Source organism: Brevibacterium sp. LAARM3_SD1, from assembly GCF_057364765.1.
Genome location: NZ_JBNFOL010000006.1, coordinates 57116 through 114786 on the forward strand (window position 1 = coordinate 57116; position 57671 = coordinate 114786).

47 protein-coding genes, 2 tRNA genes and 3 pseudogenes (2 of these 52 running past the window's edge) are annotated in these 57671 nt (G+C 65.3%); 32 read left to right on the forward strand and 20 right to left on the reverse strand.

Annotated elements, in window-relative coordinates:
- Both AC2W7L_RS05065 and AC2W7L_RS05070 read right to left on the reverse strand, forming a co-directional pair.
- On the reverse strand, positions 1-1102 hold the 5' portion of the coding sequence (locus AC2W7L_RS05065) for an FAD/NAD(P)-binding protein (RefSeq protein ID WP_486003533.1). 1196 nt of this gene lie to the left of the window's left edge; only the first 1102 of its 2298 coding nucleotides appear in the window; the start codon lies at positions 1100-1102; the stop codon falls past the left edge of the window.
- Entirely contained in the window at positions 1099-3672 is a 2574-nt protein-coding gene (locus AC2W7L_RS05070) for an LCP family glycopolymer transferase (protein ID WP_486003534.1), read from the reverse strand. Before AC2W7L_RS05070 ends, AC2W7L_RS05065 begins: the two co-directional genes overlap by 4 nt.
- Positions 3673-4047: 375 nt before the next feature.
- Between AC2W7L_RS05070 and AC2W7L_RS05075 the strand changes: the two genes are divergently transcribed.
- From AC2W7L_RS05075 to AC2W7L_RS05100, 6 genes and pseudogenes are all read left to right on the forward strand, one after another.
- A tRNA-Ser gene (locus tag AC2W7L_RS05075) sits at positions 4048-4136 on the forward strand.
- A gap of 209 nt (positions 4137-4345) precedes the next feature.
- Positions 4346-4963 (forward strand): hypothetical protein, encoded by a 618-nt coding sequence (locus AC2W7L_RS05080; protein WP_486003535.1) that lies wholly within the window; start codon positions 4346-4348, stop codon positions 4961-4963.
- Positions 4960-5562, forward strand: coding sequence for an OmpA family protein (locus AC2W7L_RS05085; protein ID WP_486003536.1), 603 nt, complete (start codon positions 4960-4962; stop codon positions 5560-5562). The genes AC2W7L_RS05080 and AC2W7L_RS05085 overlap by 4 nt, the downstream gene beginning before the upstream one ends.
- A gap of 166 nt (positions 5563-5728) precedes the next feature.
- On the forward strand, positions 5729-6976 hold the full coding sequence (locus tag AC2W7L_RS05090) for an FAD-dependent oxidoreductase (protein ID WP_486003537.1): 1248 nt from the start codon (positions 5729-5731) through the stop codon (positions 6974-6976).
- A 113-nt stretch (positions 6977-7089) separates the two neighbouring features.
- Entirely contained in the window at positions 7090-8181 is a 1092-nt protein-coding gene (locus AC2W7L_RS05095) for a proline racemase family protein (protein WP_486003538.1), read from the forward strand.
- A 274-nt stretch (positions 8182-8455) separates the two neighbouring features.
- Positions 8456-9310: pseudogene (locus AC2W7L_RS05100) on the forward strand (Ldh family oxidoreductase); the annotation flags it as partial.
- A gap of 34 nt (positions 9311-9344) precedes the next feature.
- On the opposite strand, the gene AC2W7L_RS05105 reads toward AC2W7L_RS05100, so the two are convergent.
- Both AC2W7L_RS05105 and AC2W7L_RS05110 read right to left on the reverse strand, forming a co-directional pair.
- Positions 9345-10532 (reverse strand): helix-turn-helix domain-containing protein, encoded by a 1188-nt coding sequence (locus tag AC2W7L_RS05105; RefSeq protein ID WP_486003539.1) that lies wholly within the window; start codon positions 10530-10532, stop codon positions 9345-9347.
- Between the two features lie 89 nt (positions 10533-10621).
- Entirely contained in the window at positions 10622-11107 is a 486-nt protein-coding gene (locus AC2W7L_RS05110; RefSeq protein ID WP_486003540.1) for a PucR family transcriptional regulator ligand-binding domain-containing protein, read from the reverse strand.
- Positions 11108-11220: 113 nt separating this feature from the next.
- Between AC2W7L_RS05110 and AC2W7L_RS05115 the strand changes: the two genes are divergently transcribed.
- From AC2W7L_RS05115 to AC2W7L_RS05135, 5 genes are all read left to right on the forward strand, one after another.
- Positions 11221-12705, forward strand: a complete 1485-nt coding sequence (locus AC2W7L_RS05115; RefSeq protein ID WP_486003541.1) for a CoA-acylating methylmalonate-semialdehyde dehydrogenase — start codon at positions 11221-11223, stop codon at positions 12703-12705.
- A 73-nt stretch (positions 12706-12778) separates the two neighbouring features.
- A complete protein-coding gene (locus AC2W7L_RS05120; protein WP_486003542.1) occupies positions 12779-14194 on the forward strand; it encodes an aminotransferase class III-fold pyridoxal phosphate-dependent enzyme in 1416 nt (471 codons plus the stop codon).
- 320 nt (positions 14195-14514) lie between these two features.
- Complete coding sequence (locus AC2W7L_RS05125) at positions 14515-15876, forward strand: anion permease (protein ID WP_486003543.1); 1362 nt, start codon at positions 14515-14517, stop codon at positions 15874-15876.
- Entirely contained in the window at positions 15873-16106 is a 234-nt protein-coding gene (locus AC2W7L_RS05130) for a hypothetical protein (RefSeq protein WP_486003544.1), read from the forward strand. Before AC2W7L_RS05125 ends, AC2W7L_RS05130 begins: the two co-directional genes overlap by 4 nt.
- A gap of 212 nt (positions 16107-16318) precedes the next feature.
- On the forward strand, positions 16319-16981 hold the full coding sequence (locus AC2W7L_RS05135) for a hypothetical protein (protein WP_486003545.1): 663 nt from the start codon (positions 16319-16321) through the stop codon (positions 16979-16981).
- A gap of 139 nt (positions 16982-17120) precedes the next feature.
- On the opposite strand, the pseudogene AC2W7L_RS05140 reads toward AC2W7L_RS05135, so the two are convergent.
- Positions 17121-18951 (reverse strand): annotated as a pseudogene (locus tag AC2W7L_RS05140) (phosphoenolpyruvate carboxykinase (GTP)).
- Positions 18952-19325: 374 nt separating this feature from the next.
- Here AC2W7L_RS05140 and AC2W7L_RS05145 point away from each other — a divergent pair.
- Both AC2W7L_RS05145 and AC2W7L_RS05150 read left to right on the forward strand, forming a co-directional pair.
- Positions 19326-19398 (forward strand) — tRNA-Arg (locus AC2W7L_RS05145).
- Positions 19399-19595: 197 nt separating this feature from the next.
- Positions 19596-20309, forward strand: a complete 714-nt coding sequence (locus tag AC2W7L_RS05150) for a hypothetical protein (protein WP_486003546.1) — start codon at positions 19596-19598, stop codon at positions 20307-20309.
- An 84-nt stretch (positions 20310-20393) separates the two neighbouring features.
- Here AC2W7L_RS05150 and AC2W7L_RS05155 read toward each other — a convergent pair whose 3' ends face one another.
- From AC2W7L_RS05155 to AC2W7L_RS05220, 14 genes and pseudogenes are all read right to left on the reverse strand, one after another.
- The gene (locus tag AC2W7L_RS05155) at positions 20394-20768 is read right to left on the reverse strand and encodes a universal stress protein (protein ID WP_486003547.1); all 375 of its coding nucleotides are present in this window, start codon (positions 20766-20768) and stop codon (positions 20394-20396) included.
- A 68-nt stretch (positions 20769-20836) separates the two neighbouring features.
- On the reverse strand, positions 20837-22252 hold the full coding sequence (locus AC2W7L_RS05160) for a sugar porter family MFS transporter (protein WP_486003548.1): 1416 nt from the start codon (positions 22250-22252) through the stop codon (positions 20837-20839).
- A gap of 146 nt (positions 22253-22398) precedes the next feature.
- On the reverse strand, positions 22399-23283 hold the full coding sequence (locus AC2W7L_RS05165; protein ID WP_486003549.1) for a sugar phosphate isomerase/epimerase family protein: 885 nt from the start codon (positions 23281-23283) through the stop codon (positions 22399-22401).
- 35 nt (positions 23284-23318) lie between these two features.
- Positions 23319-24347, reverse strand: a complete 1029-nt coding sequence (locus AC2W7L_RS05170) for a Gfo/Idh/MocA family protein (protein WP_486003550.1) — start codon at positions 24345-24347, stop codon at positions 23319-23321.
- A gap of 72 nt (positions 24348-24419) precedes the next feature.
- Positions 24420-25334 carry a sugar phosphate isomerase/epimerase family protein gene (locus tag AC2W7L_RS05175; RefSeq protein ID WP_486003551.1) on the reverse strand — a complete coding sequence of 305 codons (915 nt, stop codon included), beginning with the start codon at positions 25332-25334 and terminating at the stop codon, positions 24420-24422.
- A gap of 94 nt (positions 25335-25428) precedes the next feature.
- A pseudogene (gene iolD / locus AC2W7L_RS05180) lies at positions 25429-27329 on the reverse strand (3D-(3,5/4)-trihydroxycyclohexane-1,2-dione acylhydrolase (decyclizing)).
- A 1-nt stretch (position 27330) separates the two neighbouring features.
- Positions 27331-28317 (reverse strand): 5-deoxy-glucuronate isomerase, encoded by a 987-nt coding sequence (iolB, locus tag AC2W7L_RS05185; RefSeq protein ID WP_486003552.1) that lies wholly within the window; start codon positions 28315-28317, stop codon positions 27331-27333.
- A 3-nt stretch (positions 28318-28320) separates the two neighbouring features.
- On the reverse strand, positions 28321-29214 hold the full coding sequence (locus AC2W7L_RS05190) for a class I fructose-bisphosphate aldolase (protein WP_486003637.1): 894 nt from the start codon (positions 29212-29214) through the stop codon (positions 28321-28323).
- Positions 29215-29297: 83 nt separating this feature from the next.
- The gene (gene iolC / locus AC2W7L_RS05195) at positions 29298-30314 is read right to left on the reverse strand and encodes a 5-dehydro-2-deoxygluconokinase (protein ID WP_486003553.1); all 1017 of its coding nucleotides are present in this window, start codon (positions 30312-30314) and stop codon (positions 29298-29300) included.
- 238 nt (positions 30315-30552) lie between these two features.
- On the reverse strand, positions 30553-31320 hold the full coding sequence (locus AC2W7L_RS05200) for a GntR family transcriptional regulator (protein WP_486003554.1): 768 nt from the start codon (positions 31318-31320) through the stop codon (positions 30553-30555).
- Between the two features lie 180 nt (positions 31321-31500).
- The gene (locus AC2W7L_RS05205) at positions 31501-32490 is read right to left on the reverse strand and encodes a sugar phosphate isomerase/epimerase family protein (protein ID WP_486003555.1); all 990 of its coding nucleotides are present in this window, start codon (positions 32488-32490) and stop codon (positions 31501-31503) included.
- A complete protein-coding gene (locus AC2W7L_RS05210) occupies positions 32487-33671 on the reverse strand; it encodes a Gfo/Idh/MocA family protein (RefSeq protein ID WP_486003556.1) in 1185 nt (394 codons plus the stop codon). Before AC2W7L_RS05210 ends, AC2W7L_RS05205 begins: the two co-directional genes overlap by 4 nt.
- A gap of 195 nt (positions 33672-33866) precedes the next feature.
- Positions 33867-34589: a DNA alkylation repair protein gene (locus AC2W7L_RS05215; RefSeq protein ID WP_486003557.1), complete on the reverse strand. Its 723-nt coding sequence runs from the start codon at positions 34587-34589 to the stop codon at positions 33867-33869.
- Positions 34586-35653 (reverse strand): LacI family DNA-binding transcriptional regulator, encoded by a 1068-nt coding sequence (locus AC2W7L_RS05220; RefSeq protein WP_486003558.1) that lies wholly within the window; start codon positions 35651-35653, stop codon positions 34586-34588. The genes AC2W7L_RS05215 and AC2W7L_RS05220 overlap by 4 nt, the downstream gene beginning before the upstream one ends.
- A 233-nt stretch (positions 35654-35886) precedes the next feature.
- On the opposite strand from AC2W7L_RS05220, the gene AC2W7L_RS05225 reads away from it, so the two are divergent.
- The 10 genes from AC2W7L_RS05225 to AC2W7L_RS05270 all read left to right on the forward strand — a co-directional run bounded on the left by AC2W7L_RS05225 (position 35887) and on the right by AC2W7L_RS05270 (position 47859).
- On the forward strand, positions 35887-37335 hold the full coding sequence (locus AC2W7L_RS05225; RefSeq protein WP_486003559.1) for an aldehyde dehydrogenase family protein: 1449 nt from the start codon (positions 35887-35889) through the stop codon (positions 37333-37335).
- A 117-nt stretch (positions 37336-37452) separates the two neighbouring features.
- Positions 37453-39387 carry a 3D-(3,5/4)-trihydroxycyclohexane-1,2-dione acylhydrolase (decyclizing) gene (gene iolD, locus AC2W7L_RS05230; protein ID WP_486003560.1) on the forward strand — a complete coding sequence of 645 codons (1935 nt, stop codon included), beginning with the start codon at positions 37453-37455 and terminating at the stop codon, positions 39385-39387.
- A complete protein-coding gene (locus AC2W7L_RS05235; RefSeq protein WP_486003561.1) occupies positions 39375-40205 on the forward strand; it encodes an HpcH/HpaI aldolase family protein in 831 nt (276 codons plus the stop codon). Before iolD (AC2W7L_RS05230) ends, AC2W7L_RS05235 begins: the two co-directional genes overlap by 13 nt.
- A gap of 12 nt (positions 40206-40217) precedes the next feature.
- Positions 40218-41468, forward strand: coding sequence for a Gfo/Idh/MocA family protein (locus tag AC2W7L_RS05240; protein WP_486003562.1), 1251 nt, complete (start codon positions 40218-40220; stop codon positions 41466-41468).
- Positions 41461-42432 carry an NAD(P)-dependent oxidoreductase gene (locus AC2W7L_RS05245; RefSeq protein ID WP_486003563.1) on the forward strand — a complete coding sequence of 324 codons (972 nt, stop codon included), beginning with the start codon at positions 41461-41463 and terminating at the stop codon, positions 42430-42432. The genes AC2W7L_RS05240 and AC2W7L_RS05245 overlap by 8 nt, the downstream gene beginning before the upstream one ends.
- Positions 42429-43313 carry a sugar phosphate isomerase/epimerase family protein gene (locus AC2W7L_RS05250; protein ID WP_486003564.1) on the forward strand — a complete coding sequence of 295 codons (885 nt, stop codon included), beginning with the start codon at positions 42429-42431 and terminating at the stop codon, positions 43311-43313. The genes AC2W7L_RS05245 and AC2W7L_RS05250 overlap by 4 nt, the downstream gene beginning before the upstream one ends.
- Positions 43310-44386: a Gfo/Idh/MocA family protein gene (locus AC2W7L_RS05255; RefSeq protein ID WP_486003565.1), complete on the forward strand. Its 1077-nt coding sequence runs from the start codon at positions 43310-43312 to the stop codon at positions 44384-44386. The genes AC2W7L_RS05250 and AC2W7L_RS05255 overlap by 4 nt, the downstream gene beginning before the upstream one ends.
- Before the next feature lie 70 nt (positions 44387-44456).
- Positions 44457-45629: a Gfo/Idh/MocA family oxidoreductase gene (locus AC2W7L_RS05260; RefSeq protein ID WP_486003566.1), complete on the forward strand. Its 1173-nt coding sequence runs from the start codon at positions 44457-44459 to the stop codon at positions 45627-45629.
- On the forward strand, positions 45590-47011 hold the full coding sequence (locus tag AC2W7L_RS05265) for a sugar porter family MFS transporter (protein ID WP_486003567.1): 1422 nt from the start codon (positions 45590-45592) through the stop codon (positions 47009-47011). Before AC2W7L_RS05260 ends, AC2W7L_RS05265 begins: the two co-directional genes overlap by 40 nt.
- Positions 47008-47859, forward strand: a complete 852-nt coding sequence (locus tag AC2W7L_RS05270) for a sugar phosphate isomerase/epimerase family protein (RefSeq protein WP_486003568.1) — start codon at positions 47008-47010, stop codon at positions 47857-47859. The genes AC2W7L_RS05265 and AC2W7L_RS05270 overlap by 4 nt, the downstream gene beginning before the upstream one ends.
- Before the next feature lie 216 nt (positions 47860-48075).
- Here the strand turns inward: AC2W7L_RS05270 and argG are convergent, their stop codons facing one another.
- Positions 48076-49497, reverse strand: a complete 1422-nt coding sequence (gene argG / locus AC2W7L_RS05275; RefSeq protein WP_486003569.1) for an argininosuccinate synthase — start codon at positions 49495-49497, stop codon at positions 48076-48078.
- Positions 49498-49632: 135 nt separating this feature from the next.
- Between argG and AC2W7L_RS05280 the strand changes: the two genes are divergently transcribed.
- The 9 genes from AC2W7L_RS05280 to AC2W7L_RS05320 form a co-directional block, all read left to right on the forward strand.
- Positions 49633-49935, forward strand: a complete 303-nt coding sequence (locus AC2W7L_RS05280) for a GNAT family N-acetyltransferase (RefSeq protein WP_486003570.1) — start codon at positions 49633-49635, stop codon at positions 49933-49935.
- 3 nt (positions 49936-49938) lie between these two features.
- Positions 49939-50226: a hypothetical protein gene (locus AC2W7L_RS05285; RefSeq protein ID WP_486003571.1), complete on the forward strand. Its 288-nt coding sequence runs from the start codon at positions 49939-49941 to the stop codon at positions 50224-50226.
- Positions 50227-50339: 113 nt separating this feature from the next.
- Entirely contained in the window at positions 50340-51446 is a 1107-nt protein-coding gene (locus AC2W7L_RS05290) for a CPBP family intramembrane glutamic endopeptidase (RefSeq protein ID WP_486003572.1), read from the forward strand.
- A gap of 70 nt (positions 51447-51516) precedes the next feature.
- Positions 51517-52005 carry a DoxX family protein gene (locus tag AC2W7L_RS05295; RefSeq protein WP_486003573.1) on the forward strand — a complete coding sequence of 163 codons (489 nt, stop codon included), beginning with the start codon at positions 51517-51519 and terminating at the stop codon, positions 52003-52005.
- 3 nt (positions 52006-52008) lie between these two features.
- A complete protein-coding gene (locus AC2W7L_RS05300) occupies positions 52009-52695 on the forward strand; it encodes a GrpB family protein (RefSeq protein WP_486003574.1) in 687 nt (228 codons plus the stop codon).
- Positions 52696-52745: 50 nt separating this feature from the next.
- The gene (locus tag AC2W7L_RS05305) at positions 52746-53312 is read left to right on the forward strand and encodes an isochorismatase family protein (RefSeq protein ID WP_486003575.1); all 567 of its coding nucleotides are present in this window, start codon (positions 52746-52748) and stop codon (positions 53310-53312) included.
- Positions 53313-53474: 162 nt separating this feature from the next.
- Positions 53475-55718 carry an MMPL family transporter gene (locus AC2W7L_RS05310; RefSeq protein ID WP_486003576.1) on the forward strand — a complete coding sequence of 748 codons (2244 nt, stop codon included), beginning with the start codon at positions 53475-53477 and terminating at the stop codon, positions 55716-55718.
- Positions 55719-55844: 126 nt separating this feature from the next.
- A complete protein-coding gene (locus AC2W7L_RS05315) occupies positions 55845-57218 on the forward strand; it encodes a sensor histidine kinase (protein ID WP_486003577.1) in 1374 nt (457 codons plus the stop codon).
- On the forward strand, positions 57215-57671 hold the 5' portion of the coding sequence (locus tag AC2W7L_RS05320) for a response regulator (RefSeq protein WP_486003578.1). The gene runs 164 nt beyond the window's last position; 457 of the gene's 621 nt are visible here — the first part of the coding sequence; its start codon is at positions 57215-57217; the stop codon falls past the right edge of the window. The genes AC2W7L_RS05315 and AC2W7L_RS05320 overlap by 4 nt, the downstream gene beginning before the upstream one ends.

Consider the following 57671-nt stretch of genomic DNA (forward strand, 5'->3'; position numbering starts at 1 on the left):
AGAGCGTGTGATAGTACGCCAGGCGCAGGTCGGCGAGGATGAGCGGCCACAGCTGATCATTGAACCGGGCACCGGCCTTGCGCTCCCCGTCGAGGTTCTCGAGGCCCGCGAGGAGCGCGATGTTGTCCTTCGTGAAGTACCGCAGGGGCCAGTCCCGCCGAGGATGTTCATGACAGATCGGTTTGCTGCGGTACGGGATTCCGCGTCGTGACCCCAGTGCCAGCCGCGGTTCGTCACCGCTGGGCACATACCGCAGCAGTCCGCCGGGCTGCGCCTCATAGCGACCGCCGCGCTCATGAGTGAACAGGGTCTGCAGGTCGAAGTAGTTGAGCCCCATTCCACGGACGATGACCCGCTCACCGGGGGCCACCTCGGCGACGGGGGTTTCTGCGGGCAGACCCTGCGGCAGGTAGAGCCCGCCGCACAGCTCGGCGAACGCGGCCAGGCGGGCGCGCTCCTCGGGCTGGGCGCTGGGAATGTGACCGACGGCGAGCACGACGGCGCTGGCGACGATCGTCGTGCCGTTCTGGCAGCGCACGAGCTGCTCGGGGACAGTGGCTCGTGAACTCTCTGCCACCGATCGGGGGAGGTCCATCGCGGGCAGGTCGATGACGGATTCGGCCTTCGTCGGGTGTTCGACGATCTCGATGAAGTCCGGTGCGCCTTCGCGGATGCGCTGGTAGGCGTCGCGGAGGTAGCGGCCGTAGAGGCTGCGGCTGGGGAAGGTCGAGTGCAGCGGTTCGGTGCCGCCGTTCGCAAGGTACCACTCGGCCATGGACGGTCCGGTTGGTGCTTCGTCGGGGCCGAGGAAGCTGCAGCTGGAGTCGGGGAAGACGGTCTGCTCGGCGATGGTGGTGTTCATCAGCAGAGACTCGGGTTGGTCGGTGCGCCACACGATTCCCGCGCCGGGCGGGTACGGGTCGATGAGGTGGATGGTCAGCGCAGTCTCGGTGGTGGCGTCAGCCGCGCTGCGGGACGCGCCGACGGCGCCGGCGAAGCGCTTCGCCGCCAGCGCCACGAGCCTCTCCAGAACGGTGAGACCCCGCGGTCCGACACCGATGATCGCGACCGCGGGGACAGGAGTCTGTGGAGCCTGGCTCACCCCTGCTCGCCGGTTCCGCCGTCGGGTCCGGGGTAGCCGGGGAAGTCGTCACCGGGCTTGAACCCCTTCGGGTAGCACTTGCCTTCGGCGTTGGGCTCACCCGGCGTTGTCGCTTCGGTGGCGTCCGCCTCGGCGCCGGCTTCATCGGTGGATCCGTCCGCGGAATCGGCCGGTTCCTCGGTGGCGGCGTCTTCTGTGCTGTCCTCGGTCGGCTCCGCGCTGTCCTCGGATTCCTGGGACTTGCTGCCGTCGTTCGTCGGCTTCGGGGTCTCCTCGCCGTCGGATGCGCCCTTGACCTCGCCGAGGATCCACTTGTGGAGGACGTCGAAGTCGGGGTCGTAGGTCGGGGTGACGTCATTGTTGATCTGGACTGTGGTGACGTCGCCCTTCTGCATCATCATGGCGAGTTCGATGAAGGCCGGGATCTCGTTCTGCGGGATCGACGTGGCGATGTTCCGTGTCGCGGAGTTCGCGAGCTTCGGATAGGCCGTGGCGATCTCCTGCGGGTCGATCTGTTCGAGAGTGGTCTTGAGCATCCGCTGCTGACGGCACATGCGGTCGTAGTTGTCGCTGCCTTCACGGGAGCGGACGTACCAGAGTGCGTCCTTGCCCTTGAGCGTCTGCGGGCCCGGATCGACCCAGCCGTAGACCTCGTTCTTCACACCCGACATCGATTTTCCGCCGCCCATCGGGATCGGGCGTTCGACGTCGATCTTGACCCCGCCTATGGCGTCCACGACGTCTTCGAATCCGGCCATGTCGACCGAGGCCCAATAGTCGAGTTTGAGGCCCAAGGAGCCTTCGACGGCCTGCATCGTCGTCCACATTCCAGGTTCGAGACCGTGCGCATTGCCGATCTGATCCGGGTTCTGTTCGCCCCACTGCCACACGGCGTTGATGAGGTCCTGCGAAGGGTCGCCGGAGGGGCGGAATCCGTCGGGCCAGGCCTTTTCGAGTTCGCTGCCTTCGGGGAAGACCGGGAACGCGAGATTGCGGGGCACGGAGATGAGCGCGGCGTTGCCGGTCTTCGTGTCGATGGAGGCCACGAGCATCGTGTCCGGGCGGGTGCCTTCACGGTCGTCGCCGTTGTCGCGGCCCATGAGGAAGACGTTGATATAGGGCTTGTCGGCCCAGAGATCCTCGGCGCTGTGGGCCTTGCCGGTGCTGTCGCCGAAGAGGCTGGCCACCGTGTCGGACTGCACGCGGGCGAAGACCGATCCGACGCCCAGCGGGATGCCGATGATGAGCGCCAGCGAGACGACGAGGACGCCAGCCATCTTGTTCTGCCAGGGCCGGTATCGGTGCCCGCGGCGCAGCCCGAGGTGGGACACGACCATCACGAGGATCCAGATCACGGCCACGAGCACGGCGGCGATGGCGAGGAAGTTCAGCAGAGACGGGCTGGCGACGATCGTGGCAACCGCGCGCACCGGTCCCTTGACCAGCAGGTAGATGAGCCCGACGAGCAGAATGAGGACGAAGAGACCGAACACGATGAGTCCGGCGGGCCGGAAGCGTGTGCGCAGCAGTCCGACTCCGGGCAGAAGGGTGCTCAGCGAAGTCCAGCCGACGAGGCTGGGGAACGACTCGCCGAGGCGGGAGGAATGACGGCGGGACCGTCCCGGTTCGTGACCGGTCGACTTCTCGTCGTCGGCAGAGTCAGACTTGCGAGATGCTCTCGCGGCAGACGACTTGCCGACGACCGCCGCGCTTCCTGCGCCGACAGCTGCTGCGGCCGCGGCGCCTCGTGCTGCCCGTGCGCCGGAGGTCTTCTTCCGGCCCCGGCCGCGGGATTCGGCCGAGTGCCGTTCGCGGGCATCGCGGCGGGTAGTCGGAGCGGAATCTCCGTCGACGTCGTCGTCCGCATGGTTGGAGTCACGATGGTCGGGGTCGTGGCGGTCGGAGATGCGGGAATCCCTCGCCGAGGCGGCCGATTCGTCCCGTGCGAAGGTGCGCGGAGCATCGTGGGCAGGACCGCGCCGTGAGCCGGCGCCCGGATCATCCTGTGTGTTCGAGCTTGCTGCCGCTGTGTTCGAGCTTGCTGCCGCGGCGACTCCGGCCGCAGAGGCTCCGCTGGCGGCCGCAGCGCGCAGCATCCGGGCTTCGCGGCGAGTGCGCGGAGCTACCGGGCGTGGCGGCGGGGCGTGCGGAGACCTGGCCGACGATCCGTCTCCGCGGGGGCTGTCGCCGAGTCGGTTATCCGACGGATCGGCGGATGTGCGAGAGCGCGTGCGGAACGAGTAGTCGGATCGTGGATCAGAGGACCGCTCGGAGTTCTGGCTCGAGTTCTGGTCGGAGTTCGTGCGGGACCGGCGAGGGTTCACCGCCGAGGTCGGCAGCTGCTGCGAGTCTCGACGCTGGGAGCCGAAGCCTTGAGGCTGCGAGGGCCGTGAGTTCTGCTGCGGCGAATTCGACTGCGGTGAGTTCGACTGCGGTGTCGAGTCGCTTTCACTGGCGACGGTGTCGCCGCGGAACCGGGGGCGAGCGGAGGCCCGGAGCCGACGACCTGTTGTCTGGGAATCGGGGTCGCTCCCATGCGGTCCGCGCTTGTCAGGGGGAAACTCCGGCAAGTTGTCTACTCCTCAAAAACTGTCTACTCGTGCAGTACGGCCCGCTCGCCGTTCTCATTTCCGGCGCAGGGCACACCGCGGCAATCGGTTCTCCGACCGGTGTTCCTGCGAAGATCTGAGACCAGACCGCAAAGCACATCATGCCGATTTTACGCCTGGACATTGATGAATGCTGGAATTCCGGTGTGGGGGAGCGGTACAAAGGGGACGTTCGGCCCGGATTCGCGCCCATCACAGGTCGACTAGACTATGACGAAGCCCACTCTGAGCAGCTGCGCTTTGCCCTTGATGGCTCCTTTCCCTTAGGCTGTATCCCGTAGTGCTGGAGGGTCTGTCACCGCGCATTTCGCCGGAGTGGATCGAAGCATTGCAGATGGAGTCGTGGCTGAGCGGCCGAAAGCGTCACCCTGCTAAGGTGAAGTCCTCCAATAGGGGGACCGTGGGTTCAAATCCCACCGGCTCCGCGTTAGGCAGAACCCCTGCGATCTGATCGAGATCGCAGGGGTTTTCGCATTCCCGCACAGATGGTGCCTGAGAGTCCTGTTCGTCTCGAATTACGTTTGATGTAGTGAAAGTTCACTTGTCCGGGTTACTGTGGTCCGCGTCCGACCACCACCGGAGCTCACCAGCAGAGATGCTGCTCCGGCGACTTCTGAGGAGAGCTCCCATCGCCATGCCCCTGATCCGCAGGACAGCTTTGTCCGCTGCCGCCGCTTCTCTTGCCCTGACCTTGGCCGCTTGCTCGTCCGGGGACGACGCGGAGCACCCCAACCCTGACGATGCTCAGTCTCAAGGGGCTTCGCAGGAGACCGATGAGGCCGCAGGTTCGAAGGGCGAATCCGGATCCGCCGAGGCGGCCGGCCTCGACCCGAATGATCTTCCCGATCCCGTCGCCTCCCAAGAGATTCCCGCTGTTGTCGAGGGTGATGACGAAGCCACGATGACCGTCGATCTGTTCCCGCTGAAGCGACAGGGAGAGACGGTGGTGGCGCAGTTCGCGTTCACCGTGAACTCGGAGAAGACCGACGAGGACGACGACGGCAGCGATCTCTACAACTACCTGGGCGGGAGCTGGACCCCGTTCCTCGTCGACTCCCAGAACCTGCGCAAGCACAAGGTTCTCGAGTACACCGTCGATCGCGCACAGACTGCCTACCAGGGGACGAAGTTCAAGCCCGGTCAGACTCATTACGCCTTCGCCGTCTTCGCGGCTCCGCCGCCAGACGTCAAAGAGGTCGAGGTCTCCGTCGTCGACGGAATGAACCTGGCTACCGGAGTGAAGATTTCGTGAAACCTGCAGTTGCCGGTTCCGCAGCGGTGATGCTTGCCGCCGGCCTTGTCATTGCGAGCCCACCGGTATCTGCATTCGCAGACTCCGTGACGTCGCAGGATGTCGCGAATCGAGATACCCCGACTCCGGACGACTTCACCGACCCCGATCAAACTCGGATCGACGAGAGCATCGCCGAACTCGATCCGGGGATCCATGACCTGGACAAAGGCATCGAAGACGTCGAAACGACCAAGGCCAACGGTGGCGACACCGTGGTCACCCTCGACACCGATATCCTCTTCGACTTCGACTCGTCCGAACTGAGTGACTCAGCGAAGAAGAAGATCACTGACCTCGTCAAGGATCTGCCGACCGATTCCGAGATCACCGTCGGAGGGCATACGGATTCCAAGGGCGAGGACGACTACAACAAGAAGCTCTCCGAAGACCGCGCGAAGGCCGTCGCCGAGGTGCTCACCGCAGAGAATTCGGACCTCGACGTGAAAGCAAAGGGCTTCGGCGAGTCCGAGCCCGTCGAGTCGAATGAGAAGAACGGCGAGGATGACCCCGAGGGTCGAGCGAAGAACCGTCGCGTCGAAATCCGCTACGAAGACTGAGCCTGATCTTGGGCTGTTCGGGAAGAGCGGCTGAGACCATTGACGAACCTGACAGCACTGCATAGCGTCTCTTTCAATAGATGGTCATACATAAGGCAACTTCGGTGACGTCGGCCCTGATCCGGCGGCGAAGCAGCCGGTTCGGGGACCAACGGAGGGCAACCGATTGAAGACAGTCATCATCGGAGGCGGCGTGGTCGGGCTGACCAGCGCCTACGAATTGGCGCTGAGCGGACACGACGTCACAGTCATCGAGGCTGCCCGTTGCGGGGCGGGCGCATCCCACGGAAATGCCGCAAAGATCGCCATCGCCGAGAGCACGCCGGTGCCTGCCCCGGGTGTGCTGCTTCAGGGCATACGCTGGATGCTCAAACCCGACAGCCCATTATCGATCAAGCCGTCCCTTGCCCCCGGCTATCTCAATTTCCTGTTGCGGATGGCCAGGCACTGCAACACACGTGACTTCGAAGCCGGACTCGACCTCCACCTGCGCCTCGGCGAGGATGCGAACGATCTCTTCGATGAGTACCAGGCTCAAGGCATCGACTTCGAGATGCACGACCGCGGTGTGCTGCTGGCTTTCGAGACTCGGGAACGCTTCGACGAGCACTGTGCGAGCCTGCCCGCTTTCGAGGCCGCAGGCCACTGGCCGCGGCGACTGCATGATGACGAAGTCCGCGAAGCCGAACCGGCTCTCAGCGATCGCATCCGCCACGGTCTGTCCTTCTCCGCTGACCGACAGATCGAACCCGATTCTCTGACAGCGGGCCTCCTCGCGAAACTTTCCGATCTCGGTGTAGTGGTACGCGAAGACACTCGTGTCGGACGCTTTATCCGCTCCGGCGACGCTGTGACCGCAGTTGTCACCGTAGATGCCGAGGTCATCAAGGCCGATGCTCTTGTCATCTCCGCCGGTGTCCCGTCCGGCGTGTTGGCCGGGCAACTCGGGCAGAAGATCCCCATCTACTCGGGCAAGGGCTACAGCATCGACTACTCACCCGCTCCGATCCGACTGCGCACATCTCTGACCCTCGAAGATGTTCGCGTCGCCGTCACTCCGCTGAACGGCATGCTCAGGCTCGCGGGCACGATGGAGTTCGGCAGCACGGACGACGACGTCAACGAAGTCCGCGTCGGTGCGATCCGCCGCGCGGCTCAGGAAGCATTCCGTGATTGGGGCGACGGTCAGGGAGAACTGGCTCCATGGGCTGGGTCGCGCCCCATGACTCCTGACGGCCTTCCCGTCATCGGGCGCCTTGACTCCGTGAAGAACGCCTACATCAACTCCGGACATTCGATGCTCGGTCTGACATTGGCACCGGGATCTGCTCGGCTGCTATCCGGACTCATGACTGGTGGAAGCTCGACGCTGCCCGGTGAGCAGCTCGCTCGTGTGTCCCCGAATCGTTTCTGAACGATTTACGTCAACGCCGCACGGACCCGAACGGACGAGGATGGGCTCATGACCACACAGCAAGTCGCCGGCAGCGAAGTCGTGGGCTGAGACCCGAGCAGAGGCGAGGGAACGTGAAGAACAGACAGCTCATCCAGGCCGTCGATGTTCACGCGGCCGGCGAACCCGGCCGCGTGCTCATCGGCTCGGGACTGCGGGTCAAAGGTGCCACGATGGCCGAGAAGCTCCGATACTGCGAAGAGCACCTCGACGACTTCCGGAACCTCATCCTCCACGAACCCCGCGGCTATCCCGGCCTGTGCTCGCCGATCGTCGTGCCTGCGACGGATCCGAGCTGCGATTTCGGAATGATCGTGATGGAGCAGGGCGGGTTCAAGCCGATGTCTGGGTCGAACCTCATCTGCACCGTCACGGCGCTGATCGAGACCGGGTCCGTCGATGTCAGCGAACCGGTCACCGAGCTGCGGGTCGACACCGCCGCCGGTATCGTCACGGTCCGCGCCGAGGTGGAGGCCGGCCGAGCGCAATCGGTGACCTTCGACAACGTTCCGGCTTTCGTCCATGGACTCGACCTTCCTCTCGACGTGCCCGGATACGGGACGATCCCCGTCGACATCGTCTTCGGCGGTCAGTTCTACGTGCAGACCACGGCGGACAACCTCGGCGTGGATCTGGATCCGGGCAACGCCAAGGAGATCATCCGGGCGGCCAGCGTGATGCGGCAGGCGGCGAACGAGACCTTCGCAGTGAGGCATCCCCTCGTCTCCGAAATCGATTCGATCGGTCTTCCGATGATCCACGGGCCGGCGCGAACCGCGGGCACCGATGGACGCAATGCGGTCGTCCTGCCCAACAGCATCGTCGACCTCGACGATCCGAGCACGTGGACCGGGACTCTCGACCGCTCTCCCTGCGGCACCGGGACGAGTGGTCGAGTGGCGGCCAAGCACGCTCGCGGCGAACTGCCCGTCGGCCAGCGGTTCGTCCACGAATCGATGATGGGGACGACCTTCACCGCCGTGGTGAAGGAAGAGACCGAGATCTGCGGACTGCCGGCCGTGATCCCCTCGATCACCGGGCGCGGATGGATCACCGGATTCCAGCACCTCGTCCTCGAGCCCGACGATCCGTTCCCGATCGGCTTCACCGTCGGTGACATCTGGAGCGGCGGCACGAGCGCTGCGGAACCGGCAGATGAGAACTGAGAACCCGCAGACGAGAACCGAGGAACGGACAAGGATCCGCAGGGCCGGTGACCGATCGAACGATAGTCTGCTGGGTAAGGGCAGTGGTCGACGCCGACACGATCGACCGCACATGAGGAGCACACAATGACGAATGAACCCGACCGAATCTCTTTCGATGACCTTGTCTCGCCATCGAAGCGAAGCTCGTGGCCGCCGGCGCTTCGCCTTCGGTGGCCGAAGTGCTGGCGACCAATTGCGCCACCTGTGAGCGCGACGCACTCTCAGCCACGGTGTCTTCCGGGCGGCCGGATACCTCGATTCATTGACTCGAGGCTGGGCAGATGGGGCAGCAGAAGCGAGCATCGACGTCGTCGGCCCCTCCTATATCCGCATCGACGGTCACAACGGTTTCGCCCAACCCGCACTCGCCGAGGCGCACCCGGCGATCGATCAAGTGCTGGACGACACCGGTGTCGCCGTCATCGCCCTGCGCAGCACCCATCACTTCAGTGCCCTGTGGCCCGACCTCGAAGCATTTGCTCGCGATGGTCGTGTGGCGATGGGAATGATCGCCAGCGGCAAGCTCGCCGTCGTCCCCGAGGGGGCGACGCGCCCCGTCTTCAGTACGAATCCGTTCGGCTTCGCCACACCTGTGGCTGACGCGGATCCCATTGTCTTCGACTTCTCCACGTCATCGATGTCCCACGGTGACCTGCAGCTGCTGCGGGCCGAAGGTCGGGAGGTTCCGGTCGGGACCGGAGTCGACTCGACCGGCGCGGACACCACGGATCCGAACGCCATCCTCGACGGCGGGGGTATCCGTCCCATCGGCGGGCACAAAGGTGCGCTGCTGTCATTCATGATCGAAACGCTGGCGGCGGGGCTGACCGGCGGAGCCTTCACCTACGAGATCGATGCAGAGGCCCCCGAGGGCGCCCACACCTTCCGCACCGGCCAGCTTTTCATCGTCATCGACCCCGAACGCGGCGGCAACGACGCCTACCTGGGCCGAGTTCGCGCATTCGTCGATATGCTGCGCGATGCAGGGATGGACCGACAGCCCGGTGATCGTCGCTACGCCAACCGCGCCGAGGCGGCCGAACGGGGAATCCCCATCACCGACACGATCCGTTCCCTCTTCGACTGACTCACAGGTCGACTGGCCGAAGCCAGCCCAGTCCTCAGCCGGACATCCTCCACCACAGCAGCGCGATGTGCAGCGCCGTGCGTGACTCCGCATCGTCAAGCGAGACGCCGAGGCGGTCCTGCAGACGCGTGATCCGTGCGTAGAGCGCGGGCCGGGACAGGTGCCCGGCCCGCGCCATCGCCGACTTGTTCCCGCCGTGGGAGAGGTAGAGCTCGAGGAAATCGAGCAGTTCCTCGTCCGCGGAATCCCTGGGCGAACGCAGATCTCCATCCCGGCGACCGCCACCACCGCTCGTTTCGCCGAGCAGCGGCCCGAGCTCTCCCTCGGCGAAGGCGCGGAGCCGCGAGTCCTCGGCCAGCAGAGACAGCAGCCCGCGAATGCGCACGTCCGAGGAGCGGTAGAACGAACGCTCACGCACGTCGAGTGTCGACGCGACCTCGGCGACATGAGACGCCGATTCGAGACCGGCGACAGCGCGAAGCAGGGAGGTGCTGCTCCGGCCGACCCCGACCACCCAGCTCGCTGAGAGTCCCTCGAGCTCGGCGAGAAGGCGGGTGAGACGGACATCGGCCTCCTCGGTGCGGCGCGGGCTCGCCTGCACGCTCCCCGCCGCATCGGATTCGGCGCTCGCCGATGAGGTCCGACGGTGCTGCGGGCGTCGGCTCTTCTCCCGACCGGGTGCCAAGACGAAGCCGAAGGCACCCGACTGCAGGCTCGTCATGAGCAGGCACAGATTCAAACGTGAGGCCGCAGCGGCGATCTCCTGCGTCAGTCCTCGCTCCTGCAGCTGAACTCGAGTCGGATCGGTGTCGGACTCCCGGTCAATGCGGACGACGACCGGAGTGAGTTCGACCCCGTCGGCGGGAGTGAAACCCAGAGAACGAGAGCGCTCCAGCGCCGACCGTTCGTCGAGACCTTCTGAATCCGTGATCTCGCGGATCAGCCCGCTTTGGGCCTGCAGCAGCAGATCCTGTTCATCGCGATCGGCCATTCGAGTCAGCGTCAGGGCCTCACCGGCACGTTCGATGACCTGATCGAGATCGGCGACGGACTCGGCGGCCCCGGGCACGACGAGCCGTCCCCATCTCCGGGAACGCAGGCCGACCGGGGTCTGCCGCCACTGTGCAGGGTCGTACTCGCCCTGTGCCGTACCCGCACCGGTGACGAGGTCGATCCACTTCTGCGCCAGAGTCTGCGAACCACGGCCGGCATGTGCGAGCACCCGATGAGACACATCCTCAAGGACCACCGCCGTGCCCAACAGCTCGGCGGTGCGGTCGACGATCGTCTGCGCCCCGGCTCGATCGAGGCTCAGCTGCGTGTAGGTCTCATGGATCTCCCTGGCGTGCTCGAGCGCGAGATCTGCTGCGCGAGCAGGCTGCGATGGGCGAGTTCGGTGATCCTGACGAACTTGACCCGGCGGGGGAGGACGATGACGGGCAGATCCCTCGCCGAGGCGGCCGCGGCCACGACCTCGCGAGCCGCCTCATCGTGGGTCGAGTCCTCATCGACGAGCTCGATGATCGTCCCGGCCGCACCCGCGCGCTCGAGCTGGTCGAGGAACTCCGTCATCGCCGCAGGGGAATGGCGGAATGCCGTGGCGGTAGTCAGCACGAGCTCCCCGCCTTCGAGGAAGCGCTCGACGTGCTCGGAGTCGGCGATGTGGACCCAGCGGATCGACCGGTCGAGGCTCGCCTCTCCGGCAAGCACCACAGGCCTCGCGGCCCTGATCTCCTCGAACTCGAGCAGAGCGGCAATGCTCAGCGATGCTCCGGCCGACTCCCGCACAGTGTCCATTGACACAGTGTAAAGCCGGAGCGGATTATTCTGACATTCTGACACTTCCCGGATCGGTGCCGCGGACAGAAGATGGACACGACCGACACTTCGACGACGCAGAAGGACTCTTCATGGCACCGCTTTCCCACTGGATCAATGGACAGGCCGTCACCGCGGACACCGACACCCGCCTCGGCGATATCACGAACCCGGCCACCGGAGCCGTCAGCGGCCAGGTGGCCCTGGAGTCGAAGGCCACCGTGGAATCGGCGATCGCCGCAGCCTCCGCAGCATTCCCCGCCTGGCGCGACACCTCTCTGTCCCGGCGGACGTCCATTCTCTTCTCCTTCCGCGAGCTGCTCAACGCCCGCAAGCAGGAGCTCGCCGAGATCATCACCGCCGAACACGGCAAGGTCCTCTCGGACGCCCTCGGCGAAGTCGCCCGCGGCCAGGAAGTCGTCGAATTCGCTTGCGGCATCGCCGGCCACCTCAAGGGCGGCCATACGGCGAACGCCTCGACGAAGCTCGATGTCCACTCACTGCGCCAGCCGCTCGGCGTCGCCGCGATCATCTCACCCTTCAACTTCCCGGCCATGGTTCCGATGTGGTTCTTCCCCGTGGCCATCGCCTCAGGAAACACCGTCGTGCTCAAGCCCTCGGAGAAGGACCCATCGGCCGCGAACTGGCTCGCCGGGCTGTGGAAGGAAGCCGGTCTGCCCGACGGCGTGTTCAACGTCGTCCACGGTGACAAGGAAGCCGTCGACACGATCCTCGACAGCCCCGACGTCGCCTCGGTGTCCTTCGTCGGGTCGACCCCGATCGCGAAGTACGTCTATGAGAACGGCACCGCCGCCGGCAAGCGCGTCCAGGCGCTCGGCGGAGCGAAGAACCATATGCTCGTCCTGCCCGACGCGGACCTCGACCTCGCCGCCGACGCCGCCGTCAACGCCGGTTACGGTGCCGCAGGTGAACGCTGCATGGCGATCTCCGTCGTCGTCGCCGTCGACTCCATCGCCGACGAGCTCGTGGCGAAGATCGCCGAGCGCACCACCACCCTGCGCGTGGGTGACGGGGCCACCGAGCCCGATATGGGACCGCTCGTCACCGCCGCCCATCGCGACAAGGTCGCAGGCTACATCGATGCCGGCGCCGAGGCGGGGGCGACAGTCGTTCTCGACGGTCGAGAGAACACCCCGACCGACGGGTTCTTCCTCAACCCGACGCTGTTCGACGACGTGACCACCGACATGTCGATCTACACCGACGAGATCTTCGGACCAGTGCTCTGCGTCGTCCGCGTTCCCGGCTATGACGAGGGACTCGACCTCATCAACGCCAACCCGTACGGCAACGGCACCGCGATCTTCACCAACGACGGAGGAGCGGCCCGCCGGTACGAGAACGAAGTCGAGGTCGGCATGGTCGGCATCAACGTCCCGATCCCCGTGCCCGTGGGCTACTACTCCTTCGGCGGGTGGAAGAACTCGCTGTTCGGCGACACCCACGCCTACGGCGACGAAGGAGTCCACTTCTTCACCCGCGGCAAGGTCGTGACCTCACGCTGGCTCGATCCCAGCCACGGCGGACTCAACCTCGGATTCCCGACCAACGACTGACCAGACCACCACGGACGTCCGCCCCGACCAGGGGGCGGGCGTTACGACGAACCACCTCGGCGAAGGAGCAGCCATGACCACCACCGCGGATTCCCCGCTCACCGAATCGTCCCTCGGCGCTGACCGTACGGGTGCCGATCGGATCGGCCCCGACCTTATCGAGGCCGGGCGCCGTGCCCACGAACTCGATCGCGCGCACGTCTTCCACTCCTGGCAGGCGCAGGGGCCGTTCGACCCGATGACGATCGTCGACGCCGCCGGACCCTACGTCTGGGACGGTGAGGGCCGAAAGCTGCTCGACATGTCATCGCAGCTGGTCAACACGAATATCGGCCACCAGCACCCTGCCGTCGTTGCCGCCATCCAAGAGCAGGCCGGCAAGCTGTGCACGATCGCGCCGCAGCACGTCAACGATGCCCGCTCCGAGGCGGCACGACTTATCGCCGAACGCACCCCGGGCGACCTCGACCACGTGTTCTTCACGAACGGGGGAGCCGACGCGAATGAGCACGCGATCCGGATGGCCCGGCTGCACACCGGCCGGACGAAGGTGCTGTCGGCCTATCGCAGCTACCACGGCGGCACGCAGCTGGCCGTCAATGTCACCGGCGACCCACGCAGATTCGCCAATGACTACTCCGCCGAGGGCATCGTCCACTTCATGCCCGCCTACCCGTATCGGTCGTACTTCAACTCGACGTCCGAGGCCGAGGAGACGCAGCGGGCACTGGCCCACCTCGAGGACATGATCACCCTCGAAGGGCCCGGAAACATCGCGGCGCTCTTCCTCGAAACCGTGCCGGGCACCGCGGGGATCTACGCCCCGCCGGCCGGCTACCTCGCCGGCGTGCGCGAGCTGACGGCGAAGTACGGGATCGTCTTCATCGCCGACGAGGTGATGGCCGGATTCGGTCGCACCGGTCGCTGGTTCGCCCTCGACCACTGGGACGTCACCCCGGACCTCATCACCTTCGCCAAAGGCGTGAACTCCGGATACGTCCCGCTCGGCGGGGTCGCCATCTCCGAGGCGATCTTCGAGACCTTCCGCGACCGGGCCTACCCGGGCGGACTGACCTACTCGGGACACCCGCTCGCCTGCGCGGCAGCGGTCGCGACGATCACCGCGATGGAGGACGAGAGGATGATCGCCAATGCGGACCGCCTCGGCGAGGACATCATCGGTCCGGCCCTGCGGGAGATCGCTGAGCGTCACCCCTCGGTCGGAGATGTGCGCGGACTGGGCTGCTTCTGGGCGGTCGAGCTCGTGAAGGATCGGACGACGAAGGAGCCGCTGGCGGCCTACGGCGGCAGCTCACCGGAGATGAACGAGGTCATCGCCGCGCTCAAGGCCGAAGGCGTGCTGCCGTTCGCGAACTTCAACCGCATCCACGTCGTGCCGCCGCTCAACACCCCGGATGAGGACGTCAAGTTCGGGCTCGCGGCGCTGGACCGGGCACTCGAGGTCGCGGATCGGTACGTCGCGGAGTAGATTCGTCAGGCGTGACCGAGGCGTCGCCTCGGCGATGTGCTGCCGCGGATTCCGCGGATGATCGCGGGACATGGGGCGCCGCCTCGGCGAGGGACCGCTGTATTTGGGCCCCGTTCGGAAAGTGAGAGGAATTGCACTCTCATCCGGACGGAGCCCGTTTGCGCACATCAAAAGTGAACAAAAGGTGAATGAGGTGGAGTAGGGTCGAACTGCGGGTGAAGAGCAGTTGAATCTGTGGGTAGACTTCTGCGGGATAGTGATGGCTGGCCGTCAGCTGCATCATCCACGGTCCGAATAGTGTCTACACCCAAGGTCGATTAGTGGAAATCATCTTCGTCGTCGTGCTCGTCATCGCACTGGCGCTGTTCTTCGACTTCACCAACGGCTTTCACGATACGGCCAATGCCATGGCCACCCCGATCGCGACCGGAGCCATCAAACCGAAGACCGCGGTCACGCTCGCTGCGATCCTCAACCTCGTCGGCGCCTTCCTCTCCACCGAGGTGGCCAAGACCATCTCGGGCGGCATCATCAAAGAAGGCGGCGGGGGAGTCCAGATCAGCCCCTCGTTCATCCTCGCCGGCCTCATCGGCGCCATCATCTGGAACATGGCGACGTGGCGCTTCGGCCTTCCGTCGTCGTCGTCCCACGCACTCTTCGGCGGCCTCATCGGTGCGGCCATCGTCGGTGCCGGGTTCAGCTCCGTCGACTACGGAGTGTTCCTGTCCAAGGTCGTCATCCCGGCCCTGGCGGCTCCGCTCATCGCTGGCTTCAGCGCCTATCTGTGCACCCGCATCGCCTACGCGATCACCCGGCGCAACGAAGAGGGCAAGACCGCTCGTCGTGCGCCGTTCAAGTACGGACAGATCTTCTCGTCCTCGCTGGTCGCGCTCGCCCACGGTACGAACGACGCGCAGAAGACGATGGGCGTCATCACCCTCGTCCTCGTCTCCGCGAACCTGCAGGAGCACGGCACCGGCCCGCACCTCTGGGTGATCACCGCATGTGCTCTGGCCATCGCGCTGGGCACCTACGTCGGCGGTTGGCGCATCATTGACACCCTCGGCACGAAGCTGACGACGGTCAAGCCCGCACAGGGCCTGTCGGCTGAGACCTCGACTGCGGCGGCCATCCTCGCCTCCTCACACCTCGGCTTCGCTCTGTCGACGACTCAGGTCGCCTCCGGTTCCGTGCTCGGATCGGGGCTCGGCCGCAAGGGCGCCGACGTCCAGTGGTCGACGGCCGGACGGATCGCCTCCGGTTGGCTGCTGACGATTCCAGCCGCCGCGATCGTCGGCGGTGTCGCCGCCGGTATCGCTCACCTGGGAACGGTCGGCGTCGTCGTCGACACGATCGTCGCCGTCATCGTGGTGCTGTGGATCTACCTCAGCTCCCGCCGGGTCGAGGAGACGGACATCTCGAACTTCGACACCGTCGGCGAAGCCGTCAACATCCGCGGCCGCAAGCGCAAGCTGCGCAAGGACCGCAACCGCAAACGCGCTCAGGAGAAGCGGGAGGCCCGGTACGAGGCCTGGGCAGAGAAGCAGGCGGCCAAAGAGAAGCGCCGGGCTCATCGTCACGCCAAGAAGAACGGGGCCGTGCCTGCCGATGCGGGGAGTGCCTCGAACACCGGAGCCGATGCGGGCCGTTCAGATGCGAGCGATAGGGGAGACGCGAAATGATCGAGTGGAGTTCGTTTGCCATCGTTGCGGCCGCCACATGGATCTCGGCCATCATCGTCATCACTCTGTTCTCCGTCGGTGTGAGGATGCGCGCCGCGCACCTCGACCGCATCGACGAGGGCCGCAGCAGCTCGGCGCTGCCGGTCGGCTACTGGACGGTCTTCGGAATCTGCGGAGCAGTCGTGCTGCTCGGCGTCTACCTCATCGTTCCGGCGCTCCACGGCGCCTGACCGCACCTAGCCCGGTGAGCATCCCTCACCGTTTGCGTCATAACGCACCGCTGGAATGCCATCGGTCACCTCTAGCCGCAACTCCTACAGCTGCACCGAGGCGTTTTGACGCTGCGACGGTGTTCTGCGACGACAGCGGGGGTGTGCGACGCGCGTGAGGGCCGCGTGGCGCGCTTGCTGGGCGGCATGCGGTTTCGTCCTAAACTCGTCCTGTGAGAACTCCGCCGCGCACCCCTCGATATTACGCCGATCTGCAGAAGGAGATCGCCAAAGCCGATCGTCGGCGCATCGACCAATGGCATGCAGCGATGCGGCGCGATGGACGTGTCGTTCTGCGGACGAACCTTGTTAAGACATTTGCCCTCGCTCTCGGCAGTTGGCTGTTCGTCGGAGCCCTCTTCCTTACATTCACCGTCACTCCGGGCTCGACCTGGAACCCAACGTCCTCTGGATTCGGCGGGTGGCCGGTCTTCTTCCTTTTAGTGGTCTTCGCCATTGGTTTGGTCCTCTTCGGCTTCGGAGCGGTGTTGTGGACTTTCGTCTTTCCCTTTGTGCGACCACAGTTGGTCGTCTCGCGGTGGGGGGTGGAGTCCTCACGGTGGAAACCGGGCGGACGCATCAGGCAGTTCGCAACGCCGTGGTCAGGCGTCGTCGACGTCGGAGGCGAGTTCCACTGGAGGAAGTATCCGCTTCCGGATGCACTGTTCGTGACGATCTCTGCCCGCGGGGCGACCGTTCATCAGAATGCGCTGATCAGCAACGTCAGGAAGCCGGAAATGGTCACCTACCGCGTATTAAGGGAGCTCAAAGCGCGGCCGCGAGATGTGTTGGTATTTCTCCGTGAGGTGCACGTGGCACAGACGCCGCATTACTGAAGCGACCCGCCAACCTCCACAGAATACGACAATCCCCCAACCGCCTCGTTGGCGGTTGGGGGATTGTCGATGAGCGGACGACTCAGGCCGTCGGCAACTCAGTCGAACTGCTCAATCAAGCGAGACTCAGCCGAACTACTCAGGCGAGGCCGAGGCGCTCGCGAAGGTTCTCGACCTCGGCGCGGAGTTCGGCCGGAACCGAATCGCCGAGCTCGCGTACCATTCCTCGATGAGGCCGAGTTCGGTCTCCCACTCTTCGGGCTTGATGGCGAGAGCCTTGCGCAGCTGCTCGTCGGTGAAGTCGAGCCCCTCGGTGTCCAGGCCGCCTTCGACCGGGGTGAGGCCGAGCGGGGATTCCTGAGCATCGGCGGTGCCGGTGACGCGCTCGAAGACCCACTTGAGAACGCGGGAGTTCTCGGAGAATCCGGGCCACAGGAAGGAGTTGTCGTCGTCGCGGCGGAACCAGTTGACGTAGAAGATCTTCGGCAGCTGGGCACCCTCGGTGTTGCCGATGTCGATCCAGTGCTGCAGGTAGTCACCGACGTTGTAGCCGATGAACGGGCGCATCGCCATGGGATCGCGGCGGACGACGCCGACGGCACCGGTGGCAGCAGCGGTGGTCTCCGAGGAGAGCACCGAGCCCATGAACACGCCGTGGGTCCAGTCCTTGGTCTCGGTGACCAGAGGCATCGTGGTCTTGCGGCGACCGCCGAAGAGGATGGCCGAGATCGGCACACCGTTCGGGTTGGTCCACTCGGGAGCCAGGGTCGGCACGTTCGCGATCGGGGTGCAGAAACGCGAGTTCGGGTGAGCGGCGGGGGTGTCGGACTCGGGAGTCCAGGCGTTGCCCCTCCAGTCGGTGAGGTGAGCAGGCGCCTCGTCGGTCTTGCCTTCCCACCACACGTCACCGTCGTCGGTCAGAGCGACGTTGGTGAAGATGTTGCCGCCGGCCTCGATGGCGCGCATCGCGGTCGGGTTCGTCGTGTAACCGGTGCCCGGGGCGACGCCGAAGAGACCGAACTCGGGGTTGACGGCGTAGAGCTGGCCGTCCTCGCCGAAGCGCATCCACGCGATGTCATCACCGAGGGTCTCGGCCTTCCAACCGGGGATGGTGGGTTCGATCATGGCGAGGTTGGTCTTGCCGCAGGCAGAGGGGAACGCGCGGCGACGTACTTGACGACGCCTTCCGGGCTCGTCAGCTTGAGGATGAGCATGTGCTCGGCCAGCCAGCCTTCGTCGCGGGCGATCGCCGAGGCGATGCGCAGCGCGTAGCACTTCTTGCCCAGCAGCGCGTTGCCGCCGTAGCCGGAACCGTACGACCAGATGGCGCGTTCTTCGGGGAAGTGGGTGATGTACTTGGTGGTGTTGCAGGGCCAGGCGACGTCTTCCTGTCCCTCTTCCAGCGGGGCGCCGACCGAGTGGACGCACTCGACGAACTTCGCGTCCTGTGCGTCGATCGCATCGAGAGCGTACTTGCCCGAGCGAGCCATGACGAGCATGGAGAGCACGACGTAGGCCGAATCGGTGACCTCGATGCCGAACATCGGCTGGTCCGCCTCGGCGTGGCCCATGACGAAGGGGATGACGTACATGGTGCGTCCGCGCATCGCGCCCTCGAACAGCGGGTTGAGGGTTTCCTTCATCTCCGCGGGAGCCACCCAGTTGTTGAGCGGACCGGCATCCTTCTCGTCCTCGGAGCAGATGTAGGTCCGGCCCTCGACACGGGCGACGTCCTCGGGGTCGGAGGCCGCGTAGTAGGAGTCCTTGGTGCCGTTGACACGCTGGATGGTGCCGGCCTCGACGAGCTTCTCAGCGATCTCGTTCTTCTGTGCTTCGGAACCATCGATCCAGACGATGTCGTCCGGGGTGGTCAGGGCGGCGATCCGGCTGACGAACGAGAGCACCGACTTGTTTTCGGTCGGTGCGTTCTTCAGCTGGTCAGCGACGACATCATGGTCGAGGACAGTCATGAGTGGTCTCCTGGTCAATCGAGAATGGGGTTAGGTGTCCGGCGGCTGGCGTCCGTCGAGCGGTTGGTACACATCCACCGTAGGATGGGGGCGGAAGCGAAAAACGCGCGTTTCGGTCACTCGAAGATGTGCATTGGATCACAGCCGGGCACTGTTTGACGTGAATGAAACAAACGTATGACGTGTTGTTTCATTACATTGACTGATTGTTTCTCCGATGATTGTCGGCTGAAATCTGCGATTTCATCCCCTTTCGCCGAGGCGGTTCTGACCGTGAGTGCGAATGTGGCGAAGCGCACGTGGATGCGATTTGAGCTTCGGTGAAACGGGTGTGTATAGTTGTTCGAGTTGCAGGGCGTGAGTCCGAGCGACATGCGCCACTAGCTCAACGGATAGAGCATCTGACTACGGATCAGAAGGTTGGGGGTTCGAATCCCTCGTGGCGCACCGAAGGAAAGTCCCTCACCAGGCAGGATCGCCGGTGAGGGACTTTTTCGTATGCCTGGAGTCGGCCGATCTGGGGTTGATGAGGGTTATAGGCCAAAAAGTGTGTACAGGATGGCTCGCCTGCCCAGCAGAGAGCAGGGCAGGGTCGGGTTGAACATGACTATTGATCCGAAAGTTGGGTTCTGTTGAGTTCTGCGATGAGAAAGGCCCGTCGTCACCGTGAGGAGCTCGGCGAGGTCATCGAGGTCTTCGCCGACCGCCCGGGGCCGAAGACCGTGACGGCATTCGTCCTCGGCTGGGTGCTCTTCACCGGTCTGACGTTCATCAACCCGGGGGAGACGCTCGTCCTCGCGATTGCTCCGGGCATCATCTTCGCAGTGATGTTCGCTGTGATTCTTCTCTATCTCTCGGGTGAGCGGCTCATCGTCTGTGAACGCGGGTTCCTCGTCGGCTCCGTTGCTCCGGGCATTCGTCCCTACGTCATCCCCTTTCAGGAGATCACCCCCGGCAGCATTGCCGGGGTCACCGGGGCGAACAGGTATCTCAAAGAGGTCGGACTGCAGGGGCAGATAGCGCAGTCGACTCTGCGGGCATCGTGGTGGACGAAGAACGGTGTCCACTTCGTTGCCTGTTCGGCCGAGGACGCCCGGCGCGGGCGCAGGCGATTCACGCTGGCGCTCGACCCGCTCCCGCGGTCGATCGACGCTCGGTGGATCTGGTTTGCGGGAACGGGGAAGGAGCCTCCGCAGCACGCGCTCGAGGCCATCGCTCGAACCGCCTCTGCGACGGGGCACACACAGCTGGCGCAGGCGGCACTTGACCGCGGAGTCGTCGAACTGACGGGCAACCCCGAGGATGCTGCCAGCCAGCTGCCCGGCCACCCGCCCGTCCGTCGAGGCGGGGTCAGGTAGCCGGACAGCCTGCGGCGACGATGGGCGGCTGCGATTCGGCGGAAACGGAGGCAGCCGCCGGGCGAAACGAAGGCCGGAGTGACCTCAGTCTTTGACGGCGAGGACCGGGACAGGGGAATCGAGGAGCAGCCTCTGACTCACCGAGCCGATGAGCATCTTGCCGACCCGGGACCGGCGACGCATCCCGATGACGAGGCGGTCGACATCCGAGCGCTCCTCGAGTTCGTCGAGGACCGCCTCGGCGGGATCGCGATCGCCGCGTCCCTTGCGGGCGACGACGGAGTAGCTGATTCCGCTCTCGTCGAGCGCGGAGGTGTCGAACGACGCGGCGATGCCGAGGGGCACGATGACGAGATCGGTGTCGAAGAGCTTGGCTTCGGCGATGGCAGCGGTGACCGCAGCTGCACCTTCCGCGCGGTCAGTGACGGCGACGAGGATCGACATGATGGGCTCCTTCACGGGAGAAGTTGAACGATGACGCTGATACGGACGGTGAGTGTGGTGCGGGAGGGAACGGACTCGTCACGTCACTCACCGTACTTCGTGCGGAACTCAGCTTCGAGGTCCTCGAGGGTCTTGTTCCGGGTCTCGGGGACGAAGAAGTAGATGAACAGCAGCGCCAGCACGCCGAGCCCGGCGAAGAGGAAGAACGTGTTCGCAATGCCGAGGCCGCTGACCACGCTCGGGAAGAACTGAGCGACTGCGGCATTGGCCAGCCAGAGGGCGAAGACGCAGATGCCCATCGCGAACGAGCGGATCTTCAGCGGGAAGATCTCGGCGAGCATGAGCCACACGAGCGGTCCGAGCGTTCCCTGCATCGAGAAGACGAAGAGGACTACGAACACGAGGATCGCGTAGGCCTTGAAGGTGCCCTCGGGCAGGAACACTGCGGAGAGGCCGATGAGCAGGTGGAACGAGCTGGTGAGGACGAATCCGCCGAGCAGCATGAAGCGCCGTGGCAGACGGTTGATGAGCATGATGCCGACGGTGACGCCGAGGACGGAGAAGAGTCCGTTGAAGGTGTTCGCGACGATCGCGGCATCAGCGGAGAAGCCGGCATCGGTGAGCAGCTGAGTGCCGTAGTACATCACCGAGTTGATTCCGGTCAGCTGTTGGGCGACTCCGAGGCCGACGCCGATGAGGACGAGCCGAAGGACCCATTTCGACGCCAGATCGGAGACACCGCCGGTTTTGGCGACTTCTTCCTGCTCGGCCAGCAGCTCGACCTCTCTCATCTCGGCTTCCGCGCGTTCGTCGGAGCGGACCTGCTTGAGGACTTCGAGCGCCTGGCCGTCGCGGTTCTTCGAGATCAGCCAGCGGGGGCTCTCGGGCAGGAAGATCATGCCCACGAGCAGCGCGATCGCCGGCAGCACCGCAACGGCGAGCATATATCGCCACACGCCGTCGTGCTCGCCCCAGACGTTGAAGATGATCGCATTGATGACGAATGCCGCGAACTGGCCGACGACGATCATCACCTCATTGCGGGTGACGAGCGAGCCGCGCTTCTCGAACGGGGCGAGTTCGGCGAGATAGACCGGCACCGTCGTCGAAGCCGCACCGACGGCGAGTCCGAGGAACAATCGGGCCCCGGCCAGGAACTGCCAGTTCGGCGCCAGGGAGCACGCCAGAGTGCCGACGATGAAGAAGCAGGCGAGCAGGATGATGTTCGAGCGTCGTCCGAAGGCGTCGGAGAGCCGCCCGCCGACGACTGCGCCGAAGGCGGCACCGATGGTGAGGAAGCTGACGACGAGGCCCTCCGTCCGCGGGGTCAGCCCGAAGTCGTGCGTCAGCGGTTCGAGGGCGCCGTTGACGACTCCGGTGTCGTAGCCGAACAGCAGGCCGCCGAATGTGGCGACGACGGCGATGATGCCCAGACGTGAGGTGTGTGGACCCTTGGTGTCGGGCGGAAGATCCACCAGCGATTTCACTTGACCGCTCATGGCTTTCACTCTCCTTTGAATGATTCTCAATCGGTGCGACGCTGCCGCTGAAATGCGGCGCGACGGGGCAGCCGAACCACCTGGCGGCGGTGCGGTTGAGGATGGCTATTCAGTAGTGGTGCAGGTGGTGCGCTCAGGCTGGGTTCTCAGCCGCTCCGACCTCCCTGTTCGCTGATGAGTTCGTCGATCCGCTTCTTCTGGAAGCGGCTGACGGCCTCGTTGTTCTCGTTCTCGGCGAAGACGTTGGACACGATGAGGCTGTCCTCACGGTCGAGGAATCCCGTCCGCGCCACAGTGGCGAATAGCGCGTCGAAGTCGACGTCGCCGTCTCCTGCCTTGAGATGCTGGTGAACCCTCGCCGAGGTGGTCGGCGGGTTCGCGATGTACCGCAGCCCGTGTGAGGCCCGGTGATCGTAGGCATCGGAGATGTAGACCGCGCGGAGGCGCTCGCCGAGTTCGTCGGCGAGGGTCTCGAGGCAGTCACCGTAGTGGAAGGTGTGCGGGGCGACGTAGACGAAGCCGATGGAGTCGGAGTCGAGTCCGCGCAGGACCCGCCATGCCTCGTGGCCGTCTTCGACGAAGTCGTCGGGATGTGGGTCGAAGTTCAGCCGCAGCCCTTCCTTTTCGATGATCGGCAGCAGTTCGTCCATCGACCGGTAGAACGATTCCTCCGAGTCTTCGAATGCTTCCGGGCGGCCGCTGAACTCGGTGTTGATGGTGTCCACACCGAGGTCGACGGCGATCTCGATGATGCGGCGGAAGTTCTTCACCGCTGCCACGCGTTTGGCTTCGTCGGGCCAGGAGATCCGCTGCACCGGCAGCAGGGCGGGCACTGTGATGCCTGCAGCGTCGACGGCTCGGGCGAATCGGCGGATGAGGTCGCGGTCCATCTTCGGGTAGCGGAAGTGGGTGGCGAAATCCGGGTGCGGTGTCAGCTGCAGGTGTTCGAACCCGAGCTCCGCCGTGGCGGCGGGGAAGTCGAGCAGTCGGTGCGTGTGATGCAGCGGGGTGGGATCGTAGGCGATCTTCATCGGTGCTCCAGGTGATCCAGTGGGCGGGTTGTCGGTCAGAGGTAGAAAGCGGGAGTCTCGGGGATGTCGAGCGTGCGGGGCTTGCCGTCGAGCAGTGAGGCGACACCTTCCTGGCAGGCCACGGCCACCCTGTAGCCGTCCCAGGCCGAAGGCCCGGCGATGGTACCCTGCTTGGCGGCGTCGACCCAGGACTGCACCTGGTTGTCGTAGGCCGCGGCGAAGCGGGTGGTGAAGTCGGCGTGCTCGGCCAGGCCGGAGCGACCTTGGTGCCACAGCTGCAGGCCATGGGCCTCACCGATCCTGGCGATTCCGGAGTCGAAGACCGCCTCGGTGGTCACCTGATAGCCGAACTGGATGCTCACGTTCATCTCGAGGTCGACGAGCACTCCGTTCTCGAGCTCCATGAGCACGAGGATCGGCTCCTTGAGACGTTCGGGCGTGAGTCGGTTGCGGCGGGCGTGCTTGACCTCGAGCGAGACGATGGGGGAGCCGGCCAGCCAGGGCACGACATCGAACTCATGGACGACCGAGTCGTTGATGAGCATCTCCTGCACGTAACTCTCCGGTACCGACGGATTGCGGTGGGCGCAGCGGAGCATGAGGAGTTCGCCGGCGTCTTCGGTTTCGACGAGGTCGCGCAGCTGCCGGTACTCGGGGTCGAAGCGGCGCATGAAGCCGACCTGGATGAGGTGACGGCCTGTGGCCTGTTCGGCCTCGAGGATCCGCCACGACGATTCCGGATCCGGCGTCAGGGGCTTCTCACAGAGGATCGGCAGCCCGGCCTCGAGGCTGGGCAGGAGGACCTGCTCGTGGAGGAAGCCGGGGGTGGCGATGAGGATGCCGTCGACGGCACCTGCCTTAAGAGCATCTTCAATCCGCGTGTAGCCGACCGCGCCGGGAGCGTTCTCGAGAGCCGCGGCGAGCCGGGCCTCATCGGGGTCGACGATCGCTGACACGCGGGCGCCGCTGATCGTCGAGGTGATGCGCTTGACGTGGTCGGCGCCCATCATCCCGGCGCCGACGACGCCGACCCTGAATTCCTGCGGCTGATCCGTAGCGGTCATTCTCACTCCTGTGTGTCTGTGGTGGTGCGTCTGTGTGTTGAGGTGCTTCGGGCGCTGTTCGTCGAGGGCCGCTCAGCGGTCGACGACGGCGGCCTTCGTCGAACCGAGGATGGTCTCCAGGGTGCGCTGGGCGATCGGGAAGGGGGCGTCGACGCTGCAGCCGAACATGTCCTGTTCGACGATGGCGAAGATGTTCTCATCGAGGGCGGCGACGGCGTCGATGATCGGGTCGAGCGGCGGAATGCCCTGATCGGGTTCGACCATGATCCCGTCGGCCACTGCGTCTCCGAAGGGAGTGTCGGATTTGAGTACGTCGAAGATCTTCACGGGGTCGACCTGCTTGAGGTGGAGGTAGCCGATACGGGACGGGTGGTCCTGGATGAGACCCAGGTTGTCGCCTCCGTAGTAGGAGAAGTGGCCGGTGTCGAGGCAGAGGTTCGTGAAGCGTTCATCGGTGAGTTCGAGGAAGCGTTCGACCTCGGAATGCGTGCCGACGTGGGAGTCTGCATGGGAGTGGAACTGCTGGTGGAGGCCGAACTCCTCCAGCAGTGCCTTGCCGAGGGCGTCGTGACCGGCGGCCATGCGGGTCCACTGCTCGTCGTCGAGGGTGCGCGACTCCAGGGCCTGCCCGGTCGTGTCCGAGCGCCACAGGTCGGGGATGACGACGATGTGCTCGCCTCCGAGATCGGCGGTCAGCGCCGCGACGGCCTCGGCCTGCTTCCAGGCTCGGTCGAACTGGTCATCGGTTTTGTGGAATCCCGTGAACACGGTCCCGCCGGAGAGTTTGAGGCCGCGGCTGCCGAGTTCCTCGCGCAGCTGGTTCGGGTCGGTGGGCAGGTAGCCGTAGGGGCCGAGTTCGATCCAGGTGTAGCCGGCTTCGACCACCTCGTCGAGGAAGCGCTGCCAGGGAACCTGGCCGGGGTGGTCGGGCAGCCAGACTCCCCAGGAGTCGGGGGCGGTGCCGATGCGAAGTGACGGCGTTGTCATGGGTGATTCCTTGGTGTCGATGGTTTTGTTCTGAATCGAGGGAGGGGCCGCGTCTCGAATCGGGTTGGGTAATGTGCAGGTGATCTGAACGCGGTCAGAGCAGTGGTCGCTGTGTGCTGCGCTCCTCCTCATAGGCGGCGCGGGCGTCCTGGGTCTCGGGCATCGTCGATGCGGCGGCGACGGGCACATCCCACCAGCCCTCGCCGTCGGGGGCGTAGACCAAAGGGTCGGAGTTGATGTGGATGAGCGTCGAGGTCTCGGCGGCACGGGCCGCTTTGACCGCCTCGGCGAGGTGGGTGCTCGCGGACGGTCCGGGGTCGATCTCGACGACATCGATGCCGTAGGAGCGGGCGTTCGCGGCGAGGTCGACGGGCAGGATCTCGTCGGTGCGGAACTCGGGAGATTCGCCGTCGTACTTCCGGTACCAGGTGCCGAATCGCGGTGCGCCGACCGTCTCGGACAGGTGCCCGATTGAGGCATAGCCGTGGTTCTGGACGAGGACGACGACGAGCTTGAGTCCTTCGGCGACAGCGGTGACGAGCTCAGTGTGGAGCATAAGGTAGGAGCCGTCTCCAACCATGACGACGACGTCCCGGTCATCGCCAGCGGCGTCGATGGCCCGCCGCACGCCCAGGCCGCCGGCGATCTCGTAGCCCATACACGAGAACGCGTATTCGACGTGATAGCCGAGCGCGTCGCGGGTCCGCCAGAGTTTCTGCAGGTCACCGGGCAGCGAGCCCGCGGCCTGGACGACGACGTCGCGTGCGCCCGTGGCGCGGTTGACGGCCCCGATGATCTCGGGTTGGCCCGGCAGCTCCGCGTCGGTGAGAGCAGTCGAGGCGTCGACCTCAGCGACCCAGCCGGCCTTCTCGGTTTCGACCTTGCGGCTGTGCGTAGTGCTGACCCGGAATCCGCCGAGACGCTCGCCCAGACCCAGCAGACCGGATCGGGCATCGGCGACGATCGGGTAGCGGCTGCCGTGCTTGTACGCGTCGAAGCTCGCGACGTTGAGGTTGACGAAGCTCGCCTCGGGATGAGCGAAGGCCGTGCGACTCGACGTCGTGAAATCGCTGTAGCGGGTGCCCACGCCGATGATCACGTCCGCCGAGGCGGCGATGCGGTTGCCGCGGCCGATCCTGTGGCGCCGACCCCACCGAGGTTGAGCGGATGATCGTGATCGAGGACTCCGCCACCGGCCTGGGTGGTGGCCACGGGAATGCCGGTCGCCTCGGCGAAGGTCTTGAGCTCGTCCTCGGCATCGGAGTAGAGGACTCCGCCGCCGGCGATGATGAGGGGTTCCTGCGAGTTTCGGATCGCCTCGACGGCTCGGTCGAGCGGCCCGGGCTCGGGCAGCGGGCGACGGATGTGCCAGTCGCGTTCGGTGAGGAACTCCTCCGGGACATCGATGGTCTCGGCCTGGACATCCTCGGGCAGGGCGATGGTCACGGCACCCGTCTCGGCGGGGTCGGTGAGCACCCGCATCGCAGCCAGGGCGATGGAGAAGAGCTGTTCGGGACGGTCGATTCGGTCGAAGAACCGGGAGAGCGGTCGGAATGCTTCCGTGACCTGCAGCGACGTATCGTGCGGGTGCTCGAGCTGCTGGAGGACGGGATCGGCGACGCGGGTGGCGAAAGTGTCCGAGGGAAGGAGGAGGACGGGCATGCGGTTGGCCGTGGCCAGGGCCGCACCGGTGAGCATGTTCGCGGCACCGGGCCCCACCGAGGCGGCCGCGGCGAAGGTGGACCGCCGGCGATTCATCCGGGCGAAGCCGACGGCCTGGTGGACCATGGCCTGTTCGTTGCGGCCCTGGTGGTAGGGCATGGCGGCGGGGTCCTCGTGCCCGAGCTGGCGCAGGGCCTGACCGATGCCTGCGACGTTGCCGTGTCCGAAGATGCCGAATGTGCCGGCGATGCTCCGCTGCCGGATGTCGCCGTCGACGGTGTATTGGCGGGACAGGAACGTGATGAGCGCCTGGGCGACCGTCATCGTGGTCATGTCACTTCTCCTTCGAAGTCTCGGATGCGGTATAGGGCAGGCGGGAGTCGAACTCGAGGTTCTCCCATTCCTCGCGCACCCACCCGTGGACGGGATCATCGCTGATCAGCCACACGCGTTCCTCGTCGGGCCCGGCCATGACGTTGAGGTAGTAGTTGTCGTAGCCCGGCGCGGCGGCCAGGGGGCCGTGGTAGCCGAAGGGGACGAGGGCGATGTCGCCGGTGCGCACCGTCGCCGAGGTGGTGATCTCTCCTGCGGCCGACGAATACGTCGAGAACAGGGAGAACGGATCGGCCGCCTTGGGGGCCTGGGATCCGCGGGAGACCGCGGTCTCGAAGTAGTAGATCTCCTCGAGGCGGGACTCGGAGCCGGGAATCGCCTCGTCGTGCTTGTGCGGGGGATAGGACGACCAGTTGCCGCCGGGGGTGATGACCTCGCAGGCGATGATCTTCACGCAGTCGAGCCCTGCCGGAGTCGCGAAGTTGTGGACCTGACGACTCGAGATCCCCGAACCGCGCAGTTCGACGGGAACATCGGCGGCGGGCAGGAACTGGACGGGGCGGGATTCGGTGGTGGGCGCCTCGGCGATGGCGATCCGCCCGGACGGGGAGCTCAGGGTGGCGCTCGTCCCGGTGGGCAGGTAGAGGCAGTCGGCGGGGCCGTGGAAGACCGAGGTCCGGCCGGCCAGGTTCTGTGTTCCGGTGCTGCCGTCGGGCAGGGTGAAGGCGACGGTGAAGGATTCGCCGGCAAGCGGGACGAAGACCCGTTCGACCGGTGCGCCCGGCAGCTCGATGCTCGTGGGTCGGGTGTCACTCACCGAGGCGGTCGTGGCCGTGGATGGGCCCGTTGACTGGGTGAGGGCCGAGGCATCGCCCAAGTTCACGGACCGGAATCCGGTGTGGGTCCAGCCGTCGATCCGGGCGTCGACGACGGAGTCGAATCCTTCGCGTGCGAGGCTTCCTGCGGGGTGGAACCATTCGTTGACCATGACTCAGATCCTCTCCTTTCCGTGGACGAGTCCGGCGGCGCGGTCGACGGCCGAGACGACGTCGCCGTCGGCGGGGTAGATGATGGAGCGGCCGATGACGAGTCCGCGCACACCGGGCAGCGCGAGTGCTGACTCCCAGCTGCGGAACGTCGCTTCGGGATCGTCCGAGCGCTCGCCGCCGAGGAGGAGCGTGGGCAGCGTGGTCGCGGCCATGACCCGTTCCATGTCGTCGACGACTGGGATCTTCAGCCACGTGTGGGTCGAGGTCGCGCCGAGTCCCTGGGCGATGCCGATGGAGTTGATGACCGCCTCGGGGGTCAGCCGGTTGCGCACCTTGCCGTTGACCCACTCGTTCATGAAGGGTTCGAGCATGACGGGGATCTTCGCCTCGGCGCAGGCATCGACGGCGCGGGCGTTCGCCTCGAGCGCCGAGGGGGTCGTCGGGTCGTCGAGATTGATCCGCAGCAGCGTCTTGGCCAGGTCGATGCCGTCGCGGGCCATCTGCTCCACGGAGTGGCCGGTGAATCGGTCGTCGATCTCGAAGGATGACCCGGCCAGGCCGCCGCGGTTCATCGAGCCGACGGCGAGTTTGCCTTCGAGGTGGCCGAGGAAGGCGAGATCGTCGAGGATCTCCGCAGTGGCGAGCACCCCATCGACGCCGGGGCGGGACAGGGCCGTGGCCAGGCGCGTGACGAGGTCGGCGCGGTCGGCCATTGCCAGGGCATCGTCGCCGACCTTCATCGCGCCGCGGGCCGGGTGGTCGGCGGCGACGATGAACAGGCGGGAATCATCCCCGGCGATCGAGCGGCGGGAGCGGGACTGCCAGGCGCGGGTGATGGCACCGGGGTCGGTGAAGCGGGCCTGACGGAGATCGGCGAAGGCCTCGGGGGCGATGATCGGCGACGTTGGGGTCGGGTTCGCCGAGGTGGTGGGCTCGGCCTGCGTCGTCGCGGCGTCTGGCTGCGTGGTGGCGTCGGTGCTCACTGGCGGACTCCGTTCGTGTCGGCCGCGACAGCGGGGGAGACGGGGGCGTGACCGATGACGGAGGTGATCTCCTCGGTGGTCGGCATCGCGGTCGAGCATTCCCGGCGAGTGGCGACGATGGCGCCGGCGACGTTCGCGAACTTGAGGAGGTACTCGAGGTCCCAGCCGGCGAGCAGTCCGCGGCACAGGGCTCCGCCGAATCCGTCTCCGGCGCCGAGGCCGTTGACGACGTCGACCGGATAGGGCGGGACCTCGACCCGTTCGTCTGCGGTCTTCGCGAGCACGCCCTTCGGCCCCTGCTTGACGATCGCGAGTTCGACTCCGCGGTCGAGCAGGGCATCGGCGGCACGTTCGGGTTCGGTCTCACCGACGGCGATCTCGCATTCCTCCTTATTGCCCACGGCCACTGTGACGTGTTCGAGGGCACGGGCCACCTCGGTGTGGGCGATCTCCGGGGATTCCCAGAACATCGGGCGGTAGTCGAGGTCGAGGACGGTGTGCTCGGCACGTCCGCGCGCGGCGAAGGCAGCGTGATGGGTGCTGCGGCTGGGTTCGACGCTCAGCCCGGTGACTGTGGCCCAGAAGATCTTCGCCGAGGCGATCTGCTCGGGGTCGAGGTCAGCCTCGGTGAGGTCGAGGTCCGGGGCCTTCGGGTCGCGGTAAAAGTAGAGCGGGAAATCATCGGGCGGGAAGACCTCGCAGAAGGTCACGGGGGTGTTGAAGTTCGGGTTCGTGGCCACCCAGCGGTTGTCGACGCCGAGGCGGGCGACCTCATTGTGCAGGTACCGGCCGAACGGATCGTCGCCGGTGGCGGTGATGACGGCCGAGTCGACCCCGTGCTTGGCGGCGGCGACCGCGACATTCGTGGCCGAACCGCCGAGGTACTTGCCGAAGCTCTCGACCTCTTCGAGACCGACGGCGTCCTGGAGCGGGTAGATGTCGACGCCGATGCGTCCGATGGTGATGAGGTCGAACGGTTCGGTGCGAGGAGCCGGTCCCGGCGAGGAGGTCATTGTGAGCCATCCTTCTCTACGGCGGCGATGCCGTGACGATTATTTGTTAGGACAAAGTATTTGTCATGACAATAGCACCGTTCGAGTGCCCCGTCACCCCCTGTTCCGAAAAATCTCGGGAGGTGTCGATGTCGATGACAGGGGTCGCGGTGGCGTCGTCGATCGCAGTGCGGATCGGCACCCGCGAGGGGGCGCGAACGGGCGCGGGCATCCGCGGTGAGGGCGCGAACAGACGCGCTCAGCGTGAGATGAGCGTGGTCTCGAAGGAGTAGAGATCGGGGCGGTAACAGTGGTCGCCCCATTCGACGATGTCGCCCGAATGGTCGAGTGCCGTGCGATTCATCGTCAGCAGCGGAGAGCCGGGATCGACATTGAGCAGCTCGGCCTCGGAGTCCTCAGCGGCCTTCGCGCCGATGCGCTGCTGCGCGATCGAGAAGACGACCCCGCGTGAGCGCAGGGTCGCGTAGAGTCCAGTGCTGACGAGCTCGTTGGCAGAGATGTCGGTGAAGGGGGCCGGAAGCACATTGTGCAGAAGCGCCAGCGGCGTCGATCCGACCAGTCGCAGGCGACGAAGGTGGAGGCTGGGGGTGCCCACCGGCACACCGAGTCGCTCGGCTGTCTCGGCATCAGCGGCTTCGACACGGTGGGATAGGACGACGGTTGAAGGCGGATTGCCGGACTTCTCAAGGTCTTCGTAGAGGCTCGTGAGGTCGACGGGCCGGGCCACCGGTCGCTGGATGACCTGAGTGCCGATACCGCGCCGGCGCACGAGCAGGCCCTTATCGACGAGGTCCTGGATGGCTTGGCGCACGGTGGGCCGGGACAGGCCGATGCGTTTGGCCATTGCGACCTCGTTCTCGAGCCGGGTTCCGGCCACGAGCGTCCCAGTCGCGATCGCGGCCTCGAGCTTGCGCGCGATCTGGACATAGAGCGGCACGGCTCCGGGGGAGCGGTCAAGGGGACCGAAGAACTCTGCGGGGAGTTCGGTCTCGGGTTCGCGTGCCATGGGCTCCTGCCTCGTCGGGGGATCTGTCTCGAGCTTACTCGGGGATGCGCGGCCCGGGGACGGTGACCCGCGCAGGTCAGCGTCCCCGGGACTGCGGGTCTCACCGCACGCCCTGTGTTATCCGGCGTGCGGCGAAACGCGCGTTTCGCCGGTCGTGCGGGGATCGTGCCCCGTACGGACTCACACGCCGCGTGCGGCCGTGAGCAGCACCTCGGAGGCGGTCTGCAGTCCTTCGATCCGGCCGAGGGATTCGTCCTCGTGCTCGATGTGCACGGCCATATCGGGATCGACCCTGGCCAAGGCGGCGACGAATCGGTTCCAGAAGTTCTGATCGTGGCCCTTGCCGAGCGCCACGAAGTCCCAGGAGGAGCCGGCGGGCCAGGCGCTGATGGCCGCCCCGCCGCGGATGTTCGTGATCCGGTCCCCGGTGAAGCGGGTGTGGCGGTCGTCAAGGACGCCGTGGGTCGATGCCGCCTTGTTGATGCGCACGTCCTTGGCCGCGGCGTGGACGACGAGCTCGCCGAGGTGGTCGATCGCGGCGACCGGATCGATGCCCTGCCAGAAGAGATGGGAGGGATCCATCTCGGCGCCGACGTTCGTTGCGCCGATGGTCTCAACGAGGCGTTCGAGGGTGGCCGGGTTGAACACGAGGTTGTGCGGGTGCATCTCGATGGCGATCTGCACGCCGTTGTCGGCGGCGAGGCGGTCGAGCTCACGCCAGACCGGGGTCGCGGCCCCCCATTGGGCGTCGCGGGTGTCGAGGAGGGACGACTCCCACGGGTTGACGATCCAGGAAGGCTTCGTCGCGGCGGCGTCGGCCCCGGGCAGGCCCGACATCGTCACCACGCGGGTCTGCCCGAGCCGGTTCGCGATCTTGATCGCCCGCTCGATGTCGGACAAGGTCGGGGGACCGATCTCCGGGTCGGGGTGGAGGGGATTGCCATTGGCGTTGAGCCCTGCCAACTCGACCCCCGCCTCGGCGAAGGTCCCGAGGTAGTCGTCTCGGGCATCGTCGGAGGTGAGGATGTCGTCGATCGTGGGCATGTGGATGGGCGGGAGGAATCCGCCGACGTTGATCTCGGCCGCGTCGAGTCCGAGATCCTTGATCACGGAGAGTGCTTCGGGCAGCGGGCGGTCGTGGAGGATAGCCGTGTAGACGCCGTACTTCATGCTGCGACCTCCTTCGCGGATCCGTTGTCGTTGGCCGAGGCGATGACGGCGTCGCGGACCTCGAGGGCGTGGAGGCCCGCGGAGAACTGGGCGCAGCGCGGCAGGGACTCGGCCTCGGGCCAGCCGACGACTTCGTCGAGGAAGGCGCGGGCCTGGAAGGTGAAGCCGTCGTTCTGTCCGACTCCGACGCCGGGGGCAGCCATCGCGAGACCGTCGGCGATATAGGGGTGTTCAGGGCCGAGCTGGATCGTCGTCAGGCCGGTGGCGGCGTGGCCGTCGATGCTCTGGTTGAGCACGATCTGGCCGGGGAAGCGGAAGTCGAAGCTGGCCGAGCCGTTCGCGCAGAAGACTTCGACGCCGAGGCTGTTGGGATGGCCTGCAGCGATGCGGGAAACCTGGAGGATGCCGGATCCCGTGGGGAATTCGACGCCGAAGCCGGCGTAGTCGTCATTGCCGACGGGTTCGAATTCGTCGCTGACTTCGACGTGGTCGTGACCGACGACGTGGCCCAGCGGCAGCGGGCGTTCAGTGATTGCGGTGTGGAAGCGGCCGCCGGAGACCGAGCTGATGGGGCCGGCGAGAAATTCGACGGTGTCGGTCAGGTGGCTGCCGACGTCGGCGAGTGCTCCGCTGCCGAGCTCTCCCTTGTAGCGCCAGCTCATCGGCGCGGTGGGGGAGCAGGCGTAGTCGGTCCAGTACCAGGCATTGACGTGGTGGACCTCGCCGAGGGTGCCGTCGTTGATGAAGTCGCGGATGGCGGCCAGGCCCGGGGCGCGACGGAACGTGAAGCCGAGACGGGCGATCGAGTCGGACTTCTCGGCGGCGGCGACCATGGCGCGGGCGTCGTCGACGGTGTCGGTCAGCGGCTTCTCGCACAGGACGTGCTTGCCGGCTGAGAGCAAGGCTTCGACGATCTCCTTGTGCAGGGAATTGGCGACGACGACGCTGACGATGTCGATATCAGGGGCGTCGACGATGTCCTGCCAATTCGTATCGTGGCGGGAGAATCCGTACCGGGAGGCGGTCGCGGCGGCGAGATCGCCGGCGATGTCGCAGACGGAGACGAGGTCGAGGTCCGGCAGTTCGCCGGAGCCGACGGTGGGGGCTGCGCGCCAGGCCGAGGCGTGGGCTCGACCGGCCATTCCGGCTCCGATAACAGCGATTCCGAGGCGCTGCGGCATAGAGATTCTCCTTTGAATGCATGGTGGTGATGGTGCGGGTTCGGAGTCCGACAGTGTGTTGGCGCTGTCGAGCGATCACCACGCTACAGGTTTATTTGTCATGTCAAAAGGTGTTTCGAGAACTATTTTGTCAGGACATGAAATTGACGTGGATGAAATGCGGCAACTCGGCCGTGCCGGCACTCTCGAGACAGCTCATCGCGCGGTCAGCACTGCGTCCCGCTGCTCCTCGGTCAGCGGCTTGACTGCCTCGCGGATCGTTACCCCGGATGCACGGTGCGCTCGCGGCAGAATCCAGTCGAAGACTAGGGTCGGACGCTTCTTCGCGGTGTCGCGCAGCACCCAGCCGATGGCCTTGCGAATGAAGAATTCCTTCTCCTCGAGCATCTCGTCGGCGAACCGCGTGAACCGGTCGAAGTCCCCGCGCCCGACACGCAACGGACGTAGATGGGCCAGCAGCGCCGAACGTCGGATCCAGAAATCCCCATCGACCGCCCAGCGTTCGAGGACCGGATCAAAGCCGGAATCCTGCTCGCTCAGCGGCCCAGTGAGGTCCCCGGCGAGCGGATCGACGAGCGCCCAGGTCTTCGCTTCTCGCAGGAATCCTTCGATGACGTGCGCATCCCCGGATCCGAGGTGGTCCTGCGTATGGATGAGCACCATCGTCGCCGCGGTGCGGCGTTCGTGGATGGGGTTGTCGTTGGGTTCGGTCCATAGCTGTCTGGCGAGGTCAATGGCCTCATCGTGGCCGAGGTCTGTCCCGCGCAGCGCGGCGCGGATAACCGAGCGTGTGTCCGGAACGCTCACTCCGTAGTGGTCGATCTCGCTCTTGAGGTAGGACTTCTCCTTCTCGGCCCGCTCGCGAGTGCCGCGGGCGCGCAGCTCCCGGTCGACCACCTCGGCGAGTGGCGTCTTCACGATTTGTCGGCGACGATGTCGCCGCGGACTGTGGAACGCCGGACGACGAGCTTCGGTGTGATGAGATGCTGCTTTGCCGGTTCGTCGGGGTCGGCGAGGATGTCGAAGACCGCTTGTGCGGACAGTTGTCCGATCAACTTGTTCTGCGGATCCACCGACGTCAGCGAGATCCTCTTCAGGGCTGATAGGGGGATGTTGTCGACGCCGACAACCGCCAGATCGTCGGGCACCGCAACGCCGGCGTCGTCGGCTGCTGAGAGGATGCCGATCGCGGAGACGTCATTGATCGAGACGATCGCGGTCGGCGGGGACGGCATGGCGAGCAGCTCCGTGGCAGCGGCATATCCGTCGCTCTCGAAGTAACCGGCTTCCCGGACGATCGGGGTCAGGCCGCGTGATTTCATCGCCTTTCGATAAGCGACCTCTCGGGTCATCGCGACTGCTCCGCCCAGGCCCCCGACGAAGGCGATCCGTTCGTGACCGAGTTCGCGCAGATGGTCGATGACGAGGTCCGCGCCCTGGGTGTCATCCATCCGGACCGAGGTGTGGCCGGAATCGCTGCGGGGCTCGGCGCTCGCGTAGACGGTTGGGATCCCCTCGAAGAGGCCCTCGTGTTCGATCACGGTGCCGACGACGATGAGCGCCTTGGGGCGCAGGTCCTGGAGCATGGCGATGACCCGCGAATCGACGCGCCCGTACGGCCGTTCCGGATCCTGATCATTGGCGACCGTGGCGCTAGTGATGAGTCCGTACTCGCCTCGAGCATCGAGTTCGACCCGAACCGCATCGGCGATCTCGGCGAAGATCGGATTGTGGAGGTTGACGACGAGGATGCCGACGAATGGTGATCCTTCCGTCGCCAGGGAGCGGGCAAGGAAGTTCGGTTGGTAGCCGAGCGTCTGCGCGGTCCTGAGGATCAGCTCGCGACGTTTCTCCCCGACGCGCTGAGGGTCCTTGAATGCGAGGGAGACGAGCGACTTCGACACCCCGGCGGCGGCCGCGACGTCACGGATCGTCGGCCTCGATCCCGAGGCCCTCGATTCGTCACCGGCAGCTGATCCCATGGCTTCATCTTCACACAGGATGGGGGTCGGGATGGACTGCGGGTGGTGATCGCGACTCAACTTGCGAAAAGATTCCGCGCCCCTCTTGACTTCATGATCCGAATCACACTAGATTCGCACTGATCCCATTTTGAACCGGTCCAAAAGTTTGGACGAATACGATGAACTCTGAATTTGGACCGGTTCAAAATGGATCACGCAATGAGTAAGGACGAAAGAATGTGGAGTACGCAATGACGCGCAGCGAGTTGCTCATCGGTGGGGCATGGCAATCCCCTCGTGAAGGAGACGGCCGGCTGAAGGACGTGGTGTCGCCGTTCGACGGTCGCACCGTCGGACAGGTCGCAGTCGCGGGTGCCGCCGACGTCGAGGCGGCCCTCGACTCCGCCACTCGCGGCGCAGAGATCTGGCGCAGGACCCCCGCTCACGAGCGCAGCGAGATTCTGCTCCGCGCCGCAGCGCTCGCCGATGAACGAAGCGAGGAGATCGCACGAGTGAACTCTGCCGAGAACGGCAAGACTCTCAAAGAGGCTCGCGCCGAAGCTGGCCGCTCCGGTTCGATCATCCGCCTCGCGGCGTTCGAAGGCACTCAGCTCTACGGCCAGACTCTCCCCCTCGATGCAAACCCGGGCACCGGCCTGGACAAGGTCGGGTTCACTCTGCCGCAGCCTGTCGGCGTGGTCGTTGCCATCACCCCATTCAACTACCCAGCGCTTCTGGTCAACCACAAGATCGCTCCGGCTCTGGCCGCTGGCAACGCTGTGATCCTCAAGCCTGCCAGCACCACCCCGCTGACCGCGCTGGCTCTGGCCGAATGCTTCATCGATGCCGGGCTGCCCGAAGGCGTCCTGTCCGTCCTCACCGGTTCCGGTGGCGACATCGGCGACCGTCTGGCCGCTGACAAGCGAGTCCGGAAGATCTCGTTCACAGGATCGACCGCCGTCGGCGAGCACCTTGCTTCCATCGCCGGTGTGAAGAAGCTGTCCTTGGAACTGGGATCCTCTGCCCCGGTCGTCATCCTGCCCGATGCAGACATCGATCTCGCGGCGACCGCCGTCGCCGCTGGTGGATACACCAACGCCGGTCAGGTCTGCATCTCGGTGCAGCGCGTCATCGTCCACGAAGACATTCAGGGCGATTTCCTCGATGCGCTGACCGCCAAGGTCCGTGACCACCGAATCGGCAATCCGGAAGACGATGCCACAACCGTTGGAACTCTCATCACCGAGAACGAGGCCAAACGAGTCGAAGACTCCATCGAACGTGCTGTCGAGGCAGGAGCCCGACTCGAACTCGGCGGTGGACGCGACGGCGCGATGATCGAACCTGCGATCCTCAGCGGTGTCGATCCCAACGCCTCGATCGCCCAGGACGAGATCTTCGGCCCCGCCGTTGCCGTGTCCACGGCACCCGATATCAAGACCGCCATCGAACTCGCGAACTCGACCGACTACGGTCTCGCGGCCGGAATCTTCACGAACAACGTCGACGCCGGCGTCCAGTACATGCGCGAGGTCGACGCAGGCAATATCCACATCAACTGGACTCCGCTGTGGCGTGCAGACCTTATGCCGTACGGGGGCCTCAAGGCCAGCGGTATCGGCAAGGAAGGGCTGCGGGCTGCGGTCGAAGAGATGACCGAATCCAAGACCGTCGTCATCCACGGGCGGCCGTGGAACTGATTTTCCGGCACTGATCCAAGACGCATCTGCCGACACATCACACGAGTCGGCACCACAACCTCGGCGCCCATGATCCTCGCATCAGCCGGCGCAATCGATCCGTTCGAAGGAGAACACATGAGTCACGAACCGACCATTCGCCTGACCGTTGCTCAGGCCGTCGTCAAGTTCCTCAGCAACCAGTACTCGGTCCTCGACGACGACCGTCAGCGTTTCATCCCGTCCGCGGCCGGCATCTTCGGCCACGGCAATGTGGCTGGGTTCAGCCAGGCCTTCTCGCAGTACGCCGATGACCTCCCGTTCATCCAGGGCCGAAACGAACAGGCGCTGGCCCACGCGGGAAGTGCCCTGGCCAAGGCGAGCAACAGAAAGCAGACGCTCGCTGTCACCGCATCCATCGGCCCCGGCGCGATGAACCTCGTGACCGCCGCTGCACTGGCGACCGTCAACAGGCTTCCTCTTCTTCTGCTCCCCGGCGACACCTACGCGACCAAGCGTCAGGGCCCGGTTCTGCAGGAGTTGGAGAACCCGCAGGATCCCAACTTGACCGTCAACGACGCCTTCCGGCCCGTCTCGGCGTTCTTCGACCGGATCACTCGCCCCGAACAGCTCATCACTTCCCTGCCCAAGGCCTTCAGGGTGCTGGCGAACCCCGCCGAGACGGGGGCCGTTGTGCTCTCGCTGCCGCAGGACATCCAGTCCCACGCCTACGACTTCCCCGTCAGTCTGTTCCGTGAACGGGACTGGAAGATCCGCCGCACCATTCCGCAGCCGAGCGATATCGACGAAGCAGCTGCCGTGCTTGCCTCTGCCAAGAAGCCCCTGCTCATCGCCGGAGGCGGGGTCCACTACTCAGAGGCCCGCGAGGCACTGGGTGAGTTTGCCGAGGCCACCGGCATCCCCGTTGCAGAGACCTTCGGCGGCAAGGGCGCTGCCCTCAACGCCGCCGACTGGGTATTGGGCGGCATCGGGCTTGAGGGCAACCCTGCGACCAACCGCCTCGTGGCTCAGGCCGATGTCATTCTCAGCGTCGGAACCCGGCTGACGGACTTCTCCACCGGGTCGCAGACGATGTTCAAGAATCCGGACGTGCGGTTCGCCTCGATCAACATCGCCGAACTCGACGCTCTCAAACAGGGAGCGGTTGCGGTGCTCTCCGATGCGAAGCTCGGCATCGAAGCGCTGGGTCAGAAACTCTCCGACTATTCGGTGCCCGGAGATTGGGCGAGCGAGATCGCCGATCAGAAGGCCGAATGGGCTCCCATCCGAAGCCAGGCACTCGACCCCGACACCGCGTTCGACAAGCTGGCACCGGAGAACGCCGAACTGGGTATTCCGGACACGGACGCCGTCATCACCCAGGGCCAGCTCATCGGGCTGCTCCAGGAGCACGCACAGCCGGGCGACACACTTATCGCTGCGGCGGGCGGCCCTCCGGGGGACCTGCTCAAGGTCTGGGACGCTACCGATGATCGCCGCTGCCACTTGGAGTTCGGATTCTCCTGCATGGGCTACGAGATCCCTGCCGGCATCGGCGTCAGGCTCGCCGATCCGCAGAGCAGCGGCCGCGTATCGGTCTTCATCGGTGACGGTACGTTCCTCATGAACCCGACCGAGATCCTCACCGCCGCTCAGGAACACCTCGACATCACCTACGTGATCTCGGAGAATCACGGGTTCCAGGTCATCCGCCGCCTGCAGATGATGAAGTACGGCGAACAGTTCGGCAACGACTTCCGGTACCGGGGTGAAGAGGACACTGCTCGTCTCTCGGGCGACTACCTCCACGTCGACCTCGGCGAGATCGCCTCGGGCCTCGGCGCGAAGACGATTCGGGCAACGAGCACCGAGGAGATCCGCTCAGCCCTCAACGACACCCGCGACGTCCACGGTCCTGTGGCTATCGTCGTCCCGACCGTCCCGCTCGTCGATCTCCCCGGTTCGGGAGTGTTCTGGGATGTGGCACCCGCCGAGGTCGCGGAACAGGAATGGGTAACCGAGCTGCGCACCGACTACGAAAAGGGTCTGGAGGACCAGAAATGGCACATCTGAATACATCGCTGACCCCCTTGGACAAGGGCGCCCTGGCAGGGCGGATCCGCGCAGGCGAGACGACCATCGGCAGCTTCGCGGGACTCGGCTCGACCATGGCCATCGAAGTCCTCGCCGCTGCAGGACTCGACTGGATCCTCGTCGACCTCGAGCACGGGGGCGGTGACGAAGCTTCGATCGGCGACGCCGCTGCCGCCGCCGGCGGATACGGAGCAGCAACTCTGGTGCGGGTGGAAACCCCGGACCGGATCAGGATCGGACGAGCCCTCGATGCAGGCGCCGCAGGAGTTATGCTGCCGCGAGTGAGCTCGGCGGCCGAGGTGGCCGAGATCATTCCGCACCTGCACTACCCGCCGCTCGGCGATCGGGGAGTGGCCACCTATAACCGCTCCCTGCGGTGGGGGATGGACAAGGCCGGTCTGGAAACCAGCAACGACGAGGTGCTCACGATCGTCCAGATCGAGACGACCGGAGCCCTCGCCGAGGTGGACGACATCGCAGCGCTTGAGGCCGTCGACGTCTTGTTCGTCGGACCCCTGGACCTGTCGTACGCACTCGGTGTGCCACTCGACTTCGACGCCCCGGCCTTCCGCGACGCCCTCGACACCGTCGTCGCGGCTGCTCGGAGACACGGAAAGTCGGCCGCATTCTCAGTGCCAACGCGGCGATCGCCGCAACCAGGGCCGAACAGGGCTTCACCTTCCTGCCGGTCGGTTCGGATTCGACTCTGCTGGCGGACACCGCCGCCGCCGTTGTGTCCACCCTGCGCGACTGACACCCCAGAACTTCGGGGGCCTCCTGCCCCCACCATTGACTGATCAAGGAGCACAATGAGCAACAACCCCACGACCATCGGAGTCGGACTCATCAGCGTCGGCTGGATGGGACAGCTGCACAGCCGTGCCTACGCCAACGTTCCCGTCGTCTACCCCGAACTGAGCATCAGGACTCGCCTGGTCATCGCGGCCGACACCAATGATGAGCGCGCGCAGTTCGCCCAGGACGTACTCGGATACGAGAGTTCAACGAGCGACTACAACGATGTTCTCAACCACCCGGACGTCGATGTCGTCTCCGTGTGCGCGCCGAACTTCCTGCATGAGGAGATCGGCACCGCCGTCGCCAAGGCAGGCAAGTCGCTGTGGATCGAGAAACCGGTCGGACGCTCCGCCGAAGAGACGGAGTCCGTGGTCGACGCGGCCGACGCAGCCAAGGTCGTCACCGCCGTCGGCTTCAACTACCGCAATGCCCCGGCCATCGAATACGCGCGCAAGATCATCGCTGAGGGCAAGCTCGGACGCATCACGAACGTACGTGGTGCATTCTTCGCCGACTACTCGGCCGAGCCGAATGGTGCTCTGTCCTGGCGCTTCATCCGCGGACTCGCCGGGTCCGGCGTCCTCGGCGACCTCCTGGGACACCTCACCGATCTTTCTCACTACGTCGTCGGGCCCATCGACAAGGTCACCGGTGTGGCCAACACGGCCTACACCGAACGTCCCAAACAGCAGATGGGCAGCGGCACTCACTTCGACGTCGTCGAGGGCGGCGAGATGGCCCCGGTCGAGAACGAGGACTACGCCGGTCTGCTCGTCCACTTCGGCCCCGAAGCTCAGGGCGCAGGCGCCGTCGGCACCTTGGAAGCATCACGGGTGTGTGTGGGCCCACGGGCAGAGTACTCGCTCGAGGTCTACGGAACCGAAGGCTCACTGCGGTGGAACTTCGAACGCATGAATGAACTCGAGCTGGCCCTCGGCTACAAGGGCCCCCATGTTGGCTTCACCCGCATCATGGCCGGCCCCGAGTTCGGTGACTTCTCGAAGTTCCAGCCGGGTGCCGGCACCTCGATGGGCTATGACGACCTCAAAGTCATCGAAGCGAAGAAGTTCCTGCTCGCCCACGTCGGCCAGGAATCCGCCCATGCCGACGTCCATGACGCACTCGCAGCCAACCGCGTGGTCTACGCAGGCGAGCGTGCAATCGCCACCGAGTCGTGGCAGACCGTCGAACAGGTCGAAGGCACCTCCGCATCGACTCGGACCGCTGCCGATACGACCAGGAAGGAGACCGTCGATGCCTGAGAAGACCATCGTCATCGGTCTCGGACCGGTACCGAAGAACCTCGTCGAAGCTGAACTCGGGCGCAGTGTCGACTTCGTCGAGAGCCCTGAGCCTGCGGACTATGCGAAGGCCGAGGGCGCAATCGTCCGTGCCGCCGTCAAGGTCGGTCCGGCAGAACTCGACGCTATGCCCAACCTCAAGGTCATCGCCCGCACCGGTGTGGGAGTCGATGACGTCGACGTCGACGCTGCCACCGAGCGGGGAATCCCCGTCGCGATCACGCCCGGAGCCAACTCGACGGCCGTCGCTGAAGGCGCTTTCGCCCACATGCTGCAATTGGTCAAATCCCTGGGGCCGCTGACCGAGATCGTTCGCTCTGGAGGATGGACCGAGCGCACCAGCGTCCCGGTCGGCGATCTCGACGGAGCGACCCTGGGAATCGTGGGATTCGGCAACATCGGTCGCCGCGTGAAGGCGATCGCCGAGGCATTCGGCATGACCGTCCTCGCGTATGACCCCGTCGCAGAGGTGCCCGAGGCCAACAGGGCCGAGACGGTCGACGAGATTCTGCGCGCATCCGACATCGTCACTCTCCATGTCCCGTTGCTCGAGAGCACCCGTCACATGATCGACGCCCGTGCGATCGAGACGATGAGGGACGGAGCGATCCTCATCAACACCAGCCGTGGCGGACTGATCGACGAGGACGCGGCACTGGCCGGACTCGAATCGGGCAAGCTCGGGGGAGTCGGCTTGGACTCGTTCGAATCCGAGCCGCCGCAGCCGCACCCCCTCTACCAGCATCCGCGCACGGTGCTGAGCCCTCATGTGATGGGACTCAGCGCGAAAGCCAGCCGAGCCACCTTCATCGCCGCCGCCCGCGCCGTGGACGCCGTCCTCAAAGGCGGACGTCCAGACGCAGCAGTGAACGCGGCAGAGACACAGGCGGCACTTGCAGCCGCAGGCAAAGGAGACAATCAGTGAGCACCGTCAAGATCGCCGCAGCACCCATCTCCTGGGGCGTCTGCGAAGTCCCCGACTGGGGATTCCAGCTGAGCCCGGAACGGGTTCTTACCGAAATGCAGGAACTCGGATTCGATGCCACGGAGTTCGGCCCCGAAGGGTTCCTTCCCGACGACCCAGCAGGCAGGGCAGAGACCCTCAAACAACATTCGATGCAGGCCGTCGGCGGATTCTACCCGGCCATCATCCACGACCCCGACCACGATCCGCTGCCGGGAATCGAACGCGAGCTGGAAGCGTACACGGCAGCCGGAGCCGACACGCTGGTCCTGGCCGCAGCGACGGGGATCGACGGATATGACGCCAAGCGTCCCGAGCTCGATGACGCCGGGTGGGACACCGTCTACGGCAACATCGACCGAATCCTCGCGGCGGCCAAGGCACAGGGCGTCACCGTCAGCCTGCATTCGCACGTCGGTACGATGATCGAAACCCAGGACGATGTCGACCACATTCTCAACGGCACAGACGTCGACTTCTGCTTCGACACCGGCCATATGTTCATCGGCGGAGTCGACCCGGTCGAATTCGTGCAGAAGCACACGGAACGCATCTCCCACGCACACCTCAAGGATGTTTCCCTCGACCGTGCCCGCCGTGTTCAGGCCGGTGAACAGACCTACTATGATGCCGTCGTCGACGGAATGTACCAGCCCCTGGGCCAGGGCGACATCGACATCGAGTCGATCGTCGGCACCCTCATCCGTGCCGGATTCGACGGCTGGTTCACGCTCGAGCAGGACACCGTCGTCGCGGACGAGCCTGCACCCGGTTCTGGCCCGATCGAACAGGCACGCGCCAGCCTCACCTATCTCAAGACCATCGTCGAGGAGAACCGATGAGCGTACGGATCGGCGTCGTGGGTCTCGGCCGAATCGGTCGAATGCACGCTCGCAACATCGCACAGGAAGACGGCGTCGACGAACTCGTCCTCATCGGCCGCAGCGAAGACAAGCTCCAGGACGCCAAGGCGCAGCTGCACTCGGAGCTCGCCGAAGATGCTGGTCCGCAGCTGCGGGGTGAACACGCTCCCTCCCCGTCCGGCCCCGGGCCGCACGTCGACACGGTTCTGCTCACCGAGGATTGGACGAACGGACTCGACGGCGTCATCATCGCCAGTTCGACTCACACTCACCCCGATCTCGCCAGGACCGCGCTCGCCGCGGGGGTCCCCGTCCTCCTCGAGAAGCCGATCGGGCTCAAACTCGAAGAGACCGCTGCACTCTCGGCCGAATTCGAATCGCTCAACGTTCCGATCATGGTGGCCTACCACCGCCGTTACGACGAGGGGTTCCAGAACCTCAGAGAGCGGATCCACAGTGGTGACTTGGGCACGATCAGGGTCATCCACTCTGCTGGACACGATCACTTCCACGTCGATCCGGAATTCATCCCCACCTCGGGTGGGGTATGGCGTGACCTGCTCATCCATGAGTTCGACACGATCCCCTGGCTCCTTGGGCAGACACCGGTGTCGATCTTCGCCTCCGGAGCGGTTCTCGATGAGCAGGCCTATGCGGACAGCGGAGATCTGGACACGGCCACGGCCGTGATCACCTTCGAATCGGGTGTGCAGGCGCTCATCAGCGGTGCCCGCAACATCGCCTCCGGCCAGGACGTCAACACCGTCGTCTACGGCAGCGATGCGGCATTCGCCGCAGGGATCGACTCCCATTCGCCCGTCATCTCGACGGAACCGGGTGTCGCACCGCCGGAGTCAACGTATGCCGATTTCATCGAACGGTTCGAACCGGCATTCAGACGCGAAGTCCGTCATTTCCTTGCCGTCATCAACGGCGACGCCACCTCTCTGACCTTGCCGTCCGATGGCATCGTCGCAGCGAAATTGGCGTTGGCAGCCGAGGAATCGGTTCGCCGCGGCCGACCCGTCCGATTGGACGAAATCACCGCGTGAGCGCTCAAGTCGCGACACCGCACAAACCCACATTGACTCAACGCGAATTTCGAACGAGGAGAGAAGTTCAATGACGAATGAACAACTGCGCATCGGTCTCATCGGGACCGGCCGCATCGGCAAGGTCCATGCCGTCAACATCGCGGCACTTCCCGAAACCACCCTGACCTGGGTGATCGACCCCTACGTCGCCGGAGCCGAAGCGATCGCTGAGGAAAACGGCGCCCGCGCAACAGGCGACCCCGACGAAGCCTTCGCTTCGGGTGAACTCGATGCAGTGGTCATCGCCTCACCGACGTCGACCCACGCCGATCTCATCAAGAAGGCCATCGAGGCCGGCATCCCGGTGCTCTGCGAGAAGCCGATCGACCTCGGCATCGCCCGTGTCGACGAACTGGCGCCACTGGTCGAGAATTCCGACGTTCCCTTCGCCGTCGGTTTCAACCGCCGGTTCGACCGTGACTTCTCACTCGCTCGAGAACGCCTCATCGCCGGTGAGGTCGGAGACCTCGAGCAGCTGTCGATCATCAGCCGCGACCCCGCCCCACCAAGCGTCGAGAACCTCCGGACGACCGGCGGCATGTTCCGAGACCAGACCATTCACGACTTCGACATGGCACGCTATTTCGCCCCTGACATCGTCGAGGTCTACGCGACCGGCTCGCAGCTGTTCGATGCAGGAGCCAAGGAGACGTCCGACTTCGATACCGCCATGGTGACGATGCGGACCTCGGATGGAGTTCAGATCTCCATCACGAACTCACGGCACAGTGCGATCGGCTATGACCAGAGGATCGAGATCTTCGGCGGCCAGGGCATGCTCGAAGTCGGGAATGCGGGCACGAGCCTGGTCAGCTACTCGAATGCGACGGCTGTGAAGACCACAACGCCCTATCAGCACTTCTTCCTCGAGCGATACTCCGAGGCCTACCTCGAGGAATTGCGCGAGTTCAGTCGACTCGTAAGAGGGGAGGAATCCCGCTGCTCGACCTTCGCCGACGGCGCGCGGCACTGCTGCTGGCCGACGCGGCCGAACTCTCGGCCAGAGAAGGAAGAATCGTCCGCGTCGACCTGGACAGGTGAACGGCTCGACGAGCCGCACGTCGACATCAATGACAGTGCAACGAAGCACAATGTGAGGAGACCACCGTGGTTGCCAATTCAACAGAGTCACCGACTCTCAGGGACTCAGCACTACCGGACATGCCGAAAACCGGACCGTTCAGGAAGAGGATCGGACTGATCTCGGTCGTCGCCTGCTTCGGCGGCCTTCTGTTCGGCTATGACACAGGCGTCATCAACGGCGCGCTCCGGCCGATGTCGCAGGAACTCGGCCTCACTGCGGTCAGCGAAGGAGTCGTGACGAGTTCGCTCGTCTTCGCCGCAGCCTTGGGTGCAGTGACCTGCGGCCAGATCTGCGACATGATCGGCCGCCGACGGACGATCATCTATCTTGCGCTGATGTTCTTCCTCGGCACGCTGGTCGTCGTGTTCGCTCCGAACGTCGCCTTGCTGGTGGTCGGCCGGATCCTTCTCGGTCTCGCGGTCGGTGGAGCATCGATCGTCGTGCCGGTGTATCTGTCGGAGCTCGCTCCGCACGAGATCCGCGGCTCGATCAGCGGACGCAACGAAGTCGCGATCGTGTCGGGGCAGTTGGCTGCCTTCGTCGTCAACGCCATCATCGGCAACGTGTGGGGACATATCGACGGGATCTGGCGAGTCATGTTTGCCATCTGTGCGATACCTGCCGTCTGTCTGTTCATCGGCATGCTTCGGATGCCCGAATCGCCGAGGTGGCTTGTCGAACACAATCGCCGGGATGAGGCGTTGGCAGTCCTCATGACCGTCCGCACCGAAGAACGGGCTCGCGCCGAACTCGGGGCCGTCGAAGTGGTCGCCGAGGCATCGACCGGTGATCAGCGAGTCGGCTACCGGAAGTTCGTCTTCAACAAATGGCTGGTCAGGATCGTTTGCGTCGGAATGGGCGTTGCAGTCTGTCAGCAGCTCACCGGAATCAACTCGATCATGTACTACGGTCAGGTCGTCCTCATCGAATCCGGCTTCGCGGAGAATGCCGCGCTCATCGCCAATATCGCGCCCGGAGTGGTCGCAGTGCTCGGCGGCTTCTTCGCGCTGTACATGATGGATCGGGTCGATCGGCGCACCACCTTCATCACGGGTCTGTCCCTGACGACGACGTTCCATCTTCTCATCGGACTGTGCTCGAAATTCATGGCGGAGGACAATCCGCTGCGAGCATGGGTCATCCTTGCTCTCATCGTCGGTTTCGTAGCCTCCATGCAGTCGTTCCTCAATGTCGCCGTGTGGGTCTGGCTCGCAGAGGTGTTCCCGCTGCCGATGCGCGGCGTCGGAATCGGGGTCTCTCAGCTGTTCGGGTGGGGGATGAATGGAGTCATCGCCTTGCTGTTCCCGTCGCTGGTGGCTGGTGTCGGAATCTCCGGCGTCTTCTTCATCTTTGCGATCGTCGGAGTGCTGGCATTGATCTTCATCGCAACGCAGGTGCCCGAGACTCGCGGCATCTCATTGGAGAAGATGGAAGAAGGCGTCGAAACAGGAATTGCCTACAGATTCCGCGAGTGGAAAAGGATGCGTGACGAGCAGTGACCGCGACAGAGCTGATAGCGACCTGCTGGACAAGCGCCGGCGACGCCGCCCCACTGCGGGCGAGCGAACGCAGCCCCTTCGACCCTCTCGACCGGGTGAGAGAAGTCGCGACCACCGGATGGGCAGGGCTTGGATTCGTCCTCGATGATCTGCGGGCCGTACGTGAGACCATCGGCTACGACAAGCTTGCCGATGAGATCGCAGCCGCCGGACTGAAGCACGTTGAGGTCGAACTGTGCTCCGGCTGGTGGAAAGACCCCGGTGAGGGATGGCGCGGGCACTGGGAGGAGCTGCTCGAAGCCGCTCAGGCTCTCGGCGCGGCCTTCATCAAGGTCGGCACCGACAGTGGACCCGCCGTCGACGACGTGGAGTCTTTCGTCGAGCCCCTGCGCCGCCTGGCGGCCGAGGCGCAGTCCCACGACACCAAGGTCGCGCTCGAGCCTCTGCCGTTCGGCATGATCGCGTCGATTCCGCAGGGCGCCGAGCTCATCCGTCGCGTCGACCATCCCGCCGCAGGGCTGATCGTCGACTACTGGCACGTGTTCCGTGCGGGGACCTCTCTGGAGGAGCTGAGGGATTGCCTCACCCCGGACATGATCGCCGGTGTCGAACTCTGCGATGCCGACGAGAGCGTGGTCGGGTCTCTGTTCGAAGACACCAGGGACAACCGTCGCCTCCTCGGTGAAGGGGATCAGGATGTCTGCGGTTTCATCGAGACACTCAGAGCCATCGGCTATGACGGCCCATGGGGTGTTGAGATCCTGTCTGAGGATCACCGGAAGCGACCCCTGCACGAGGCGCTCGACATTGCACGTCGAACGGCGCTGTCCGCATTCGGCGTTGTCTGAACGAGCAGCGGCGATGACCCCGGTCTGAGCGATTGCGCCTGTTCGACACGACCGACGAGAAGCTGAACAGGCCCGAGCCGAAGAAACGGCCGGCCGACTGTCCCGGATCGCAATGATCCATGGGGACGTCGCCGGCCGTTCTCTGTTCTCAACCGGAGGCCGCGAGTCTCATGCAGCGCGGTGTCTCCGGAAGTCTGTCGTCGCCGGGCGCGGACCTCAGTCCGTGCCGGCGTCGAAGGCCGAGGACAGGTTGGCCAGGTCGCTGGCCGCGTCGACATCGGCGCCGGAGTTCGCAATCTCGTCGGCACCGCCGGCTTCGAGCGAGCCCACGAGCTCGGAGGTCGGACCGGAGACGATGCCCATGGCCGCGTACTGCTCGAGGCGGGCGCGCGAGTCGGCGATGTCGAGGTTGCGCATGGTCATCTGGCCGATGCGGTCCTCGGGGCCGAAGGCGGAGTCGCCGACGCGTTCCATCGACAGCTTCTCCGGCTGGTAGGACAGGTTCGGTCCGGTGGTGTTGACGATCGTGTAGTCGTCGCCGCGGCGCAGGCGCAGAGTGACCTCGCCGGTGATCGCCGAGGCGACCCACCGCTGCATGGACTCGCGGAGCATGAGCGACTGCGGGTCGAGCCAGCGTCCCTCGTACATGCGACGGCCCAGGCGGCGGCCTTCCTCGTGGTAGAGGGCGATGGTGTCCTCGTTGTGGATGGCGTTCAGGAGCCGCTCGTAGGTCACGTGGAGCAGCGCCATGCCCGGGGCCTCGTAGATGCCGCGGGACTTCGCCTCGATGATGCGGTTCTCGATCTGGTCAGAGACTCCGAGTCCGTGACGGCCGCCGATTTCATTGGCCTTGTAGACGAGTGCGACCGGGTCGTCGAACTCCTCGCCGTTGATCGCGACGGGGCGTCCGGCTTCGAAGCGGACGGAAACCTCTTCGGTTGCGACCTCGACGTCATCGCGCCAGGCGGCGACGCCCATGATCGGTTCGACGATGTCGAGACCTGCGTCGAGGAATTCGAGCGTCTTGGCCTCGTGAGTCGCGCCCCAGATGTTCGCGTCCGTGGAGTAGGCCTTCTCAGCTGAGTCTCGGTACGGGTAGCCATGTTCGACGAGCCATTCGCTCATCTCCTGCCGACCGCCGAGCTCCTCGACGAAGTCGGAGTCGAGCCACGGCTTGTAGATGCGCAGCTTCGGGTTGGCCATGAGGCCGTAGCGGTAGAAGCGCTCGATGTCGTTGCCCTTATAGGTCGAGCCGTCGCCCCAGATGTCGACGCCGTCTTCCTTCATCGCCCGCACGAGCATGGTGCCCGTGACCGCGCGGCCCAGGGGAGTGGTGTTGAAGTAGGTCTTGCCGCCGGAGCGGACATTGAACGCACCGCATTGCAGAGCGACGAAGCCCTCTTCGACGAGCAGACGCTTGGCATCGACGAAGCGGGCGATCTCGGCGCCGTACTCCTTGGCGCGAGCGGTCACACCGTCGAGGTCGGGTTCGTCGTACTGGCCGATATCGGCCGTGTACGTGCACGGGATGGCGCCCTTGTGGCGCATCCACGCGACCGCGCAGGAGGTGTCCAGTCCGCCGGAGAAGGCGATTCCAACGTGCTCACCGACTGGGAGCGAAGACAGTACTTTCGACATGGCACCAGCGTAACGGCTCTTTGGTGCGATTGTCGAATTGTTATGCATGGGAATGTATTTTTATGTGAGTAGGGTGGGTCGGTGGCATTCCCGCAATCTCGCCGAGGCGGCCCTGATGATTGCTATCGTGTGCGGATGACGAATCCTCCCGCACCCCAGTTCGCCATCCGCGCCGAGACGCCAGGCGATATCGATGCCATCCACGCATTGACCGCGGCGGCCTTCGGTCAGGTGGACGAGGCGGAGATCGTCGACGCTCTTCGCGCTTCCGGCAATGGGTTCGAAGAGCTCTCGTTCGTCGGCGTCCTCGACGGTGAGGTCATCGCTCACGCCATGCTCTCCCGCTGCTTCGTCGGTGAGGTCCCCGGAGTCTGCCTCGCCCCCTGTTCGGTCCAGCCCGAGCATCAGCGCACCGGCGCCGGTACCGCCGTCATCTAGGCGTTGCTGACCGAGGCCTCCCGCAGAGGTGAGGCATTCGCCGTCGTCCTCGGTCATGCCGAGTACTACCCGCGCTTCGGGTTCACCCCGGCGTCCGGATTCGGTATCACCCTCCACGTCGACGTTCCCGACGAAGCGCTCATGGCGATGCCGCTGGCCGGTGAGGTGCCCGCGGGCGCCTGGCCTTCGCTCCCGAATTCGGGGTCTGAGGCTCGGCCTCACCTGCTCCGCCTCGCCCGGACCACCCTCCTGCTCGAGGTGCGTTCGCCCGAATCTCGTCCGCGCGGCTGACCGTCATTTCATCCTCGCGGCGGAGGTGCCGAACGATCGCGAGTCATAGCGTGGAATCACAGGCACGGACCCCGGACGAACCGCTCGGCACCGTGCATGATCGAGGAGGAATTGTGAACACGCAGACGCACAATCAGGCAGGATTCACCGAGGCGACCGGACCAACCGCCGAGGCGGTCCGTGAGACTCCCGCTGCCGACCGGTCCGTCCCCAACAACGCAGTCGACGCGAAAGGGCGTCCGCTCGCCGTGGTGCCCGCGAAAGTCCCGTGGCTCGAACTCGGCATCTTCGCCGTCACCGCCTTCGGCCTCGCATGGCTGGTCTGCCTGCCGCTGTGGTTCTCCGACAAGGGGATCGGCGACCCGGCCCTGCTCCTGACCTGCGGCAGCGCCATGATGTTCACTCCGCTCATCGCCAGCATCATCGCCTCCATCGTCCAACGGCGACGGGTTCGCGCCAGGGGAGAGGTCCTGGCCAGCGCTCCCCGCTACTTCGGCTTCTGGCCGCTGCGCAGCTTCGGCCGCGTCATTGGGATGACCATTGCCGCCTTCTTCGGGATCATGGTCCTCGTCGTTCTCGCCTACCTGGTCAGCGCGGCTTTCGGATGGCTTTCTCTCGACCTCGACGGACTGTCCGGGTTCAAGGCGCAGCTGGACATGATTCCCGGGGCGGACACACTTCCCACGGCAGCCGCCATCGCTATCTATCTGCTGCTCATGGTCGTCGGTTCGGCGGCCAACATCGGCGTGACGATCGGCGAGGAATTCGGCTGGCGCGGATGGCTGCTCACCAGCCTGCGCTCCTTGGGCACCTGGCCCGCACTGCTCATCATCGGTGTCGTCTGGGGTCTGTGGCATGCACCGCTCATCCTGCTCGGCTACAACTTCGGCCGCCCCGACATCACCGGTGTGGGCTTCATGGTCGGTGGCTGCATTATGGTCGGCATCCTCTTCGGCTGGCTGCGCCTGCGCACCGGATCCGTCTGGCCGGCCGTGTTCGCCCACGCCGCACTCAACGGATCCGCAGGCATGCTGCTCGCGCTGTTCCTCGGCACAGGGGCGCAGACTCCGGATCCTGCCCTCGTTGCGTTCCTCGGAGTCGCTGGCTGGATCGTCTCCGCGGTCGTCATCGTGGTGCTCATGGTCACCGGACAGTTCCGGAAACAGCCGGAACTGGGAATCAAGAACGCCAAGCGAGTGCAGGCCGGCCTCGAATTTTGAGGCCCGGCCCCGGCGTCGGCTAGGCTCAAAACCCGATCAACCGGATTCCCAATCCACACAGGAGCCTCATATGACCTTCGGACCTTCGCTGCTTCAGACCGCCGGACGCGTGTTCACCGCACCGATCTTCATCAGCGGCGGCTACTCGGCCATCACTGATCCGGCAGGCAAAGCGGCGATGGCCGAATCGACCCTGGACGCCATCCGCGAATACGTGCCCGGACTTCCCGAAGACAACGAGCTGCTCGTGCGCATCAACGGCGGCGTTCAGATCCTCGCCGGCACCACCCTGCTGCTCGGAATCAAGCCGCGCCTCTCGGCACTCGCACTCGCCGGGTCCCTCATCCCGACCACCCTCGCAGGCCACTCCTTCTGGGAGATGGAAGGCGGAGAGGCGAAGGCCCACCAGACGCAGTTCTCGAAGAATCTCGCCACTCTCGGCGGTCTGCTGCTCCTCCTCGGAGCCGGCGAGAACCAGAAGGCCATCGACAAAGCAGCTGCCAAGGCCGCCGCGAAGGCTGCGAAGAAGGCGGAGAAGCGCGCCCTCAAGCAGGCCTGAGGCATGACGCACCCGTCCGCCGGTGACGCCTCCGGGCAGGAGGCCTCGGACGGTGTGCCCGCCGACCCGATGTCCGCCGCGATCGCCGACATCATCACCTTCAACGACGTCAAGGATCCGAACGTCTGGACGCGACCGACCACGCCGCCGGCCGCGATCGAGATCGTCGACCACGATCCCAATTGGGCTGACCATTTCGCCGAGGCGGCCCACCAGATCCGTCGGGCACTGGGCCAGAGCGGGTCGTTCGTCGGCATTGATCACGTCGGGTCCACCTCGGTGCCAGGATTGCCGGCGAAGCCGATCATCGACATCGCTCTCATCGTCGACGATCCGACTGCCGAAGACGACTATGTCCCCGCGCTTACCGAAGCGGGGTTTGGTCTCACCATCCGTGAACCCGCCTGGTACGAGCACCGGATGTTCAAGCGGCTCGATCCGGAACCCGGACAGCTGGACTGTAATCTCCACGTCTTCGGGCCCCGGTGTGCGGAAGTGGCACGGATGCGGCTGTTCCGCGACTGGCTGCGGGAACATGAGGACGAGCGCGAGCTCTACCAGTCTGTGAAGCGCACCTCGGCCGAGGAATCGAACGCGGTCGGTGAGGCAGTCATGGGCTATAACAGCCGCAAACAGGCCGTCGTCCGCGAGATCTACCACCGTATCTTCGTTGCTCGAGGGTGGCTCTGAATCCTGCGACGACCCCTGGAAATCCGCACAGAAGCGCCTATGATCGAAGCATGGCCAAGGCACTTCTCATCGTCGATGTCCAGAATGATTTCACCGAAGGCGGCGCGCTCGGCGTCACCGGCGGCGACCGCGTGGCCGCGGGCATCACGCGCCACCTTGCCGCACACGCCGGCGACTACGATGCGATCATCGCCTCCCGCGACTGGCACGATGCCGACAGCGACAACGGCGGTCACTTCAGTGACACCCCGGACTTCGTCGACAGCTGGCCCGTCCACTGCGTCGCCGGCACGACCGGCGCCGAATTCGACCCCCTGCTCGACACCGCACCCATCACCCACGAGGTCCGCAAAGGTCAGGGCCGACCCGACTATTCGGCTTTCCAAGGAATCACGGGAACGGGGAGCCGCCTCGGCGAGCTTCTGAACGATCTCACCATCACCGAGGTGGACGTCGTGGGCATCGCCACCGACCACTGCGTGCGCGCCTCCGCGCTCGACGCACTGACCGCGGGAGTGGCTGTCCGCGTGCTCACCGACCTCGTCGCAGGCGTCGGGGAGGACTCGAGCGCGGCGGCCCTCACAGAGGTGGAACAGGCGGGCGCCACCCTCGCATGAGTCGCTGACTCCACCGCTGACTCCCCGCTGACCCCACCACTGACACTCCACCCACAGAAAAATCATCGCCCCAGGCCACAGCGTTTTCTCCATCGAAAGTTGCAGATGGGGTCTGAACTCTTTTGCGATGTTCTCCAGCCCATAGATTGATGGACTGGAGTCATGAACTCACCACTGGCGAAAACCGCACACACGCTGACATCGAAGCGCGGTTCGTGGCTGGTCCTCGGCGGGGTCGTCGTCCTCGTCGTCCTGCTCTTCGGGCTCCTGTCCGGGGCAGGGGAGGACCGGCCCAACGAAACCGCACCAGCCGACTCCGAATCCACTCAGGCCCAGCAGACCCTCGACAAGTTCCCCGAGGCGGACAAACAGTCCGTCATGGTCGTGGCCTCGAACAAGGACGGCTCCGAACTGTCCGCCGGCGATCAGGCCGAACTGAAGAAGCTCGGCACCTCGCTCGGCGACTCCGTCGGAGACGAATCCACGGACCCCGTCACCGGGCCGATCCTCAGTGACGACAAGCAGGCAGCCCTGCTCTTGGTCCCCATCACGGTGGGCATGACGAACTCGGACACCGCCGAGACCGTCGATGACCTGCGCACCGCCATCACCGACGACCCGACCGCTCAGTCGCTCACAGGTGACGGCATGTCTCTGCTGGTCACCGGCGGTCCTGCGATCGGCGCGGACATCGCCTCGGCATTCGACGGTGCGGACTTCACGCTGCTCATCGTCACCATCGTCATCGTCGCCCTGCTGCTCATCATCACCTACCGTTCACCGATCCTGTGGCTGCTGCCGCTCATCGTCATCGGCACCGCCGACGGGCTCGCCTCGACCGTGACCGCGGCCGTCGGCGACTGGCTCGACCTGCAGTTCGATGCGGGAATCATCAGCGTCCTCGTCTTCGGCGCGGGCGCGAACTACGCGCTGCTGTTCATCTCCCGCTACCGCGAGGAGCTGCGCCGCTTCGCCGACCATCGCGTCGCGCTCGCCGAAGCCTGGACGCACACCGCCTCGACGATCCTCGCGTCGAACCTCACCGTCGTCCTGTCCCTGCTCAGCCTCGTCTTCGCGATCATCCCCGGCACCCGCGGCCTGGGCATCACCGCGGCCGTCGGTCTGCTCATCTCCGCAGCCGCCGTCCTCTTCGCGCTGCCGCCCGTGCTCGCGATCTGCGGAAAGAAGATGTTCTGGCCCTTCATCCCGAAAGCCGAGCGGGCCGCGGATGAAGAGATGACCCCCGCCGAGGCGGCCAAGCCCTCGATCTGGCGCACCATCGCCACCCGCGTGGTCCGCAGACCCGGGCTCCACCTCGGTGCCGGGATCGTCATCCTCGGTGTCATGGCCACCGGTTTCATCGGTTCGTCGATCGGTCTCGATCAGACCGAGAAGTTCCGGGTCCAGTCCGAATCGGCGCAGGGGCTCGACGTCCTGGCCGACCACTTCCCGCCCGGCGAATCCCAGCCGATCTGGATCGTCGCCGACAGCGACCATGCCGATGACGTCGTCGATTCGGTCAGCGAGATGAATGGCGTCGTCCGCGCCTCGGCGATCGAGGATACGAGCGTCGACGGCACCTCCGTCACGAAGATCATGGTCACCGGCGAATACGAACCCGACAGTGCGAAGGGACTCGACCTCGTCGAGGACATCCGCACTGACGTCCACGCCATCGACGGGGCGAACGCCCAGGTGGGCGGGGCCGCGGCCACAGAACTCGACGCCCGCGACGGCAACCAGACGGACTTCTTCACGATCGTCCCGATGGTCCTGGCGATCAGCTTCATCATTCTGCTCGGCATCCTCCGCGCACCCATCGCGGCGTTCACCCTGCTGCTCGTCAACGTGGTGTCCTCGGCTGCGGCGATCGGACTCGGAGCCTTCCTGTCGCGGACGATCTTCGGTCAGTCCGCGCTCGATGCGCAGGTGCCGATCCTCGCGTTCCTCTTCCTCGTGGCGCTCGGCATCGACTACTCGATCTTCCTCGCCCACCGTGCGAAGAATGAGTCCGTCCTCCACGGCGGACGTCAGGGCATGATCGAAGCCGTGGCCCACACCGGTGGAGTCATCACCAGCGCCGGAATCGTCCTGGCCGGAGTGTTTGCGGCACTGGGCATGCTGCCGCTGATGGTGCTCGGTCAGCTCGGCCTCATCGTCGGAGTCGGCGTGCTCGTCGACACGATCATCGTGCGCACCGTCATCGTGCCCTCGATCTTCGGGCTCGTGGGCGACAGGATGTGGTGGCCGAACAGGTCGATCACCCACTTCCATGAGAACGCGGAAACCGGTGTGGTCGGCGACATGGTCGCGGGATCGGACGAGTCCGAGCACTACGCACACTCCACCCATCTGCTGGCCGAGAAGTCGTTTGCGGACTCCGGACCCCAGCACGGCAAGCACTGAGCCGTCACGCTGGGCCGGCCCGGGCGACGACATGGACCGTCGCCCGGGCCTCCTCGGTGTTCGCACCGGGTCGCGCATATGTCGTACCGCCGGTGTCCCGGATGTGGTTGAGTTGGCAGGGAGAGCATGACAGCACAAGATCACCGTCTCGGCATATTCACCGCCGAGTTCGACCAGCAGGAAGGAGGCAGCGTGGGCGCACGCAGATGGACAGAGCGCACGATGGAGTTCGGTCAGCACGCCATCGCACTCGTCCTCACGCTCATCTCCTGCATCCGCGCGGTCTCCGTCGGCGCTCCGCTGGTCGCCGCCATCGCCTTGAGCGTGGTGTTTCTCGCTTGGTACGCCCTCGGCGCCGTGAGAGCGGCTCGCTCCGGCGCACTGGTGCTGGCGAAATGGTGGCTCATCGTCCTCGCCGTCGCCTGGCTGTGCACCCTGCTCGTCTCCGCCGAGTTCATCTGGGTCGCATTCCTCCTCTGGCTGCTCGCCGGCCATCTCTTCTCCCTGCGCATCGCCATCGTCTTCACCGCGCTCACCTACATCGCGACGGTCGTCGCTCCGCTCGCGCACTACGGGCAGGTGCCGACCCCGAGCATCATCGGGTCCCTCATCGGCGCCGTCTTCGCCCTCGGTTTGTCCCGCGGCTATATCGAACTGCTGCGCGAAGGCCGCCGTCGTGAGGAGCTGCTGCGCTCCCTCGAACTCGCCCACCAGAATCTTCTCGATCTGCAGGACGAGCTCGCTCTGACCCAGCGGCATGCCGGCGAGATCGAGGAACGCACCCGCGTCTCCCGCGACATCCACGACACGATCGCACAGTCGATCTCGTCGATCCGGCTCATCGCCCACGCCGAGGCGGACCGCACTACCGATGAGCACGCCGGACAGGTGCTGGCCCAGGTCGAGGATCTCGCTGCGCAGAGTTCCCGGGACGTGCGCCGCATCATCGCCGCTCTTGCCCCGGCCGAACTCGAGGACGGGGCGCTGACCGCGGCGATCCGGCGTCTGCTCACCCGTCTCGAGGAAGACAGTTCGATTGCCGGTCGCCTCGATGTCGACGAGACCCTGCCGACTCTGTCCGCCGAGGTGGAGGTGGCGCTGCTGCGGACCGCGCAGTCGGCGCTCGCCAACGTTCGCCAGCACTCGCAAGCCACACGCGTAATGGTCAGCCTCATGGACCACGACGGGGCGATCAGGATGGACATCGTCGACGACGGTGTGGGTATGGCCGATCCGCATAACCGGCAGCGGAACCCGGATTCGGGCTTCGGCCTCGACTTCATCGGCTCCAGGATGCGTGAGCTCGGCGGAGAGCTCGTCATCGAATCGAGTCAGGGATCCGGCTTCGCGATCTCAGCGACTCTGCCCAGCCAATCCCAGTTGCACACCCGCGGTGAGGGCCTCAGCGCCGCTGACGAGGGTCCGGGCACGGAAACGGCGGGCCGCCTCGGCGAGGGTGACGGCACACGCGTGAACACCGACACAGGAGAGAGCGAATGAGCATCCGAGTCGTCCTCGTCGACGATCACCCGGTCGTACGCGCAGGTCTGAAGTCTGTCATCGACGCGCCGGACCACATCGCTGTGATCGGTGAAGCCGGAAGCGGAGAGGAGGTGCTCTCCGTCGTCGACGAACTGGGTCCCGACGTCGTCCTGTGCGACCTCCGGCTGGGGGAGGGGATCGATGGAATCGAGGTGACGAAGCGGCTGCGGGCACGGCCGAACCCGCCGGCAGTGCTCATCCTCACCACCTTCGACCTCGACTCGGAGATCGTCGCCGCGCTCAACGCCGGGGCCTCGGGGTACCTGCTCAAGGACATCGACCCGGGAGACATCTCAACGGCGATCGAGAAGGCGGCGAAGGGGGAGACCTATATGCCCCCGGAGATCTCGTCGAAGGTCTTCGCCGCGATGCGCAACCCGAGTCCGAAGCTGACCCGAAGAGAGCGCGACG

Excerpts from the sequence above, each read along its gene's own strand:
- AC2W7L_RS05080 (WP_486003535.1), top strand. The coding sequence starts at position 4,346 with ATGCCCCTGATCCGCAGGACAGCTTTGTCCGCTGCCGCCGCTTCTCTT.
- AC2W7L_RS05110 (WP_486003540.1), bottom strand. The coding sequence starts at position 11,107 with ATGGACACTGTGCGGGAGTCGGCCGGAGCATCGCTGAGCATTGCCGCT.
- AC2W7L_RS05115 (WP_486003541.1), top strand. The coding sequence starts at position 11,221 with ATGGCACCGCTTTCCCACTGGATCAATGGACAGGCCGTCACCGCGGAC.
- AC2W7L_RS05120 (WP_486003542.1), top strand. The coding sequence starts at position 12,779 with ATGACCACCACCGCGGATTCCCCGCTCACCGAATCGTCCCTCGGCGCT.
- AC2W7L_RS05130 (WP_486003544.1), top strand. The coding sequence starts at position 15,873 with ATGATCGAGTGGAGTTCGTTTGCCATCGTTGCGGCCGCCACATGGATC.
- AC2W7L_RS05150 (WP_486003546.1), top strand. The coding sequence starts at position 19,596 with ATGAGAAAGGCCCGTCGTCACCGTGAGGAGCTCGGCGAGGTCATCGAG.
- AC2W7L_RS05160 (WP_486003548.1), bottom strand. The coding sequence starts at position 22,252 with ATGAGCGGTCAAGTGAAATCGCTGGTGGATCTTCCGCCCGACACCAAG.
- AC2W7L_RS05165 (WP_486003549.1), bottom strand. The coding sequence starts at position 23,283 with ATGAAGATCGCCTACGATCCCACCCCGCTGCATCACACGCACCGACTG.
- AC2W7L_RS05170 (WP_486003550.1), bottom strand. The coding sequence starts at position 24,347 with ATGACCGCTACGGATCAGCCGCAGGAATTCAGGGTCGGCGTCGTCGGC.
- AC2W7L_RS05175 (WP_486003551.1), bottom strand. The coding sequence starts at position 25,334 with ATGACAACGCCGTCACTTCGCATCGGCACCGCCCCCGACTCCTGGGGA.
- iolB (WP_486003552.1), bottom strand. The coding sequence starts at position 28,317 with ATGGTCAACGAATGGTTCCACCCCGCAGGAAGCCTCGCACGCGAAGGA.
- iolC (WP_486003553.1), bottom strand. The coding sequence starts at position 30,314 with ATGACCTCCTCGCCGGGACCGGCTCCTCGCACCGAACCGTTCGACCTC.
- AC2W7L_RS05200 (WP_486003554.1), bottom strand. The coding sequence starts at position 31,320 with ATGGCACGCGAACCCGAGACCGAACTCCCCGCAGAGTTCTTCGGTCCC.
- AC2W7L_RS05205 (WP_486003555.1), bottom strand. The coding sequence starts at position 32,490 with ATGAAGTACGGCGTCTACACGGCTATCCTCCACGACCGCCCGCTGCCC.
- AC2W7L_RS05210 (WP_486003556.1), bottom strand. The coding sequence starts at position 33,671 with ATGCCGCAGCGCCTCGGAATCGCTGTTATCGGAGCCGGAATGGCCGGT.
- AC2W7L_RS05220 (WP_486003558.1), bottom strand. The coding sequence starts at position 35,653 with ATGGGATCAGCTGCCGGTGACGAATCGAGGGCCTCGGGATCGAGGCCG.
- AC2W7L_RS05225 (WP_486003559.1), top strand. The coding sequence starts at position 35,887 with ATGACGCGCAGCGAGTTGCTCATCGGTGGGGCATGGCAATCCCCTCGT.
- iolD (WP_486003560.1), top strand. The coding sequence starts at position 37,453 with ATGAGTCACGAACCGACCATTCGCCTGACCGTTGCTCAGGCCGTCGTC.
- AC2W7L_RS05235 (WP_486003561.1), top strand. The coding sequence starts at position 39,375 with ATGGCACATCTGAATACATCGCTGACCCCCTTGGACAAGGGCGCCCTG.
- AC2W7L_RS05240 (WP_486003562.1), top strand. The coding sequence starts at position 40,218 with ATGAGCAACAACCCCACGACCATCGGAGTCGGACTCATCAGCGTCGGC.
- AC2W7L_RS05245 (WP_486003563.1), top strand. The coding sequence starts at position 41,461 with ATGCCTGAGAAGACCATCGTCATCGGTCTCGGACCGGTACCGAAGAAC.
- AC2W7L_RS05255 (WP_486003565.1), top strand. The coding sequence starts at position 43,310 with ATGAGCGTACGGATCGGCGTCGTGGGTCTCGGCCGAATCGGTCGAATG.
- AC2W7L_RS05260 (WP_486003566.1), top strand. The coding sequence starts at position 44,457 with ATGACGAATGAACAACTGCGCATCGGTCTCATCGGGACCGGCCGCATC.
- AC2W7L_RS05265 (WP_486003567.1), top strand. The coding sequence starts at position 45,590 with ATGCCGAAAACCGGACCGTTCAGGAAGAGGATCGGACTGATCTCGGTC.
- argG (WP_486003569.1), bottom strand. The coding sequence starts at position 49,497 with ATGTCGAAAGTACTGTCTTCGCTCCCAGTCGGTGAGCACGTTGGAATC.
- AC2W7L_RS05280 (WP_486003570.1), top strand. The coding sequence starts at position 49,633 with ATGACGAATCCTCCCGCACCCCAGTTCGCCATCCGCGCCGAGACGCCA.
- AC2W7L_RS05295 (WP_486003573.1), top strand. The coding sequence starts at position 51,517 with ATGACCTTCGGACCTTCGCTGCTTCAGACCGCCGGACGCGTGTTCACC.
- AC2W7L_RS05300 (WP_486003574.1), top strand. The coding sequence starts at position 52,009 with ATGACGCACCCGTCCGCCGGTGACGCCTCCGGGCAGGAGGCCTCGGAC.
- AC2W7L_RS05305 (WP_486003575.1), top strand. The coding sequence starts at position 52,746 with ATGGCCAAGGCACTTCTCATCGTCGATGTCCAGAATGATTTCACCGAA.
- AC2W7L_RS05310 (WP_486003576.1), top strand. The coding sequence starts at position 53,475 with ATGAACTCACCACTGGCGAAAACCGCACACACGCTGACATCGAAGCGC.
- AC2W7L_RS05315 (WP_486003577.1), top strand. The coding sequence starts at position 55,845 with ATGACAGCACAAGATCACCGTCTCGGCATATTCACCGCCGAGTTCGAC.